This is a genomic window from Janthinobacterium sp. DSP2-3-3 (genome assembly GCF_049897325.1).
Lineage (GTDB): Bacteria > Pseudomonadota > Gammaproteobacteria > Burkholderiales > Burkholderiaceae_D > Janthinobacterium.
Genome location: NZ_JAFCWA010000009.1, coordinates 57,024 through 111,367, shown reverse-complemented (window position 1 = coordinate 111,367; position 54,344 = coordinate 57,024). Strand labels below are relative to the sequence as shown.

58 protein-coding genes and 1 tRNA gene (2 of these 59 cut by a window edge) are annotated in these 54,344 nt (G+C 62.7%); 38 read left to right on the top strand and 21 right to left on the bottom strand.

Features of this window, described 5'->3' with window-relative positions; translation table 11 throughout:
* Positions 1-208 carry the end of an MBL fold metallo-hydrolase gene (locus ACP7DE_RS18700; protein WP_426073485.1) on the top strand. Its footprint begins 848 nt before the window's first position, so only the last 208 of its 1,056 coding nucleotides appear in the window; its start codon lies off the left edge, out of view; its stop codon occupies positions 206-208.
* 7 nt (positions 209-215) lie between these two features.
* On the opposite strand, the gene ACP7DE_RS18695 is transcribed toward ACP7DE_RS18700, so the two are convergent.
* Positions 216-536: a hypothetical protein gene (locus ACP7DE_RS18695; protein WP_426073484.1), complete on the bottom strand. Its 321-nt coding sequence runs from the start codon at positions 534-536 to the stop codon at positions 216-218.
* A gap of 436 nt (positions 537-972) precedes the next feature.
* Between ACP7DE_RS18695 and ACP7DE_RS18690 the strand changes: the two genes are divergently transcribed.
* Positions 973-1,986 (top strand): substrate-binding domain-containing protein, encoded by a 1,014-nt coding sequence (locus ACP7DE_RS18690; protein WP_426073483.1) that lies wholly within the window; start codon positions 973-975, stop codon positions 1,984-1,986.
* A 49-nt stretch (positions 1,987-2,035) separates the two neighbouring features.
* Here ACP7DE_RS18690 and ACP7DE_RS18685 read toward each other — a convergent pair whose 3' ends face one another.
* Both ACP7DE_RS18685 and ACP7DE_RS18680 read right to left on the bottom strand, forming a co-directional pair.
* Positions 2,036-5,632: an indolepyruvate ferredoxin oxidoreductase family protein gene (locus ACP7DE_RS18685; protein WP_426073482.1), complete on the bottom strand. Its 3,597-nt coding sequence runs from the start codon at positions 5,630-5,632 to the stop codon at positions 2,036-2,038.
* Positions 5,633-5,826: 194 nt separating this feature from the next.
* A complete protein-coding gene (locus ACP7DE_RS18680) occupies positions 5,827-6,768 on the bottom strand; it encodes a LysR substrate-binding domain-containing protein (RefSeq protein ID WP_426073481.1) in 942 nt (313 codons plus the stop codon).
* A gap of 173 nt (positions 6,769-6,941) precedes the next feature.
* Between ACP7DE_RS18680 and ACP7DE_RS18675 the strand changes: the two genes are divergently transcribed.
* Positions 6,942-8,168 carry an HD-GYP domain-containing protein gene (locus ACP7DE_RS18675; protein WP_426073480.1) on the top strand — a complete coding sequence of 409 codons (1,227 nt, stop codon included), beginning with the start codon at positions 6,942-6,944 and terminating at the stop codon, positions 8,166-8,168.
* Between the two features lie 141 nt (positions 8,169-8,309).
* Here the strand turns inward: ACP7DE_RS18675 and ACP7DE_RS18670 are convergent, their stop codons facing one another.
* The gene (locus tag ACP7DE_RS18670; protein ID WP_426073479.1) at positions 8,310-9,356 is read right to left on the bottom strand and encodes a GGDEF domain-containing protein; all 1,047 of its coding nucleotides are present in this window, start codon (positions 9,354-9,356) and stop codon (positions 8,310-8,312) included.
* A gap of 474 nt (positions 9,357-9,830) precedes the next feature.
* Here ACP7DE_RS18670 and ACP7DE_RS18665 point away from each other — a divergent pair, with 474 nt between their 5' ends.
* The 14 genes from ACP7DE_RS18665 (at position 9,831) to ACP7DE_RS18600 (ending at position 22,836) form a co-directional block, all read left to right on the top strand.
* Complete coding sequence (locus ACP7DE_RS18665; RefSeq protein WP_426073478.1) at positions 9,831-10,013, top strand: Flp family type IVb pilin; 183 nt, start codon at positions 9,831-9,833, stop codon at positions 10,011-10,013.
* A gap of 54 nt (positions 10,014-10,067) precedes the next feature.
* Positions 10,068-10,601, top strand: coding sequence for an A24 family peptidase (locus ACP7DE_RS18660; RefSeq protein WP_426073477.1), 534 nt, complete (start codon positions 10,068-10,070; stop codon positions 10,599-10,601).
* Between the two features lie 93 nt (positions 10,602-10,694).
* The gene (locus ACP7DE_RS18655; RefSeq protein ID WP_426073476.1) at positions 10,695-12,068 is read left to right on the top strand and encodes an ATP-binding protein; all 1,374 of its coding nucleotides are present in this window, start codon (positions 10,695-10,697) and stop codon (positions 12,066-12,068) included.
* Positions 12,065-12,922 carry a Flp pilus assembly protein CpaB gene (gene cpaB / locus ACP7DE_RS18650; protein ID WP_426073475.1) on the top strand — a complete coding sequence of 286 codons (858 nt, stop codon included), beginning with the start codon at positions 12,065-12,067 and terminating at the stop codon, positions 12,920-12,922. The genes ACP7DE_RS18655 and cpaB overlap by 4 nt, the downstream gene beginning before the upstream one ends.
* A gap of 32 nt (positions 12,923-12,954) precedes the next feature.
* Entirely contained in the window at positions 12,955-14,388 is a 1,434-nt protein-coding gene (locus ACP7DE_RS18645) for a type II and III secretion system protein family protein (RefSeq protein WP_426073474.1), read from the top strand.
* A 16-nt stretch (positions 14,389-14,404) separates the two neighbouring features.
* Entirely contained in the window at positions 14,405-14,707 is a 303-nt protein-coding gene (locus ACP7DE_RS18640) for a hypothetical protein (RefSeq protein ID WP_426073473.1), read from the top strand.
* Positions 14,697-16,124, top strand: a complete 1,428-nt coding sequence (locus ACP7DE_RS18635) for a pilus assembly protein TadG-related protein (protein ID WP_426073472.1) — start codon at positions 14,697-14,699, stop codon at positions 16,122-16,124. The genes ACP7DE_RS18640 and ACP7DE_RS18635 overlap by 11 nt, the downstream gene beginning before the upstream one ends.
* On the top strand, positions 16,121-16,603 hold the full coding sequence (locus ACP7DE_RS18630; protein ID WP_426073471.1) for a TadE/TadG family type IV pilus assembly protein: 483 nt from the start codon (positions 16,121-16,123) through the stop codon (positions 16,601-16,603). The genes ACP7DE_RS18635 and ACP7DE_RS18630 overlap by 4 nt, the downstream gene beginning before the upstream one ends.
* On the top strand, positions 16,593-17,207 hold the full coding sequence (locus ACP7DE_RS18625) for a TadE/TadG family type IV pilus assembly protein (protein WP_426073470.1): 615 nt from the start codon (positions 16,593-16,595) through the stop codon (positions 17,205-17,207). Before ACP7DE_RS18630 ends, ACP7DE_RS18625 begins: the two co-directional genes overlap by 11 nt.
* Positions 17,208-17,259: 52 nt before the next feature.
* Positions 17,260-18,429, top strand: coding sequence for an AAA family ATPase (locus ACP7DE_RS18620; protein WP_426073469.1), 1,170 nt, complete (start codon positions 17,260-17,262; stop codon positions 18,427-18,429).
* A 57-nt stretch (positions 18,430-18,486) separates the two neighbouring features.
* Positions 18,487-19,833 (top strand): CpaF family protein, encoded by a 1,347-nt coding sequence (locus ACP7DE_RS18615; RefSeq protein WP_426073468.1) that lies wholly within the window; start codon positions 18,487-18,489, stop codon positions 19,831-19,833.
* An 11-nt stretch (positions 19,834-19,844) separates the two neighbouring features.
* On the top strand, positions 19,845-20,822 hold the full coding sequence (locus tag ACP7DE_RS18610) for a type II secretion system F family protein (RefSeq protein WP_426073467.1): 978 nt from the start codon (positions 19,845-19,847) through the stop codon (positions 20,820-20,822).
* A gap of 14 nt (positions 20,823-20,836) precedes the next feature.
* Complete coding sequence (locus ACP7DE_RS18605) at positions 20,837-21,775, top strand: type II secretion system F family protein (RefSeq protein ID WP_426073466.1); 939 nt, start codon at positions 20,837-20,839, stop codon at positions 21,773-21,775.
* Between the two features lie 11 nt (positions 21,776-21,786).
* Positions 21,787-22,836 carry a LytR C-terminal domain-containing protein gene (locus ACP7DE_RS18600; RefSeq protein WP_426073465.1) on the top strand — a complete coding sequence of 350 codons (1,050 nt, stop codon included), beginning with the start codon at positions 21,787-21,789 and terminating at the stop codon, positions 22,834-22,836.
* A 68-nt stretch (positions 22,837-22,904) separates the two neighbouring features.
* Here ACP7DE_RS18600 and ACP7DE_RS18595 read toward each other — a convergent pair whose 3' ends face one another.
* Entirely contained in the window at positions 22,905-23,894 is a 990-nt protein-coding gene (locus ACP7DE_RS18595) for an EDSAP-1 family PEP-CTERM protein (RefSeq protein ID WP_426073464.1), read from the bottom strand.
* 211 nt (positions 23,895-24,105) lie between these two features.
* On the bottom strand, positions 24,106-24,480 hold the full coding sequence (locus tag ACP7DE_RS18590; RefSeq protein ID WP_426073463.1) for a hypothetical protein: 375 nt from the start codon (positions 24,478-24,480) through the stop codon (positions 24,106-24,108).
* Between the two features lie 162 nt (positions 24,481-24,642).
* Between ACP7DE_RS18590 and ACP7DE_RS18585 the strand changes: the two genes are divergently transcribed.
* Positions 24,643-24,954, top strand: a complete 312-nt coding sequence (locus ACP7DE_RS18585) for a hypothetical protein (RefSeq protein WP_426073462.1) — start codon at positions 24,643-24,645, stop codon at positions 24,952-24,954.
* Between the two features lie 27 nt (positions 24,955-24,981).
* On the opposite strand, the gene ACP7DE_RS18580 is transcribed toward ACP7DE_RS18585, so the two are convergent.
* The 10 genes from ACP7DE_RS18580 to petA form a co-directional block, all read right to left on the bottom strand.
* A complete protein-coding gene (locus ACP7DE_RS18580) occupies positions 24,982-25,188 on the bottom strand; it encodes a dodecin (protein WP_070258640.1) in 207 nt (68 codons plus the stop codon).
* Between the two features lie 414 nt (positions 25,189-25,602).
* Positions 25,603-26,949 (bottom strand): type II toxin-antitoxin system HipA family toxin, encoded by a 1,347-nt coding sequence (locus tag ACP7DE_RS18575; RefSeq protein WP_426073461.1) that lies wholly within the window; start codon positions 26,947-26,949, stop codon positions 25,603-25,605.
* Positions 26,950-26,951: 2 nt separating this feature from the next.
* Complete coding sequence (locus ACP7DE_RS18570; RefSeq protein ID WP_426073460.1) at positions 26,952-27,215, bottom strand: helix-turn-helix domain-containing protein; 264 nt, start codon at positions 27,213-27,215, stop codon at positions 26,952-26,954.
* Positions 27,216-27,436: 221 nt separating this feature from the next.
* The gene (locus ACP7DE_RS18565) at positions 27,437-27,619 is read right to left on the bottom strand and encodes a hypothetical protein (protein ID WP_426073459.1); all 183 of its coding nucleotides are present in this window, start codon (positions 27,617-27,619) and stop codon (positions 27,437-27,439) included.
* A 673-nt stretch (positions 27,620-28,292) separates the two neighbouring features.
* A tRNA-Thr gene (locus ACP7DE_RS18560) sits at positions 28,293-28,368 on the bottom strand.
* 26 nt (positions 28,369-28,394) lie between these two features.
* Complete coding sequence (locus ACP7DE_RS18555; RefSeq protein WP_426073458.1) at positions 28,395-28,907, bottom strand: ClpXP protease specificity-enhancing factor; 513 nt, start codon at positions 28,905-28,907, stop codon at positions 28,395-28,397.
* A gap of 105 nt (positions 28,908-29,012) precedes the next feature.
* On the bottom strand, positions 29,013-29,624 hold the full coding sequence (locus tag ACP7DE_RS18550; RefSeq protein ID WP_010394154.1) for a glutathione S-transferase N-terminal domain-containing protein: 612 nt from the start codon (positions 29,622-29,624) through the stop codon (positions 29,013-29,015).
* A 120-nt stretch (positions 29,625-29,744) separates the two neighbouring features.
* Entirely contained in the window at positions 29,745-30,509 is a 765-nt protein-coding gene (locus tag ACP7DE_RS18545) for a cytochrome c1 (protein WP_426073457.1), read from the bottom strand.
* Between the two features lie 36 nt (positions 30,510-30,545).
* Positions 30,546-31,958 (bottom strand): cytochrome b, encoded by a 1,413-nt coding sequence (locus ACP7DE_RS18540; RefSeq protein ID WP_426073456.1) that lies wholly within the window; start codon positions 31,956-31,958, stop codon positions 30,546-30,548.
* A 2-nt stretch (positions 31,959-31,960) separates the two neighbouring features.
* The gene (gene petA / locus ACP7DE_RS18535) at positions 31,961-32,569 is read right to left on the bottom strand and encodes a ubiquinol-cytochrome c reductase iron-sulfur subunit (protein ID WP_426073455.1); all 609 of its coding nucleotides are present in this window, start codon (positions 32,567-32,569) and stop codon (positions 31,961-31,963) included.
* 413 nt (positions 32,570-32,982) lie between these two features.
* Here petA and mscL point away from each other — a divergent pair, with 413 nt between their 5' ends.
* Genes mscL through ACP7DE_RS18515 form a run of 4 tightly spaced genes read left to right on the top strand, consistent with a single transcriptional unit; the run spans position 32,983 to position 35,708 of the window.
* Positions 32,983-33,432 carry a large conductance mechanosensitive channel protein MscL gene (gene mscL / locus ACP7DE_RS18530; protein WP_426073454.1) on the top strand — a complete coding sequence of 150 codons (450 nt, stop codon included), beginning with the start codon at positions 32,983-32,985 and terminating at the stop codon, positions 33,430-33,432.
* Between the two features lie 41 nt (positions 33,433-33,473).
* A complete protein-coding gene (locus ACP7DE_RS18525; protein WP_426073453.1) occupies positions 33,474-34,634 on the top strand; it encodes a Do family serine endopeptidase in 1,161 nt (386 codons plus the stop codon).
* A 21-nt stretch (positions 34,635-34,655) separates the two neighbouring features.
* Positions 34,656-35,348 (top strand): DUF2461 domain-containing protein, encoded by a 693-nt coding sequence (locus ACP7DE_RS18520; RefSeq protein WP_426073452.1) that lies wholly within the window; start codon positions 34,656-34,658, stop codon positions 35,346-35,348.
* Between the two features lie 15 nt (positions 35,349-35,363).
* Positions 35,364-35,708: a cupin domain-containing protein gene (locus ACP7DE_RS18515; protein WP_426073451.1), complete on the top strand. Its 345-nt coding sequence runs from the start codon at positions 35,364-35,366 to the stop codon at positions 35,706-35,708.
* A 24-nt stretch (positions 35,709-35,732) separates the two neighbouring features.
* Here the strand turns inward: ACP7DE_RS18515 and ACP7DE_RS18510 are convergent, their stop codons facing one another.
* The 5 genes from ACP7DE_RS18510 to ACP7DE_RS18490 all read right to left on the bottom strand — a co-directional run bounded on the left by ACP7DE_RS18510 (position 35,733) and on the right by ACP7DE_RS18490 (position 38,887).
* Entirely contained in the window at positions 35,733-36,785 is a 1,053-nt protein-coding gene (locus tag ACP7DE_RS18510) for an NAD(P)H-dependent glycerol-3-phosphate dehydrogenase (protein WP_426073450.1), read from the bottom strand.
* A gap of 114 nt (positions 36,786-36,899) precedes the next feature.
* Positions 36,900-37,361, bottom strand: a complete 462-nt coding sequence (locus ACP7DE_RS18505; protein WP_426073449.1) for an SH3 domain-containing protein — start codon at positions 37,359-37,361, stop codon at positions 36,900-36,902.
* A 183-nt stretch (positions 37,362-37,544) separates the two neighbouring features.
* Positions 37,545-38,018, bottom strand: a complete 474-nt coding sequence (gene secB / locus ACP7DE_RS18500; protein WP_010394167.1) for a protein-export chaperone SecB — start codon at positions 38,016-38,018, stop codon at positions 37,545-37,547.
* Positions 38,019-38,178: 160 nt separating this feature from the next.
* The gene (gene grxC, locus ACP7DE_RS18495) at positions 38,179-38,445 is read right to left on the bottom strand and encodes a glutaredoxin 3 (protein ID WP_219310287.1); all 267 of its coding nucleotides are present in this window, start codon (positions 38,443-38,445) and stop codon (positions 38,179-38,181) included.
* Between the two features lie 25 nt (positions 38,446-38,470).
* The gene (locus tag ACP7DE_RS18490; protein WP_426073448.1) at positions 38,471-38,887 is read right to left on the bottom strand and encodes a rhodanese-like domain-containing protein; all 417 of its coding nucleotides are present in this window, start codon (positions 38,885-38,887) and stop codon (positions 38,471-38,473) included.
* A gap of 106 nt (positions 38,888-38,993) precedes the next feature.
* On the opposite strand from ACP7DE_RS18490, the gene gpmA reads away from it, so the two are divergent.
* The 16 genes from gpmA to ACP7DE_RS18410 form a co-directional block, all read left to right on the top strand.
* Positions 38,994-39,740, top strand: coding sequence for a 2,3-diphosphoglycerate-dependent phosphoglycerate mutase (gpmA, locus tag ACP7DE_RS18485; RefSeq protein WP_096233264.1), 747 nt, complete (start codon positions 38,994-38,996; stop codon positions 39,738-39,740).
* Between the two features lie 76 nt (positions 39,741-39,816).
* Positions 39,817-41,280, top strand: coding sequence for a murein hydrolase activator EnvC family protein (locus ACP7DE_RS18480; protein ID WP_426073623.1), 1,464 nt, complete (start codon positions 39,817-39,819; stop codon positions 41,278-41,280).
* A 48-nt stretch (positions 41,281-41,328) separates the two neighbouring features.
* Positions 41,329-42,822: a S41 family peptidase gene (locus ACP7DE_RS18475; RefSeq protein WP_426073447.1), complete on the top strand. Its 1,494-nt coding sequence runs from the start codon at positions 41,329-41,331 to the stop codon at positions 42,820-42,822.
* Between the two features lie 8 nt (positions 42,823-42,830).
* Positions 42,831-43,592 carry a HesA/MoeB/ThiF family protein gene (locus tag ACP7DE_RS18470; RefSeq protein WP_426073446.1) on the top strand — a complete coding sequence of 254 codons (762 nt, stop codon included), beginning with the start codon at positions 42,831-42,833 and terminating at the stop codon, positions 43,590-43,592.
* Between the two features lie 93 nt (positions 43,593-43,685).
* Entirely contained in the window at positions 43,686-44,138 is a 453-nt protein-coding gene (gspG, locus tag ACP7DE_RS18465; RefSeq protein ID WP_102123085.1) for a type II secretion system major pseudopilin GspG, read from the top strand.
* Between the two features lie 12 nt (positions 44,139-44,150).
* Complete coding sequence (locus tag ACP7DE_RS18460; RefSeq protein ID WP_046681998.1) at positions 44,151-44,645, top strand: GspH/FimT family pseudopilin; 495 nt, start codon at positions 44,151-44,153, stop codon at positions 44,643-44,645.
* Positions 44,642-45,037, top strand: a complete 396-nt coding sequence (gene gspI / locus ACP7DE_RS18455; protein ID WP_426073445.1) for a type II secretion system minor pseudopilin GspI — start codon at positions 44,642-44,644, stop codon at positions 45,035-45,037. The genes ACP7DE_RS18460 and gspI overlap by 4 nt, the downstream gene beginning before the upstream one ends.
* Positions 45,037-45,660: a PulJ/GspJ family protein gene (locus ACP7DE_RS18450; RefSeq protein WP_426073444.1), complete on the top strand. Its 624-nt coding sequence runs from the start codon at positions 45,037-45,039 to the stop codon at positions 45,658-45,660. The genes gspI and ACP7DE_RS18450 overlap by 1 nt, the downstream gene beginning before the upstream one ends.
* Complete coding sequence (gene gspK / locus ACP7DE_RS18445; RefSeq protein WP_426073443.1) at positions 45,657-46,634, top strand: type II secretion system minor pseudopilin GspK; 978 nt, start codon at positions 45,657-45,659, stop codon at positions 46,632-46,634. The genes ACP7DE_RS18450 and gspK overlap by 4 nt, the downstream gene beginning before the upstream one ends.
* A gap of 19 nt (positions 46,635-46,653) precedes the next feature.
* A complete protein-coding gene (gene gspL / locus ACP7DE_RS18440; RefSeq protein WP_426073442.1) occupies positions 46,654-47,883 on the top strand; it encodes a type II secretion system protein GspL in 1,230 nt (409 codons plus the stop codon).
* Positions 47,880-48,413 (top strand): type II secretion system protein GspM, encoded by a 534-nt coding sequence (gene gspM, locus ACP7DE_RS18435; RefSeq protein WP_426073441.1) that lies wholly within the window; start codon positions 47,880-47,882, stop codon positions 48,411-48,413. Before gspL ends, gspM begins: the two co-directional genes overlap by 4 nt.
* Positions 48,410-49,186 (top strand): type II secretion system protein N, encoded by a 777-nt coding sequence (locus tag ACP7DE_RS18430; RefSeq protein ID WP_426073440.1) that lies wholly within the window; start codon positions 48,410-48,412, stop codon positions 49,184-49,186. Before gspM ends, ACP7DE_RS18430 begins: the two co-directional genes overlap by 4 nt.
* Positions 49,183-51,426, top strand: a complete 2,244-nt coding sequence (gene gspD / locus ACP7DE_RS18425) for a type II secretion system secretin GspD (protein ID WP_426073439.1) — start codon at positions 49,183-49,185, stop codon at positions 51,424-51,426. Before ACP7DE_RS18430 ends, gspD begins: the two co-directional genes overlap by 4 nt.
* A 10-nt stretch (positions 51,427-51,436) precedes the next feature.
* Positions 51,437-52,858, top strand: a complete 1,422-nt coding sequence (gene gspE, locus ACP7DE_RS18420; protein WP_426073438.1) for a type II secretion system ATPase GspE — start codon at positions 51,437-51,439, stop codon at positions 52,856-52,858.
* A gap of 10 nt (positions 52,859-52,868) precedes the next feature.
* Complete coding sequence (gene gspF / locus ACP7DE_RS18415; RefSeq protein WP_426073437.1) at positions 52,869-54,089, top strand: type II secretion system inner membrane protein GspF; 1,221 nt, start codon at positions 52,869-52,871, stop codon at positions 54,087-54,089.
* A gap of 16 nt (positions 54,090-54,105) precedes the next feature.
* Positions 54,106-54,344: the 5' portion of a type II secretion system protein N gene (locus ACP7DE_RS18410; protein WP_426073436.1), read on the top strand. Its footprint extends 322 nt past the window's final position; the window shows 239 of its 561 coding nt (coding positions 1-239); the start codon lies at positions 54,106-54,108; its stop codon lies off the right edge, out of view.

Below are 54,344 nucleotides of genomic sequence, written 5' to 3'. Positions count from 1 at the left end.
CGGCAAGTGGCTGATGCCCGTACATAACGGCACCTTTGACCTGGGCTTACATGCCTGGCATGAACCGTTCGACCGCATCACGGGGCTGGCAGCGAAGCAGGGCGTGAACCTGGCCACGCCGCAGATGGGCGAGGCGGTCGACCTGACGCAGCCGCAGAAGGGTGACAAGTGGTGGCTGGCGATGCTGGAAGAGGAAATGGCGAAGTAAGCTTGCTTTACGCCGTCACGTCGATCAGACGGCCCAGGGTCTGGCCATAGCTGTTCAGCTGGGGCGTGCTTTTCGCCGTCGCGGGGGCTGCTTGCTGTGGCACGGCCACCTTGATCGCCTGGTCCAGCCGCGGCGCCTTGATGGCGGCCGGGGCTTGCTGGCTGCTGCGCTGCGTCTGGCTTAGCGATTCCTGTTCCCGCGCCAGCGACTGTCGGCTTTGCGCCAGCTGTTCACTGTCGCGTCGTACCTGGTTCTGGCCTTGTTCGACGCGCTGTTGCGCCGTGGCCAGCGAGGCTTGCAGATTGTTGACGGACGTTAGCGTGACCACATTGTTCACCTTTGAAAGTATGCCCAGGCGTGCGCAGGAGAGGAAAAGTCAGGCCGGGGGGGCGCAACATGTCTGCAGGTAATCTTTACCTGAATCAAGAGTAGGACAAATTCTCGCATAGTTCCAGCTAATTATGCTTTCTTGATAATTTTTTTCTGCGCGCCTGATGTTGCAAACCCGGCACGCCGAAGCTGGCACCCTACTTGGTAAAGTGAGTACCCGCTGTCGCTTGCAGCCATTCTTAGTCAGCCATGAACGCTGCCATGCTGTGGACGAAGCAGACATGGCCGTCTTTAAAAAGTACTTTCTAGAGTGTCAATATGTTGTTGTTTTTCTACCATTGCGGCGCACGGTAATGCGCGGCCTGCTTGGCGCTCTGGGCTATAATTGACGGTCAGAGTTGGTTTCTTTTGCCATACAGACAGGTAGTTAACAGATGAATCTCAAGAGCCTCGCAATTGCCCTCGGCATGTCGAAAACGACAGTCAGCAGGGCGTTGAACGGCTATCCGGAAGTCAATTCCCGCACCCGTGAAATCGTCCTGGCCGCCGCCAAGAAAGTCGGCTACCGGCCCAACCCACTGGCGCGCAGCCTGGCCGTCGGCCGCACCAATGTGCTGGGCATGATCTATCCCCTGCTGCCCAGTGACCTGGGCGACAGTGTCTTTCTTTCCGTGGTGAATGGCATGTCCGACGCCGTCGAAGCGTCGAAGATGAGCCTCATCATCGCCCCCGTGTCGCCGCAGAACGAACAGCCCTCGTATGAAACCATGGTGCGCGGGCGCCAGGTCGATGGCCTGGTGGTAGGCCGTACCAAGGTGGTCGATGAGCGCATCGCCTACCTGACGAAGGTGGGCTTTCCTTTTGTTGCAAATGGCCGTACGCGCATCGATGCGCCCTACGCGTATTTTGACTACGACAACGACACGGGCATCGACCTGGCCGTGTCTTTCCTGGCAGCACACGGCCACCAGCGCATCGCGCTGTTGAGCGCGCCGCTGGATTTGCATTTCGCCTTTGAGCGTAAGGAAAGCTTTATCCGCTGCATGGCGCAGGCGGGCTTGCCGCTGGATTCCCGCTATCTGCTCGACAATACCTTCGACCGCCGCAGCGGCTACCAGGCCATGCAGCAATTGCTGGCCTGCTCGCCCCGTCCCACGGCCGTCATCGTCGATAATCACCTGTCCGGCGTGGGCGTGGTGCGCGCCCTGATGGATGCGGGCATCGAGATCGGCAAGGAAGTCTCCGTCATTGTCTGGGGCAATGTGGAAGACACCTTGATTGGCATCAACGTCACCACCATAGCCCAGCCCGACCTGCGCCGCGCTGGCGCCAAGATGGTCGAAATGCTGCAATCCCTGCTGGCCGGTACGCCGCCGGAACGGCTGCAGGAAATCTGGCAGCCCGTGCTGTTGCCGGGAGCGACGGTGGGGCGCTGCGCGGACGCATAAAAAAAACGCAGAGCCGAGGCTCTGCGTTTTTCATTGCCCTACCGGTTTGCTAGGCCGCGTGCTTGCTTCCATCCGCCAGCACCGCCAGCAATCTCGCCTTGTCCTTGCGGTAGGTGGCGACAGCGGCTTCCTTGACGTGGCCGAAGCCGCGGATTTTTTCGGGCAGCGATGCCAGTTCCACGCAGGTAGCCAGGTTCTCTGCCGTCAGGTTGACCAGCAGGCCGGCCAGCAGTTCGCGGTAGTCGACGATCAGGGCGCGTTCCATCTTGCGCTCGGTCGTATAACCGAAGACGTCGAAGGTGCCGCCGCGCAGGCCCTTGGCTTTCGCCAGTAGTTTGAAGGCGCGCCACATCCAGGAACCGAACTCCGCTTTCACGAGGTGCCCCTTCGCATCTTTCTTGGCGAACAGCGGCGGCGCCAGGTTGAATTTCACGGAGAAATTGCCTTCGAACTGCTGTTGCAACTGTTCCACAAAACGGCCATCCGTGTACAGGCGCGCCACTTCGTACTCGTCCTTGTAGGCCAGCAATTTGAAATAGCTCTTGGCCACGGCGGTCGACAGCTTCTGGCCCAGTCCCAGGGTATTCTCACGGTCGCGCACCTGGTTGACCAGGGTCAAATAACCGTGCGCATACGCGGCGTTCTGGTAGGCGGTGAGGAATTCCACGCGCTTCTTGATGACGCTATCGAGGCTTTGCGGCATTTGCACGATGATCGCTTGCGACGGCGTGGCGATTTGCGTGACTTTGCGCACATCGACGGCGGCGCGGCGGCCCCACAGGAAACTCTTCTTGTTCGACGCTATGCCCACGCCATTCAATTCGATGGCGCGCAGCAGCGCCGCTTCCGTCAACGGGATGCGGCCCTTTTGCCAGGCGTAACCGAGCATGAACAGGTTGGCGGCAATCGAGTCGCCCATCAGCGCGGTCGCCAGCTTGGTCGCGTCGATGAAGTCGGCCGCGTCGGCGCCGCCCACGGATTCTTCGATCAGCTGGCGCACTTCCGCCGTTGGATATTGCCAGTCGGCATTTTGCGTGAACGTGCCCGGCGGCTGCTCGTGCAGGTTGACGACGGCCAGGCTGCGGCCCGGACGCATTTTCGACACGGCATCCTGCGCGCCGGCCGTCAGCATGTCGCACCCTAGAATCAGGTCCGCTTCGCCCGTGGCGATGCGCTGCGCGCGGATATGCGCCGGCGACTTGGCGATTTTCACGTGCGACGTGACGGAACCGTTCTTTTGCGACATGCCTGTCATGTCCAGCACAGACGCGCCCTTGCCTTCCAGGTGGGCTGCCATGCCCATCAGCGCGCCGACGGTGATGACGCCCGTGCCGCCGATGCCATTAATCAGGATGTTGTAGGGCGCGTCGCAGGCGGGCAACTGGGGTTCCGGCAACGGGCCGAAGTTGTCCGTCTCGCCCGGCTTGCCGGCGCCCGTCTTGGTTTTCTTCAGGCTGCCGCCTTCGATGGTGACGAAGCTGGGGCAAAAGCCTTTGGCGCACGAGTAATCCTTGTTGCACGAGGATTGGTCGATGGTGCGCTTGCGGCCAAATTCCGTTTCCTTCGGCAAGATCGAGACGCAGTTCGACTGCACGCCGCAATCACCGCAGCCTTCGCAGACGGCGTCGTTGATGACCATGCGCTTGGCGATGTCCGGATACTCGCCTTTCTTGCGGCGCCGGCGTTTCTCGGCCGCGCAGGTCTGGTCGTAGATCAGCACGGACACGCCTTGCACTTCGCGCAATTCGCGCTGCACGGCATCCATGTCCTTGCGGTCGTGCAAGGTCAGGTGGGCGGGCAGGTTGCTGCGGTCGCTGTAGCGCGATAAATCTTCCGTGACCAGCGCGATGCGGGCGATGCCTTCGGCCGCCACCTGCTGCGCCATCATGGGCACGGTGATCAAGCCGTCCACGGGCTGGCCGCCCGTCATGGCGACGGCGTCGTTGTAGAGAATCTTGTAGGTAATGTTCACCTTGGCGGCCTGCGCGGCGCGGATGGCCAGGTAGCCGGAGTGGAAATACGTGCCGTCGCCCAGGTTCTGGAACACGTGCGGCAGTGTGGAAAACGCGGCTTGCCCGATCCACGGCGCGCCTTCGCCGCCCATGTGCGTGGTCAGCTTGTTCATTTCCGGGTAGATCGACGTGGCCATCACATGGCAGCCGATGCCGGCCAGCGCCAGGCTGCCGTCCGGCACCTTGGTCGAGGTATTGTGCGGGCAGCCGGAGCAGTAAAACGCGGGGCGGAACGGCGTGTTGACGGCTTTCTTCAATACCGCATCCTTGGCGTCGAGAAAACTCAGTCTCGCCTTGATCAGGTCGCAGGTGACGGGATCGGAAATCAGGCGCGCGATGCGGCTGGCGATGACGCGCGCCACTTGCGAGACGGAAAAATCCGCCTTGGAAGTGAGCAGCCATTCGCCGCGCGGCGCCACCCATTCGCCTTTTTCGTCGAACTTGCCGATGACTCTAGGGCGCACGTCGTCGCGCCAGTTGTACAACTGCTCCTTGAGCTGGTATTCAACGATTTGGCGCTTCTCTTCTACCACGAGAATTTCATCGAGACCTTGCGCAAACTCACGCACGCTGTCCGGTTCCAGCGGCCACGGCATGGCCACCTTGAACAGGCGCATGCCGACGTCGGCCGCCATCTGCTCGTCGATGCCCAGTTCTTCCAGCGCTTCGAGCACGTCCAGGTAGGACTTGCCGGAAGCGATGATGCCCAGCTTGGCGTTCGGACTGTCGATGGTGGTGTGGTTGAGCTTGTTTTCGCGCGCGTAGGCCAGAGCCGCATAGATCTTGTAGTCCTGCATCAGCGCTTCCTGGTTGCGCGCCTGCTGGCCCAGCGGAATGCTCGACAGGCGCGCGTTCAGGCCGCCTTCGGGCATGATGAAGTCTTGCGGAATCTTCACTTCCACGCGGAACGGGTCGGCATCGATGGAGGCCGACGATTCGACCGTGTCGGCCAGCGCCTTGAAAGCCACCGTGCAGCCGGAAAAGCGCGACATGGCCCAGCCGTGGATACCCAGGTCCAGGTATTCCTGCACATTGCAGGGGTACAAGACGGGGATCATCGAGGCGGAGAACAGATGGTCGGACTGGTGCGGCAGGGTCGAGGAATACGCGCCATGGTCGTCGCCGGCCACCAGCAGCACGCCGCCCAATTTGGATGTGCCCGCATGGTTCATGTGCTTGAAGACATCGCCGCAGCGGTCCACGCCCGGGCCCTTGCCGTACCACATGGCGAACACGCCGTCGTACTTGGCCGGGCCGATCAAGTCCACCTGCTGCGAACCCCAGACGGCCGTGGCCGCCAAGTCTTCGTTGACGCCGGGCACGAATTGCACGTGGTGCGCTTCCAGCTGTTTCTTGGCTTTCCACAGGTTTTCATCGAGGCCGCCCAGGGGCGAGCCGCGATAGCCGGAAATGAAGCCGGCCGTGTTGAGGCCAGCGGCCTGGTCACGCAGGCGCTGCATCATGGGCAGGCGTACGAGGGCCTGGATGCCGGACAGGAAGATGGCGCCGGAAGTGGCCGTGTATTTGTCGTCGAGGCTGACGGTGGTCAAACGGGAAGTGTCGGGGGGCGTAGATGGCGCGGCACCGGCGTTTCTAGCGAACGCTGCGGAGCCGTTTTCCGTGGTCACGGACATGGCTGTCTCCAAAAGGGTGTTTCAGATAGCGGCTGTACAAGGGTCGCGCCCGGTAAGGCGCGCGCTGTGCAGACGGGATGGCCGCGTGTGGGCGGCACATAACTAGTTTAAATTTAAAATAGTTAATGTGGTCAGTGTAGAACGACCGAGGGGAAGGGGCAAATACGCTTTGGCGATGGGGGTATAAGAAATACTTATGCCATGGGCGAGAGCACGTTCGCCCCCACCCAGCGCCCGCTGCCGCACAGCTCGGCGGCCACTTGCAGCACGAGGTTTTTCACGGCGTTGCCCGCATTCGTCAGGGGAATGTTCTTTGACGCGCACAGGGCCACCGTGCGCGACAGCACGGGGCTGTGGATGGCATAGCTGCGCATGGCGCCGCTGTCCAGTTCGGCCAGCAGGGGGGCGGCCGGCAAGATGGTGGCGCCCATGCCGGCCAGGATGGCCGATTTCAGGATGGCGATCGAGTTGATCTCGATCACGTTTGCCGTCTCCAAGCCCAGTTCGCGGGCGCGGCTGTCGATGCGCGGACGCACGCCATGTTGCAAGCCCGGCAGGATCAGGGTGGCGTTCAATGCCTGCGGGAATGACAGTGCCTGGCCCGGGGGGGCGAACGGCGAATCGCTGCGGCAGATAAAACGCATCTCTTCTTCCACCAGGGGGCTACAGGCAAACGGCGTCAGCTGGCCATCGTCGAACAGCACGGCCAGGTTGATGCGGCCCGATTTGAGCTGTTCATTGAGGTTGCCCGTGATTTCTTCCGTCAGCTGCAGCGTGATTTCAGGATAGCGTTCGCGCACGGCCAGCAGCAAGGGCAGGGCCAGGGCGCCGGAGATGCTGTGCGGCAAACCCAGGGTGACATTGCCGGACGGCCGCGTGGCGCTTTGCGTGACGGCCGAGCGGGCGTCGGCCACCTGTTTCAGGATCGCTTGCGCGTGTTCGTAAAATACCTTGCCCGCGTCCGTGCTGAGCACGCCCTGGGCCGAGCGGTGCAGCAGCTGGACGCCCAGTTCTTCTTCCAGCTGGCGCAGCTGCTGCGTCAGGGCAGGCTGCGCCACATGCAGGGTCAGGGCCGCGCGCGACAGCGAGCCGTGGTCGACGATGGCAACAAAGTAGCGTAATTGGCGCAGTTCCATGGGTCCCAAAGCGGTGCATGCGCCATTGCCCGGCAAGGGTGCCGATAGCAGCGCGGTGAGCGGAAAAACAGGGTGTTGCGCCGCAGCGCCGAACGCGGCCAGCAGAATAACAATTTTGTTATACTCATTCTAGCGCCTTCGGTGCTCCAGACGCGTATTTGTGGGATGACAGCATGCTCAAGAAAGTTGATTCGTCTCAATTAAAAGTGGGCATGTACATTCATGACCTCAGCTGCGACTGGATGACGCACCCGTTCGTGCGCAACCGTTTCCTGTTGCGCAGCGACGATGAAATCCGCAAGATCGTGCAGGCCGGCATCCACGACGTGGTGATCGATAGCGGCAAGGGACTCGACGTGCAGGATGCGCCCACGGTGGCGCAGGCACGGGCTGCCACTGAACGCGAGCTGGTGCAGATCGCCACGCCGCCGCAGGTGGTCACGCGCGTGTCGCTGGGCATGGAACTGGCGCGCGCCACGCAGGTGCGGCGGCAGGCATCGAGCCTGGTGCGCACGGTGATGGCCGATGTACGCCTGGGCAAGGCCGTCGAGATCGACCGCGTGCAGCACACGGTGCAAGATATCACCGAATCGATCTTGCGCAACCCCGGTGCCCTGGTCGGCTTGTTGCGCATCAAGAACAAGGACGATTACACCTTCTTGCATTCTGTCAGCGTGTGCGCGCTGCTGGTGGCGTTTTGTCGTTCGCGGGGCATCGATGGGGCCACCACGCACCAGGCCGGCCTGGGCGGCTTGCTGCACGACACGGGCAAGGCGCTGGTGCCCGACAGCGTGCTGAACAAACCCGGTCCCCTGACGCAGGAAGAATTTGCCCTGATCAAGCGCCATCCGCGCGATGGCTACGACATCCTGTGCCAGTCGCCTGAGGTCGGCGCCATTCCCCTCGACATTGCCCTGCACCACCACGAACGGCGCGACGGCAGCGGCTACCCGGACCAGTTGGTCGGTGACGCCATCAGCGAGCTGGCACAGATGGCCGCCATCGTCGACGTGTATGACGCGCTGACGTCCGACCGCAGCTATCACAAGGGCATTCCCGCCGCCGAAGCCTTGCGCAAGATTTATGAGTGGAGCAAATTCCATTTCAATCCCGTGTTTGCGCAAGATTTCATGCGCTGCGTGGGGATCTATCCGGTCGGCACCATGGTGATGCTGGAATCGGGCCGCCTGGCTGTCGTCATCGAGGCGCACGAGAGCAATCTGCTGGCGCCGAAGGTGAATGTATTTTTCAGTACAAAGAGCAATGCCTACATCAAGCCCGAGACAGTCGACCTGTCGCGCGGCTTTGGCTTCGGCGGTGCCGACAAGATCGTCGGCCATGAGTCGGCCGCCAAGTGGCAGGTTGATCCCATGCGCTTTCTTTCCCTCGCGGACGCCTGATCAGGTTTTTTGTTTTTTACAGAGAGCGCCTGAAAAACTTTCAGGGCAAGGCGCAGGCGCGAAGACAGTACGACTAGTACGGCGAGCGCCTGCAACGACGCCATGGACGTTTTCTCAGGTGTTCAACACTCAAAAGAATGCCTAGAAAAATTCCGCGGTATCGTTCGAAGCGATGGTGGTGAGCAAGCCCTTGGCGACGAGTTCGTCATAGTGGCAAGCCAGGTTGCGGCCATGGCTTTTCGCGTAGTACAGGGCCTGGTCGGCGCGGCCGAGGATGATCACGGGCGCCTCGTAGGCGTTGATACTGACGAAGCCCACGCTGACGGTGACTCTGCCCACTTGCGGGAAATTGTGCGCCTCGACATTGGTGCGGAAGCGGTCGATGATTTTCTGCGCATTTTCCAGGGTGATCGAGCGCAGCAGTACGACGAATTCCTCGCCGCCGAAGCGGAAGATGCGGTCTTGCGAGCGGAACGACGATTGCAGCTGGTTGGCGATCAGGATCAGTACTTCATCGCCGTACAGGTGGCCGAATTTATCGTTGACCAGCTTGAAATGATCGACGTCGATCACGGCCAGCCATTGCCGTTCCGTGTCCGTATGGTGGCGCCGCTCTTCATCGACGGAACGCGGCTTCTCCGCTTCCGATTCGCCGCGGCTTTGCAGGATTTTCGCCAACTGGTCGTCGAAGGTCTTGCGATTCAACAAGCCGGTGAGCGAATCACGTTCGCTGTAGTCGAGCAGATTCTGGAAATTGCGGTACACGCTGACGATGCCGCCGATCACCTGGATGGTGGCGCCCGTGTACGGCGTGGGGTTGGTGATTTCCAGGCAGGTGGTGACTTGGTCGCCGATCCAGATGGGCAGCCACAGCAGGTGGCGGCCGTCGGCGCACAAGGTATCGGCGCTCGCTTCATGGCGCGCGATGCAGGCGGCCAGCGCCGGATAGTCCGACAGCGGTTCGCCCGGCAGGGTAGGGTCGTTATGCTCTTCCATGCGGGCCACGCTGCCCGCCACGATGATGGCCCGCGACCGCACGAACACCTGGCCACGTACGGTGGTCAGTGCCAGCACACGGGTCTGCGACGCGGAAGCGAGTTCTTGCACTGCCGAGATCACGGAGATGTCGAGCATCGTGTGGTCGCGGTGCCCGGTCATGTCCACCATGTGTTTCAGTAGGGAATCCATTGTCGATCTCTGGAAAGTAGTCACACAAGATTCTTCATACCAACATTGCGTCAAGCAATTCGCGTCCGTCTACAAGAAGCCAAGATTTATTTGGTGGCATGACGCTCTTTACCGCAGGGCGAGAGGCCTTTCCAAAGAAGAGCTAAGCAGGATAATGTCTTTTTGCCTAATAGGCAATTAACGTATGCAATATTTCATGTAAATACATGAGATTCATGCACTGCATTGCAAAAAACTTGCCTTGACGAAGGCTTTCAATCTTGATCGCAACATTTGTTTGCGTCAGCCGTCATATCAATAAGGTTTGATAATTTCCATGCGGAAACTTGTGGCGCGTCAATTTGCCAAAATGCGGACGCTTTATAGTCAATGCAATGGCGCAGAAATTTACGGAAGGAAACATATTAGCAGGTATGGGCAATGTTTCACACCCGATTGCGCCAGGGACTTGTGATTCACTTTTGGGAGCTTGTCATGCATACCTTCCTGTCGGCAGTACAGCAGTTTGTTAAGGATGAGGATGGCATTACGGCAATCGAATACGGCTTGATTGCGGCCTTGATGGCTACCGCCATCACGGCCGGTTTCTTGCTGATCAAGACCAACTTGGTGGCCGTCCTCACCGACATTTCGTCGAACCTGGTGTTGACGCCCTAAGCGGGTGCCCGCCATCGGCCGGCCGGTGGCGGGTTTTTCTTCGGGAGGTATGCCATGCCTGCAACTGCCTTGTGCGACCTGCTGTTATTGTGCTTTGTGACGGGGGCCGCCGTCAGTGATTTGATACGCCGCAAGATACCGAATGGCTTGGTGCTGTCCGGCATCCTCGCCGCGCTGGCCTTGCACCTGTGGCTGTGGCCGCAAAGCGTGCCGTCGTTGTGGCTGGGCGGCATGGCGACGGGCTTCTTCCTGTTTTTGCCTTTATATGTGCTGCGCGGCATGGCCGCCGGCGACGTCAAGCTGATCGCCATGGTGGGCGCCTTTGCCGGTCCCTGGCCCGTGTTGCAGATCTGTTTCGCCACCTTTGTGCTGGGCGGTCTGATGGCCGTGCTGATGATCACCTGGCAGGGCAAGTGGCGCGCCTGCCTGGGTAATCTGCGCCAGTTGCTGTGGCCCGTGATCGCGCGCATGGCCGGCATTCCCCTGGCACCCGCCGCATGGGGCAGCGGCGCCAGTGTGGGCAACATGCCGTACGGACTGGCCATTGCCCTGGGCTGCCTGGTTGTGCAAGCGCGGCATTATTTCTGATTGGTATTCATTGCTCTGAATCAATGGGCGCCAGTCCCCGCTGGCTAGAATGAAATCTGTTCAATGCAGTCTTAACCGGCTTGGAGACACAGCATGACCGAGGTCGTTTATTCCATGAGCACCGAGAGCGCGCCGCGTCCCGCCGACGCGAACCTGATGCCGCCCTTGCCGCCGCAGCCGAAGAGCTTGCGCGAAACGGGCCTGGAGCGGCCGCTGGTGGTCGAGCTGATCGCCAAGCTGATGTTTGTGAGCGGCAAGACGCACTTGTCCGCGCTGACGACGCGCTTGCGCCTGTCGATCAATGTCTTGCGGGAAGTGCTCGATTTCATGGTGGCCGAGCAGATGGCCGAAGTGGCTTGGCGCGGCGAATCCGATATCGACGTGCAATACCAGCTGACGGGTGCCGGCAAGCAGCGCGCCAGCGCCTTCCTCGAGCGCTGCGCGTATGTCGGCGCCGCCCCCGTCACCCTGGAAGCGTACCGCGCCATGGTGGCGCGCCAGTCGTGGCTGGTGCAGGAACAGCGCGTTGGCAGCGACGACCTGGCCGCCCTGCTGGGCAGCGCCCATGCGGGGCCGGGCATGCTCGACGTAGTGGGCGCGGCCCTGCATTCGGGGCGCTCGCTGCTGCTGTACGGTCCGCCCGGCAGCGGCAAGTCGACCCTGGCGCTGCAGCTGGGCCAATTGCTGCACGGGCTGGTCGCCGTGCCGTACGCCATCGTTGTTGGCCAGGACATCATCCAATTGTACGATCCGGCCCAGCACTTGCCGCCCGTGCCGCAGCATGTCAGCCATGCGCGCCAGGCGCTGGAGCGGCGTAGCACCGACATCCGCTGGGTGCTGTGCCAGCGTCCCGTGATCCATGTGGGTGCCGAGCTCGACGCGGGCATGCTGGAGCTGCGCCATGACGCCAGCGGCGGCTGCTACCAGGCGCCACCCCATGTGCGGGCAAATAACGGCATGCTGATCATCGACGACCTGGGCCGCCAGCGCCTGGGCGCGCAAGAGCTGCTGACGCGGCTGATGCAGCCGCTGGCGCGCGGCAGCGACCAGCTGGGCCTGTCCGGCGGCGTGCAGATCAGCGTGCCGTTCGACAACGCCCTGGTGCTGGCCACGAATGTGCCGCCGGGCGAGCTATTCGATCCTGCCTTGCTGCGCCGCATCGGCTACAAGGTGCAGGTGGGGGCGCTGGCCGAGAGCGCCTATCGCGCCCTGTTCCGCCAGCAATGCCGCCTGGCCGGCATGGCCATCGATGAACTGGTCCTGAATCATTTGTTGCAACTACATGGGGCGCAGGGACGGCCCTTGCTGGCCAGCTATCCACAGGAATTGCTGGCGCGCATAGGCGACTTTGCCGGTTTTGCCGGCTGTGAAGCGCGCCTGACAGTGGCCGCCCTGGAGCAGGCCTGGAACAGCCTGTTTGCCAGTTGCGACATGCCGGCCGCCAGCCTGTGCGAGCGTATCGCATGAAAAACCGGCGCGCCCTGCTGATGATGGCCCTGGCGGTGGTGCTGGGCCTGCTGGCCGTGTTGCTGGCCTCGCACTGGCTGCTGCGCCAGACGCCGGCCGGCAAGGGCAAGATCGTCGTCGCCGCCAGCGATGTCAACCTGGGCCAGCGCCTGACGCCCGAGATGCTGCGCCTGGCCGAATGGCCGGCGGAAAGCTTGCCGCAGGGCGCGCTGCAAGACCCGGCGACACTGGCGGGACGGGTGCTGAAAACCAGCGTGCTGCGCGGCGAACCGCTGAGCGAAGCCAAGCTGGCGCCGGTGGGCACCCTGGGCGGCCTGTCGGCCCTGATCACGGAAGGGCGGCGCGCCATCACCGTGCGCGTCAACGATGTGATCGGCGTGGCCGGCTTCGCCTTGCCGGGCAACTATGTCGACATCATCGTGAGCACCCAGCAGGATGCCGGCGACCGCGCGTTTCCGCAAAGCCGCAACATTTCCAAGATCGTGCTCGAACGCATCCTGGTGCTGGCCGTGGCGCAGGAAGTGGGACGCGACGAGACCAAGCCGCGCGTGGTCAATGCGGTGACCCTGGAAGTGACGCCGGAACAGGCCGAAAACCTGGATCTGGCGCGCAGCGTGGGCAGCTTGTCGCTGGTGCTGCGCAACCAGGTCGACCCGCAGCCGGGCGTGACTGCGGGCGCTACCAAGCTGACCCTGCTGGGCGAACCGCACGAAGCCGTGCCCGCTCTCGCCATCGCCGCGCCTGTGCTGGCCGCCGCGCCGCGCCCGGTGCGTGTGGCGAAGGCGCCGCTGGAACCGCCGCGCCAGTGCAGTGGCGTCATCGACGGGACGCGCCAGTCGCGCGAATGTTTTTAGTCTTGTTGCCTTGCTCAACCATGGACACGCTCATGAACCGCGCTCTGCTGACACTGTGCTGCCTGTTGTTGCCGCTTGCCGGCGCGGCGGCCGATCCTGGCCTGCGCTGCGGCGGAGAAGCGGCTACACCCGGCAACTTGCAGCTGCAGGTGGGCAAATCGAGCATGCTGCGCCTGCCCGAGGCGGTGCTGGCCCGCAGCGTCGGTAATCCGGCCGTGCTGCAAGCCATGCTGGTGGCGCCCGACACCCTGTACTTGGTGGGCGTCGATGTGGGCAGCACGAATATGATCATCCAGGGACGCAGCGGCGTGTGCAGCGTGGTGAACGTCAGCGTCAGCATGGACCCGGCCGGCTTGCAAGCCACCCTGGCGGCACTCATGCCGGAAGAAAAATCCATCCGCGTGACGGCCGTGGCCGATACCCTGGTGCTGTCGGGCACGGTGCAGGATGCCGGCGCCGTGCTGCGCGCCGTCGAGCTGGCGCATGCCTATGTGCGCCGCGCTACGCCGCCGCTGGCGTTGCCCAAGCCCGCCGATGGCGCTGCCTTGCCGGTGGTGACCGCGGCGCCCGGTGGCGGCGCGGGTGGCGCGAACAGCCGCGTCATCAATATGCTCGACGTCAGTGCGCCGCAGCAAGTGATGCTGGCCGTGCAGATTGCCGAAGTGTCGAAGTCGCTGCTGGAACGCCTGGAAGTGGGCGCCACCTTGCGTTTTGCGTCCGGCAGCTGGGCCACCACCTTGCTGTCGAATTTCCTCAGCGGCACGGCGAATGGCTTGCTCGACGTGCGCAAGTCGAATGGCCAGCAGCTGACCATCGAGGCGCAGAAACAGGATGGCCTGGTGCGCATCCTGGCCGAGCCGACGGTGATGGCGATCAGCGGGCAGGAAGGCAGTTTTCTGGCAGGCGGCAAGATCTTCATTCCCGTCGGCCAGGACAACAACAAGATCACGCTGGAAGAGCGCGAGTATGGCGTCGGCCTGCGCTTCACGCCCACCGTGCTGTCGGGCGGACGCATCAACCTGAAGGTGGCGCCGGAAGTGTCGGAACTGTCGCGCGAGGGGGTGGGCATATCCGCCGCCGGCGTCAGCGGACGTTCAATTTTGCCTGTCATCACCACGCGGCGCGCCTCGACCACGGTGCAGCTGTACGACGGCCAGAGCTACGCCATCGGCGGCTTGATCAAGAACAACCAGGTGAGCAACATCACGGGCGTGCCTTGGCTCAGCGAAGTGCCCATCCTCGGCGCGCTGTTTCGCAGCACGGATTTCCAGCATGACCGCACGGAATTGCTGTTCGTCATTACCGCGCACCTGGTGAAACCCTTGCCGGCGGACGCCGTGCTACCGACGGCGCAGCTGGCGCCCCCTTCGCGCACGGACTTGATGTTGGGCGGCAAGATGGAAGGGACGCTGGCGCCGCCGTCCGTGCCGACACTGCGCGCGGCCAATGGTTTCGAGTTGAAATGAGACGGGGAGACATGCCATGCCGAACTCGCTTTTGATATCGCTGCGGCGCCTGGCGGCGCTGCTGCTGGCACTGCAGCTGGCCGCCTGCGCGCATGGCAGCACGCCGCAGCTGGACCGGCGCTTCGGCGACGCCGTGCGCCTGGCTATGGCGCAGCAGGTGCGCGATCCGGCCAGCGCCGGCAACCGCACGCCGGCCGATGGCCTTGATGGCCCCAGCGCGCACGCCGTCATGCAGCGCTACCGCGCCTCGTTTGTCGAACCGAACGGCCAGGCGCCACAGCCAGTGCAATTCATGCTCGGAGGCGGCAATGGCAAATAGACGCCAGCGCCAATGCGGGGTGATGCTGATCGCCTTTTCCATCTTGCTCATCGTGGTGCTGGGCTTTATCGGCCTGGCGCTCGACGTGGGGCAGGTCATCGGCCGCAAGACGGAACTGCAGAACCTGGCCGACAACGCGGCGCTGGCGGCGGCGGCCGAACTGGTGGGCACACCCGAAGGCCTGCTTGCAGCCGTGACGAAAGCCAAGAGCAGTGCGGCCGACAGGAGCGCATGGCGGCGCCGCATGGAGGGCGCCGTGCTGTCGGACGCCAGCATCCGCTTCGCCAGCGCACCCGACGCGCCCGCCAGTGAGTGGCATGCGGCGGGCGCCGTGCCCGATCCTGCCACGGCGCTGTTCGTGCGCGTCGATACGCAGGCCAATAACCCGTCGCTGGGGCGGGTGGCGACGGCGTTCCTGGGCGCCTGGTCGCCGGCGCTGCGCACGCTGGACACGGGCGCGCGCGCGGTGGCCGGGCGGTCCAGCCTGCACCTGACCCCGCTGGCCATCTGCGCGCTGTCAGGCAGTGCCGCCAGCCCGCGTACGAATGCGGCCTTGCTACCGGCCGTCGAGCTGTTGGAATATGGCTTTCGCCGCGGCGTGGCGTATAACTTGTTGAAGCTCAATCCGCATGGCCCGGCAGCCGAACATTTCGTGCTTAATCCGCTGGGCCGGCCGGGCATGCTGGGACCGTCGTTGCAGGTCAGCGAGTCGAGCGTGCTGCCGTTTGTCTGCAGCGGCACGGTGCTGTATCGGCGCATCGGCAGCGCGTCGGTGCACGTGCACCGGCCCTTTCCCGCCGCGCTGTGGCCCGCCTTCAACGCGCGCTTCAACCAGCATGCGGGCAGTGGCTGCCATCCCGTCACGGCGCCGCCGGACACGAATATCCGCGCGTATCCGAATACGGCGGCGAACTGGTGGATGACGAATACGCCCGACGCGCCCAGCGCCCTGAGCACCGGCAACCCGCTGCTGTCCGTGGCCGATCCGGAATCGAACGTGACGCCTCCCACGGTCGCCAGTTATGGACCGCTATGGTCGTTTGCCAAGGCGGTCAGGTACAGCAGCGTGAAGCCGGCCGGCGGTTATTTACCGTTTGCCACCAGCGACTGGCCCAAGCTGTATCCAGCCCTGCCGGCCGCGCCGGCCGCCAAGTCCGGCTATCCTGCCACGCCGCCATACCAGACGCTGGCTTACCAGACCGCGCCGACCGGCAACACGGGCTTGGCGCAGCGGCGCCTGCTGCATATTCCCCTGCTGGCCTGTCCGCTGCCGGCCGGCAGCGACGTGCTGGCGCAGGTGCGGGGCATCGGCCGCTTCTTCATGACGGCGCCTGCCAGCAATGGCATGTTGAGCGCCGAATTTGATGGCCTGGTAGCCGAGGGCACGCTGGTGGGGCCAGCGGAGTTGCTGCAATGAAGCCGCCCTGCCGCGCGCCGCGCCGCCAGGATGGTATCGCCGCCATTGAGCTGGCGCTGATCCTGCTGTTTTTCATGGGCCTGTTGCCCTTCGTGCTGCTGTTCGGCCGCGCGCTGTTGGCGTACACGGCCTTGCAAAAAAGCGCGCACGATGCGGCGCGCTACCTGGCCACCATGCCGCTGCCGCAGATGGCCAGGAGCGACACGGCGAACCAGGGCGCCGTGTTTGCCCGGCAGATGGTGGTTGAGGCGATGGCCGAAAGCTGGCCGGACATGCAGCCATACCGGGTCAGCGTGGAATGCGTGTATGCCGACGATTCCTATACCTGCGGCACATACGCCACGGCACCGCTGCAGGTGCGCATCAAGTTGTCCGTGGACATGCCCGTCGATATCCTGCCCGAGCTGACGCGCAAGTGGCTGCCGCAGCTGGCGCCGATCCCGCTGCGTGCCAACGCGACATTGCGCTATGTCAACTAACCTGCCTATCCAGCAGCGGCGGCAGCGCCAGGGCGGCGTCTTCGCTGTCGAGTTCGCCATGCTGGCGCCGCTGTTCTTCCTCTTCCTGTTTGCCATGCTGGAAGTGGCGCGCGCCGTGTACGTGTGGAACATGGTGCATGAGATCACCCGGCGCGCGGCGCGCGCCGCCGCCGTTACCGACTTCAGCAATGCCGGTGCGCTGCAGGCCGTGCGCACGCAAGCCGTGCTGCGCGCCGCGCCGGGCACGCTGCCGCTGGGCGGCGGCATCAGCGACGCGTATGTGCGTATCGACTATCTGTCGCAGGCCGGTGGCGGCGCTGCGCTGGCGGCAGTGCCGGTGACGGTGATGCCAGGGTGTCCGCAACGCAACCGCATCAATTGCCTGGAGGATCCGCATGGCGCCAGCTGCATCCGCTTCGTGCGCGCGCGCCTGTGCATGCCCGGTGATGGCGCGCGCTGCGAGAGCGTGCCATACCGGCCCGTCTTGCCCCTGCTGGGGGTGATGTTTCCCTCCGGCCCAGGGGCCGTGCGTTTGCCCAGCGGGGCCACCATGGCGGTGGCCGAGTCGCTGGGCTATCCGGACAATCCCGGTTTTTGTCCATGAGCGTCGATCCGCTGGCGCAGCCGAATGTGTTGTATTAAATGAAGGAGGGGGGATGAAAGCCTTGATGATTACCCGCGACGCCAGCTTGCACGATGAAATCGCGGCGCAGGGCGCGGCCCGCATGCCGGTGCTGCGCCTGCTGGAGCGGCGCAGCGGCTTGCGCGACGCCGTCGAGCGCATGCTGCCCGAAGCGCCCGAGCTGGTGATCGTCGACGCCAGCGGCCTTGATGCCGAGGAGGCGGACTTGCTGGAACGGCTGGCGCGCCAGTATCCGCTGGCCGTGCTGATGCTGCTCACGCGCGGCCAGCAGCAGGATGTGCTGATCCGCGCCATGCGTGCCGGCATGCGCGAAGTGCTGCAGTTGCCGCTGGTGCACAAGGCTTTCCATGAAGCGATGGACCGCGTGGATATTCAGGCCGGCGTGACGCAGATGCGCGACGGAAAGGTCCTTGCCTTCATTTCCTGCAAGGGCGGCAGCGGCGCCACCTTTTTGTCGACGAATTTTTCCTACGCGCTGGCCAGCCTGGCCGGCTGCAAGGTGCTGCTGATCGACTTGCACGGCCAGTTCGGCGACGCCACCCTGTATGTCTCGGACCAGAAGCCGGCCATGACCCTGTCCGATATCTGCGCCCAGATCGCGCGCATGGATGGCGCCTTTCTCGCCTCGTGCCTGGTGCACGTGACGCCCAATTTCGGCGTGCTGGCGGCGGCCGACGACCCCGCGCACAAGGTCGACATGCAACCCGAGCACATGGACCGCATCCTGGCCGTGGCGCGCCAGCACTACGACTACATCGTGCTCGACGTGGGGCGCCAGATCGATGCGCTGTCGTTGCGCGCGCTCGACAACGCCGACGCCATCTATCCGGTGCTGCAACTGGCCTTGCCCGACATCCGCGACGGGCGCCGCCTGCTCGACATTTTCCGCTCGCTCGGCTATCCGGGCGAGCGCCTGCGCCTGATCGTCAACCGCTATGAAAAGGGCGGGCGCCTGCGCCTGGCGGACCTGGAACAGGCGCTGGGCGCGGACGTGGTGCACACGGTGCCCAACGATTACGTCGCCGCCACGGACTCCGTCAACCAGGGCATCCCGCTGCTGCAGCTGTCGCGCACCAGTGCCGTGGCGCGTAGCCTGGCCGAGCTGGTGGAACTGGTGACGGCGCGCCGCGTGACGGAAAGCCGCGGCCTGTTCGACCGTTTGTTCAGCCGTAGCGAGGCTTGACGGGGCAGCAGCTGATGGGTGTCAAGGCTCCCGCCGGGGGCCATCATGGGAGCCGAGATGACTTTACGCGAACGCCTGGCGGCGAATGAAACAGTGCGCCCCGCCAGCAATGGGCAAGGGGCGCTGGCGCTGCACGCCTACCAGGAGCTGAAAAAGACCATGCACCAGACGATACTCGACCGTATCGACCTGGAGCGCCTGAAGCGCCTGACGGCCGAGCAGTTCAAGCACGAGCTGGCACTGCTGGTGCAGCGCGTCATCGAGGAAGAGCGCATCGTGCTGAACCAGCACGAGCGGCATAGCCTGGTGCTCGACATCCAGCACGAGATGTTGGGCTTTGGCCCGCTGGAACCCTTGCTGGCCGATGCCAGCGTGTCCGATATCCTGGTCAATACCTGCGACAAGGTGTATGTCGAGCGGGGCGGGCGGCTGCAGCTGACGGACGTGACGTTCCACGACAATGCGCACCTGATGAAGATCATCGAAAAGATCGTCTCGCGCGTGGGACGGCGCGTCGACGAATCGAGCCCGATGGTCGATGCGCGCCTGCCGGACGGCTCCAGGGTCAACGCCATCATTCCGCCGCTGGCCGTCGACGGCCCGATCCTGTCGATACGGCGTTTTGCCGTGCAGCCGCTGACGATCGCCAACCTGCTCGACTACAAAAGCCTGACGCCGCCCATGGTGCAAGTGCTGCAGGCGCTGGGCCAGGCCAAGGTCAACATCCTGATTTCGGGCGGCACGGGCAGTGGCAAGACGACCCTGCTCAACGTGCTGTCCGGCTTCATTCCCGGCAGCGAGCGCATCGTCACCATCGAGGATGCGGCCGAACTGGCGCTGCGCCAGCCGCACGTGGTGCGCCTGGAAACGCGCCCGCCGAATATCGAGGGCAAGGGCGAAGTGAGCCAGCGCGCGCTGGTGCGCAATGCGCTGCGCATGCGGCCCGACCGCATCATCCTGGGCGAGGTGCGCGGCGCCGAGGCGCTCGACATGCTGCAGGCGATGAACACGGGCCATGAGGGGTCGCTGGCGACCATCCACTCGAACACGGCGCGCGATGCGCTGGCGCGGCTGGAAAACATGGTCGGCATGGCCAGCGTGAACCTGACGCCGCGCGCCACGCGCCAGCAGATTTGCTCGGCCGTGACAGTGGTGATGCAAGTGTCGCGCCTGACGGATGGCGCGCGCAAGCTGGTCAGCCTGCAGGAAGTGACGGGCATGGAAGGCGACATCATCGCCATGCATGAAATTTTCCGTTTCGAGCAGACGGGTGTCGATGCCGGGGGCAAGGTGTTGGGCCACTTTTGCGCCACGGGCGTGCGGCCTCGCTTCACGGAGCGCCTGCGCATGTTTGGCGCGCCGGTGCCGGACACGGTGTTTGACCCCGACCGCATCTACGAATAAGGACGGGCATCATGGACCTGGTCTTCTACGGTTTTGCCGTACTGCTGTTCGCCGCCTGCATCCTGATGGTGGAAGGCGCCTGGCTGTGGTGGGCGGGCACGCATGGCAGCGCGGCGCGGCGCATCAACCGGCGCTTGCGGCTGATGGCGGCGCGCGGCGAGGCGGGCGGGGAGCGGGTTTCCATCCTCAAGCAGCGCCGCTATGCGCGAGCGCCTGGCCTGGAGCGTTTGCTGCGGCGCGCGCCACAGGCGGCGCAGCTCGACCACCTGCTGTTGCAATCGGGCTTGTCCTGGTCGGTGGCGCAATTCATCGGCATCACTGCTGCCCTGTTGCTGGCGGCCTTGCTGCTGTTGGCGGCCTGGTCCATGCCCTTGCCTGGCGCCTTGCTGCTGCTGTCGGGCGCCGTGAGCGGACCGTGTTTGTTGGTGCTGCGCGCGCGCGCGGCGCGGCTGAAAAAGATCGAGGCGCAATTGCCGGAAGCGGCCGATTTCCTGGCCCGCGCGCTACGCGCCGGCCACTCGTTTTCGAATGTGCTGCAGATGGTCGGCGATGAATTGAGCGAGCCGATCAGCGGCGAATTCAAGATGGCGCATGAAGAAATCAATTACGGCGTGCCGATGAACGAGGCGCTGCAAAACCTGGCCGCGCGCATTCCGCTGACGGACTTGCGCTACCTCGTCATCGCCGTGCTGGTGCAGCGCGAATCGGGGGGGAACCTGGCCGAAGTGCTGGTCAGCATTGCGCGCATCATCCGCGCCCGTTTGAAACTGCTGGGGCAGGTGCGCGTGCTGTCGGCCGAGGGGCGCATGTCGGCCTGGGTGCTGGGACTGATGCCGGTGGTGATGATCGGCGTCATGGCGCTGGTCAACCCGCAATACATCCGCCTGCTGTGGACCGATCCCAGCGGCATCAAACTGCTGTGGTACGCGGCCGGCATGGTGGCGCTGGGCGTGGTCTGGATGCGCAATGTGATACGGATCAGGATATAACAACAGGGGGTGGCATGAACGGTTCGCAACTGCTGTTTCTCATGATTGTCTTCGCCGTGGTCGTGGCGCTGGCCCTGCTGGCGTGGCTGATTTTCTTTCCCGGCGCCTTGCGCCAGCGCCTGTTTGGCGCCATGGTGCCGTCCGCCAGCGACGCGGTGGCCGACCATGGCTGGGTGGAGCGGGTGGCACGCGTGGCGCAGCCGTTCAGCAAGCTGTCGCTGCCGGAAGAGGGCTGGGAGCGTTCGCCGCTGCGCACGCGCTTCATGAACGCGGGCTGGCGGCAAGCGAGCGCGCCAGCCCTGTACTTTGCGGCGAAAACCGTGCTGGCCCTGCTGTTTCCCACCGTGCTGGGGCTGTATGCGGCCAGTGCCATGGCGGCGCAGTTGCGCAGCGTGCTGCTGTTGCTGCTGTGCGTCAGTGCCACCATCGGCTATTACCTGCCGAACCTGGTGCTGGCCAGCACGGCCAAGCGGCGCCGGCGCGATATCTTCGAAAACATCCCCGATGCGCTCGACTTGCTGACCGTGTGCGTGGAAGCGGGCCTGAGCCTGGAGCGCGCGCTGGTGAAGGTGTCGGGCGAAATCCACATCAAAAGCATGGTACTGGCGCAGGAATTGCAACTGGTGCTGATGGAAATGCGCGCCGGCTTTTCCAAGGAAAAGGCGCTGCGCAACCTGGCCCTGCGCAGCGGCGTGGAAGATGTCGACACCCTCGTCGCGATGCTGATTCAATCGGAACGCTTCGGCACCAGCATGGGCGATTCGCTGCGCGTGCATTCGGAAAACCTGCGCAGCAAGCGCAGTCTGCTGGCCGAGGAGGCGGCGGCGAAGATCGCCCTGAAACTGCTGTTCCCGCTGATTTTTTGCGTCTTTCCCACCCTGATGCTGGTGCTCATGGGGCCGGCCGTGATCGAAGTCTATCGCGTGCTCGTGCCGGCCATGGCCAGCCGCTGAAAGGAGTCACCATGCGCTTGAGGCTCTCCCGCCTGGCCGCCGCCTGTGCCTGCCTGGGCTTGGCCGCCTGTACCACGCAATTGGCCCATGCACCGGTGCCGGCGTGGCCCGACGCCGATGCCGCCTATGTGGCGGGGCGCCAGCATTTCGAGCGCGGCAATCTGCCCGCCGCGCACGCGGCCTATGAGCTAGCCCTGCGCCATGCGCCGCTCCACGTGAACGCGCGCAACGGCCTGGCCGTGCTGCAGGTACAGCGGGGCGAACATGACGCGGCCATCGCCCAGTGGCAGGCGCTGACGCAGGAAACGGGCATGGCGCGGCCGCAGCAGGCCTATCTGTTCAGCAATCTCGGCCATGCCTATTATATGAGCGGGCGCGATGCGCAAGCCTTGCCCGCGCTGGAACAGGCGTGTTTGCTCGATCCGCTCAATGCGCTGGCCTGGCGGCATCTGGCGCAGGTGCTGGAGCGCCTGGGACAGCACGAGCGCGCCGCCCTCATGCGGCGCCAGGCGGCCAGCTTGCGGGAACACGACTTGCGGCGCGACATGGCCTTGTTGCGTGGCGCGGCGGCGCCGCAGCTTGTGCCGGCGCCAGCGCCTGCGCCGGTGCAGGATGCGCCCGCCATGGCGCGCGTGGAGATCACGCAGAGCGATGGCATGGCCCAGCTGCGGCGCGTGCCCGGCGTCGCGTCGCTGCGGTCCGTGGCGGCGGCTGGTGCGCCGCATCCGCGCCTGGAAATCGTGAATGGCAACGGCGTGCCGGGCATGGCCGCCGCGCTGGCGCGCAGCCTGACCGGCGCTCCCGTGCAAGTGGTGCGCCTGGTCAATGAAACCCGCTTCCAGGTAGCGCGCACGCGCGTCGAATACCGGCCCGCGCAAGAGCAGGCGGCGCGCCAGCTTGCCCGTCAACTGGGGAAGCAGGTGCAGACCCAGGCCGCCGACTGCCCTGCCAGCGAGCTGCGCCTGGTACTGGGGCGCGACCTGAATGACCCGGCCATGTTGCACCGCTATTATCTGCAGCAATTGCAGCTGGCGCGCCAGGCGCTGGCACGGCTCGGTTAACATGCCTCTGCTGGCGTAAAAAACACGCGGGGCCTTGGCGGGCGCGCGTGTTTTGAACATGCCGGTTGCTATGTCGGCTGGCGCCGGCGCGTGAAGGCCAGGGCGGTCAGTCCCAGACCCAGCAGGAACAGGCTTCCCGGCTCCGGCACGGCCAGGGGATCGATGACGACGATGTCGGTGCGCGTGGACTTGGAAAAGTTCAAGGTATAGCTGCCGGCGGGCAGGGCGAAATTCGAGGTCAGGGAAAACAGCGCAAAGCCATTCGTGAAGGCGCGTCCGGTAGCGGGGTCATTCGTGCCCGCCGTCAAGTTCAGGCTGAAGGGATCGAGGCTGCCGGCGCCATGGTTGCCGTTGATATCGCTGCCGTTGTTCGGGTTGCCGTCGGGGGCGAACTGGAAGATCACGCCATCGGCATTCGCGTTCGACAGGCAGCCGACGGGGCTGGCGCTGTTGCAGGAGATATTGAAGATATCCATGATCGACACGCTCGACTTGTCGCCCAAGGTCGTCACGTTGGTGCGCAGGTCGCGCCGTCCCATGAAACTGAAGGTGATGAAGCCGGCGCTCGACAGGGTCAGGTTGACGGAACCGGTGAGCGTGTCGCCAGCCATGGCCGTGGCGGCGCCGACGGTGTTGCGCTGTGCTTCCGCCACGGCTTGCACGCTGGCGCCGCCATTGAGCATGTTGCCGAAGGCGTGCGCATCGCCGCGTGCGAATTCCAGCGTGGTACTGGGACTGGGTGCGTAGCGGTTTTGCGGCAAGCCGCTGCAGCCGCCGCCCGAACACACTTGCAGCACGTCGGCGTTGGCGGCCGGCCCGGTATTGACGGCGCGCGGATTGACGGCCACGCCGCCTTCGAAAAACGCGCTGTCGCTGGCATTGCGGTTGGCGCCAGCCAGCGACAAGCTACCGGCACTGGTGGCGATGCGGAAATTGTTCAACTCATTGACGGCCAGGCCGTAGGCGCCGGCCTGCGCCTGGCCGCTGGCCAGCAGGCTTGCCGCCGCCAGTGCGCCCAGCCAGCCCAGGGTCTTGCTTCGTGTGTGATCGACGTTCATCGCAGCCTCTTATCGTGGTCAGTCTCGGAAAATCCGGGGCACAAAGAATCCAGAATGACTTGCCTGGATTCATCTCGTAGACAAAGATAAGCAGCTTGCGTGCCACACAAAAAAAGTAAATTGAATCAACTACTTGCGCAAAGCGGACTGAGCTGAAAAGGGCGAAGTGTAAGAAAGGCCGACGCCGCTTGGCGGGCGGCGTCGGTCCGCCTCAGGTACCGCGGTGATAGCCCAGGTGGCCACCCGAATTGCTTGCGCAGCCGCAACCGATGCGCGCCACTTCCTCACCTTCCGTCAATTTCCAGTTGGTGATGGTCGTGTGCTGCCAGTCGATGTCGCTTTTCTTGACAGGTTTCACCGTCAGCGTGCGTTGCACCACATCCGTGTATTCCATCAGCTCCTCATCGTCGGCAATATCGAAATGGCGGTGAATCAGGGAAATGCCGAAGCGGTTGAGCGCGCCATAGCGCTGCAGTACGTCGCGCAGTTCGCGGAAGCAAGCCAGGTCCTCGGACAGCAGCGGGTCGACGGCGGAAATATCGGCAACGGTTTGCCATTGCATGGCGTGGATGTTCAGGCTGTGCATGATGGGCTCCTGTGCCCCGTGATGAGTGGCCCAGGCTGCCGGAGGGGCGCCGGCACCCCTGGCGAAATACCCATCGTGGCCGCAAAGCTGGTGCGGCGCTTGCGCCAGATCAAAGGTGCGGCACATCGCGTCTCGCCCGATAATTGCCCGGTAAAATAGGCCATGGCAAACAAAACTCCCACCTTTCCCGGCGCACGCACGGGCCGCGGCCAGGTCCTGGCCGTGCTGCTGTCGAACCGCGACCAGTCCGGCGCCGAACCCCTGCAAGGCCGCGTCTCCCTGGCCGCCATCGTCAAAGCGCTCAAACGCAAATACCACTGGCCCATCGAGACGCACAGCTTTCCCGCCAACACGCAGGATGGCCGCGCCAGCTGGGCGACCGTGTACAGCTTGCCGGAAAAGGTCATTCAAGCCGCGCTGGAGGCCGGCGGCCGGGAGTGGCTGGAGAGCCGGGGAGAGGGCGGGCGGCGGTGAACGCGCCGCCTGTCTTACTCGATCCCTTTACTCGAGCCGGAAGCCGACCTTCAGCGTGACCTGGAAGTGCGCCACCTTGCCGTCCACGATATGGCCGCGTGATTCAGTCACTTCATACCAGTCCATGTGCTTGACCGTGAGCGCCGCTTTGGCAACGGCATCGCGTATCGCCTGATCGCTGCTCTCCGTCGACGTGCCGACCAGTTCGATCAGCTTGTAAGTGTGTGCGGACATGATGTTTCCCCAGGTAGGCAAGCCAGACATTGGAAAGTTCTTCTTCGCCAGCAAGTGCCCATAGTGCGCCTAAATGCGCTGGACGTCATTGCGCGGTGCAGCAATGCGTTGCGCAAGCTTATCTGGAGGGTGACGCGTGTTAATGGGCCTGGGAGTGTCCCGCAGGCAGGGGAAAGAAAAAAGGGCTACCGAGCCTGTCAGAAATTTTGTGTGAAAGAAGTCATACAATAAAATTTATCCCTGGAAAGGATACGTATGACCATCGACAAAGCGACACTCGACAAACTGCTTGGGGCGGAGACCCGCACAACCCGCAGTCCATGTTCACCGATGCCGGACTGTTCGGCCTGCAAAGTACTGGCCGCTTCTCGCATTTTTGCCCGGTGCGCGGCCGCGCCGTCTGCGAGGTGCTGGTCAGGCTGGCGGCATCCGTTGAAGGGCGGCTGCGGCATCAAGCAGGCCGCCCAGAATTTTGTCGGCCACCTTTTCCGAAAAACCCACAGGCAGTTCGCTGCGGACCTTTTCTACAATGGCGGGTGTGCAGGCAATGAAATCGAGCAGGAGCGGTTCGGCGTGCGCGCCATAGCCGACCGCTTTTGCCGTGCTGTTGAAGTGTCGCCGCTGTATGCCATGCGCGAGATAGTACCGGTTGTTTCCGAGTAGCGCCATCGCCATCTTGAGCTTGCGTTCGGCCCACTGGTTGGGTCCAGGACCGATCACAGGATAGCCGGACATCACATCATAGATGGGCGTCAGCTTGAACCGGCCGGCGCCCGCGAGTAGCTGGATACTGAAGTTTTTAGCATGGCCATCGGGGGCGCGCAGCATCCAGAACAGAAGTTGGGAGGCCATTAGCGTATGCATGTCTGCGGCGCTCTGCTGCGATTGCTGCAGCAGAGTAAACATCTGTTTTAACCCCGGCCCACCGTCATTTTCGTATTTCAGCAGTGGCGATGTTCCCGTTGCCTGGCAAAAATCCTCCTGAACCAGCCGAAACAGCTGCTTGCCATCGCTTGATCGCACGCGGTCAAAACGCTCGACGACGAGCACCCGTTGTGCGCCGAACGTCGCAATCTCGGCATTTGCCGTGGGCAGCCCGTACTCCTTGAACAGCCTCAGGCATAGCCACTCGTTATCGACTGACGTGGTGAAGTCGGCTTTTTTTCCGCCTACCATCCCGATCGGGAGCTTGACGATGTGCGTTGTGGGCGTCGCGCCACGCGGCTTCATCCATTGCCCATTCCACCACAAGAAGGCGTCCTTCTCTTGGGCGCCAGCCAGCGAAATGCGGAAATCATCGTTGGCATCATCTGTGGCGCCGTGTCGCTCTGAGCTAACCACTTCGAGCAGGTGCCGCTCGATGTCTTCCTCGTCAAGGGCGATGCCATCGACCTGGGCCAGTCCTTCCGGTTTGCCGCCTTCGGGCAGCAGTTGCAAGGCGCCGACACAGTCCCGGCCGATAGCCGCGAGCAGGTCGAACGGTTCGAGAGAGCCTGTCTTGAACCGGGTCGCAACGCGTTTGCGAATGATGTCACTGTCCGGCAGCAAGCCCTCAAAGTAGTTTGCAACACTGGCACCCTTGAGCGGTTCATTGCGTAGATTGAACGGCAGCGACAGCGAGATTGGGCGCCCCAGCCTTGAACTTTGCCAGGACGCATCGTACTGGAGTTCGGAGTCGCCGTTGGCTTTTACCGTCCAGCGTCCTACATAGTCGCCATTTGCCCAAAGATGGAGCGTCTGGCTGTGTGAGCGGCGGCCCATGGCTACCACTCGGCCGAATTGCTTGCGGCGGACGTATCGCGCTCGCCCAACTGTAGCTCCAGCTCGAGTGTGGAGCACCAGCTGAGTAACTGCTTGACGCTGATTTCGTCAGGATGGCTCTCCAGGTAGGAGATGCGGTTCTGGCTCAAGCCGACACGCGTGCCTACAGTCGCCTGGGTGATCTTATGCCGTTTGCGGGTCGATGTGAGCAACTGGCCGAGCTGCGACGCCGTTAGGAGACGGTGGGTGGTGGGTGAGAAGGACATGTGTAGTATCCGTTATTCAGATATATCAATATTATCTGAAATGCAGATAAAGTCAATATATCTGGATAACGGATGTATCAGAAATAGCTGAGGAACAGATAAAGCGGAGAAGAGATAAGGAACAGTTGACCAAAAGATGCTGCAGATTCTCCCCGTGTTTCACCGAGGTACCGGAGGTACCAAGGCCGACTATCAGGTGACGGTCGGCCTTGGATGTTCAATCAGTCGTAAAAAATGTATTCCGTCTCATCCGGTTGGAGTTTCAGCAGAAGCCTGGTGTACTTTGCCTGAAGAATCGCGGCGCTGATCGATACCACAAAGAATAGTGCAGTAATCGCGAGAATGTCCGCCCCAGAATCGTTGAAGAATATCGCGATCAGCATGACCGAGAGGAAACGCGCCATCTCTATTTCGTTTCTTGACTGACCGACCGACCAACGGCTTTCTACATCGGGCCAGTAGAACAATGAGCGACGCGTGGCAGATGCCAGCGACGTGTCACAAGCGGAGTATCGTCTCCAGCACCCGGCAAGCTTGTTTTCCTCATCCTGACGCTTCCCCTCATCAGCTCTAACTGGTCGTGTGTCGACGATTAGGGTTGGTCTGTTGTTCGGCGCTCAAATTTCGAGGCGATGGATGGATCAGCAACAACCGCAAGCAGTACAGCACCAGATGGCAGGTTCTCAATCTTGCCTGAGCTTCATGCCGCTTGACCTGGAACGGCGGATACATGTCGATACCGCATGTGCTGCTTACCACTTGGGGAGAAAACCGCAGACCTTGCGGGTATGGGCGTCCGCCGAAAATGGACCTCTGCGACCGGTTCGGGTGAACGGCCGGCTGGCCTGGCCGGTAGAGGGTATCCGGCGCGTTCTTGGTGCTTGAGAGAAGGGCGTCGCACCTGTGCATGCGATGTATTCGATAAGAGCCCTTTTGGGCTCTTTGATCGCCTGTGCATGGTGGACAGGCCGCTGGCCCATCCGGCTGGATTGATCAAGCCGGGTTACACAGGGGTTACATGGCATCCAGAAAGCAAAAAGCCCAATCCTGAGGATTGGGCTAAGTGCTTGAATTTATTGGTGCCGACTGCCGGTTTCGAACTGGCCACCTGATGATTACAAATCAACTGCTCTACCAAATGAGCTAAGTCGGCAAAAACTGCGCGTTGCGAATTATACGCTATTTAATGCGTGTCAGGGTCGGGCGACCGCCTTTTTTTGGTGGCTCGTCGTCGCCGGGCGTGGCGTTGTCGCGTTGTTCAGGGGAACTGGTCGGCACGGACGACAAGGCCGGGGCGCTGGAGACCGGGGCGAGCGCTGGCGGCGGCAGGTCGCTTGATGCGGGGCTGTCCGTCGGTTGCGCGTCGGGGTCATCGTTGCCCAGCACGGGCTCGAAGGCCATGCCCTGGCCGTTTTCGTTGGCGTAGATGGCCATCACATTGTCGACCGGCACGTAGATTTCGCGCGAAATGCCGCCAAAGCGGGCGTGGAAGCGGATGGCGTCGTTGTCCATCTTCAGGCCGCTGGTGGCGCCGAAGCTGATGTTGAGCACGATTTCACCCTTCTTCACGTATTCCATCGGTACCGTGGTGCGCGAATCGACTTTGACCGCGAGATAAGGCGTGTAACCGCTGTCGGTGCACCATTCGTAGATGGCGCGCAGCATATAAGGTTTGGTTGAGATTTCAGACATGATAGGCACTGTGAGGCGGGAGCGCCCCCGTCAAGTATGAGGCGGGCGCACCGGTAATTCAAAAGACGCAGATATCCCGGCAGGCGCGGCCTGCCGGGATTATCTTTAGCGGCGCATGACCTTTTCGGAAGGGGTCAATGCCTCGATATAGGCCGGACGCGAGAAGATGCGTTCGGCGTATTTCATCAGCGGTGCAGCCGTCTTCGACAGTTCGATGCCGTAGTGGTCCAGGCGCCACAGCAGCGGCGCGACAGCCACGTCGAGCATCGAGAATTCGTCGCCCAGCATGTACTTGTTTTTCAGGAACAGCGGCGCCAGGGTCGTCAGGCGGTCGCGGATTTCCGCGCGTGCCTTGTCGTGGGCCTTGTCGTTGCTCTTGGCGCGTTCGCTTTCCAGCACGTGTACGTGCACGAACAGTTCTTTTTCGAAATTGAACAGCATCAGGCGCGCGCGGGCACGCATCAGCGGATCGGCCGGCATCAGTTGCGGATGCGGGAAGCGCTCATCGATGTACTCGTTGATGATGTTCGATTCATACAGGATCAGTTCGCGCTCGACCAGGATAGGCACTTGGCCGTACGGGTTCATGGTCGAAATATCTTCCGGTTTGTTGAACAGGTCGACGTCGCGCACTTCGAAGTCCATGCCTTTTTCAAACAGGACCAGGCGGCAGCGTTGCGAAAATGGGCAGGTTGTACCCGAATAGAGAACCATCATTTTTTATAGTTCCTTAGAAACAAAGGGGGTGAAGCCGCGAACGGCTCACCCCAGGTCGCTTGTCCACTCATGCGGACAACGCAGAAACAGGCATAAACCGGCCTATGGCCGGCGCCTCACTTATTTGACTTCCTTCCAGAACGACGCGTTAAGGCGCCATGCCAGCAGAGCAAATACCGACAGGAACAGCAGCACCCACACGCCCAGGCGCTTGCGTGTTTGCTGTGCCGGTTCGGCCATCCACTCCATGTAGCCGACCAAGTCGGCTACCGCATTGTCATACTCGATCTTGTTCAACGTGCCGGGCTTGACTTGCTCGAAGCCGGCAAATTTGTGGATCTTCTTGCTTGGCTCGTGGGGATCCGTCTCTTCCACGAACTTGGCAGTCTGGATACCTTGCAATTCCCATAATACATGCGGCATGGCAACATTCGGCACGACCATGTTGTTCCAGCCGGTCGGACGAGTGTCGTCTTTATAGAACGTACGCAGGTAAGTATACAGGTAGTCGCCGCCTGTGCCAGCGGAAGATGATTTCGCGCGCGAAATTACCGACAAATCCGGCGGTACGACGCCAAAGAAGGCCTTGGCGTCCTGCGGTGCCAGTGCCGTGGTCATCAGGTCGCCTACTTTATCGCCTGAGAACAACAGATTCTCCTTGATCTGGGTTTCCGTCAAGCCCAGGTCGCGCAGGCGGTTGTAACGCATCGACACGGCGGCGTGGCAATTCAGGCAATAATTGACGAACAATTTGGCGCCATGTTGCAGCGCTGCCATGTTGGTCTGGCGGTCAGGCGCCTTGTCCAGCGGAAAGCCGCCTTCGCTGGCGAGAGCCATGGCGGGCACGAAGGCCAGGATGGCGAGCAGTTTTTTTGCAATCTTCATATGATGTATGTCCTTTGAGCGTGGCGTGAGAGCGGCTTAGTGCGGGTGAAACGTCACACGCGACGGCACGGTCTTGAACTGGCCCATTGCACTCCACCATGGCATCAGCAGGAAGAAGCTGAAGTAAATCAGGGTGCACACTTGCGACACGATGGTTTTCGTATCCGTTGGCGCCTGGGTACCGAGGTAGCCCAGGATCAGGAACGACAGACCGAAGATGGCGTACACATATTTGTGCCAGGTCGGACGGTAGCGGATCGATTTCACCGGCGAATGGTCGAGCCATGGCAGGAACGCCAGGATCACGACGGAACCGCCAAAGAACACCACGCCCCAGAATTTCGCGTCCAGCACCTGCGGCAGCATGCCGATGATGGCGACGATGGCGATGCCGGCGATGGCCGACTTGACGGTCGTCGACAGGCGCGACTTGAGCCAGATGAACACCACGTAAGCCGCCACGACACCCATCAGCACGTACATGAAGTCGGCCGTGGTGGCACGCAGCACCGAGTAGAACGGCGTGAAGTACCAGGTTGGCGCGATGTGCAGCGGGGTTTTCAGCGAATCGCCGGGCAGGAAGTTGTTGTATTCCAGGAAATAGCCGCCCATTTCCGGCGCGAAGAACACGACGGCGCTGAAAATGACGAGGAAGATCGATACGCCGAACAGATCGTGCACGGTGTAGTACGGATGCGATGGAATCGAATCGACCGGGTGGCCATCGGCGCCCAGGTTTTCCTTCACCTCGATGCCGTCCGGGTTGCTGGAGCCGACTTCATGCAGGGCGATCAAGTGCGCTGCAACCAAGCCCAGCAGTACCAGCGGGATGGCGATCACGTGGAAGGCGAAGAAGCGGTTCAGGGTCGCGTCGGAGACAACATAGTCGCCGCGGATCCACAGGGACAGGTCAGGGCCGATGAACGGGATGGCGCCAAACAGGTTGACGATCACTTGTGCGCCCCAGTACGACATCTGGCCCCATGGCAGCAGGTAGCCGAAGAACGCTTCGGCCATCAGGCACAGGAAGATGGCGAAACCGAACAGCCAGATCAGCTCACGTGGCTTGCGGTACGAGCCGTACAGCAGGGCGCGCGTCATGTGCAGGTAGACGATGATGAAGAAGGCCGAGGCGCCCGTCGAGTGCATGTAGCGCACCAGCCAGCCCCACGGTACTTCGCGCATGATGTACTCGACGGAATTGAAGGCCAGGGCCGCATCCGGTTTGTAATGCATGGTTAGGAAGATGCCGGTGACGATCTGCAAGACCAGCACCAGCATGGCCAGCGAGCCGAAGATGTACCAGAAATTGAAGTTTTTCGGGGCGTAGTACTTGCCCCATTGATCATTCCACAGCTTGGTCAGGGGAAAGCGGTCATCGACCCAGCCCAGGGCTTTTTCGGCGACGGGAGCGTCTGCCGGGAATTTCGTTTCTTTAAAAGCAGCCATGATCAAGCCTCGCCTTTCTCGTCTTTACCTATCAGCAATTTGGTGTCGCTCAGGTACATATGGCGCGGCACTTGCAGATTGTCCGGTGCCGGCTTGTTCTTGAACACGCGGCCTGCCATGTCGAAGGTGGAGCCGTGGCAAGGGCACAGGAAGCCGCCTTCCCAGTCATCGGGCAGCGACGGTTGCGGGCCGGGGGTAAATTTCGAGGAAGGGGAGCAGCCCAGGTGGGTGCAGATGCCGACGGCGACGAGAATTTCAGGCTTGATCGAACGCGCTTCGTTCATGCAGTACGGTGGCGTAAATTCGTCGGGGTTGCGTTGGGAATTGGCATCGGCGACTTTGCCATCGGTTTGTTTGAGCGACGCGATCATTTCCGGCGTGCGCTTCAGGATCCAGACCGGCTTGCCGCGCCATTCGACGGTGCGCATTTCGCCGGGTTGCAAGGTGGTGATGTCTACTTCGACCGGCGCGCCTGCCGCTTTCGCGCGCTCCGACGGCTGGAAGGTGCTTACCAAGGCTCCCGCGGTTGCCAATCCAACTACACTGCCCGCCGCGCACGTGGCGACGAGCAAGCCGCGACGGCCTGAATCGACCTGCTTTTCGTTACTCATGCAAACCCCAATCAGTCAAAATGCGAATCTTTATTATGAGTGGCAGCCGCGAAAAACCCGTCGCCGAAGCTCTTTCCCACTGATTGCCGCAACCCGCATCTTTGTACGGTAAAGTGGCAACATCCCTGCGGAACTTCGGTCAATGGCGCAGCCCGTGCCAGTTTCTTGTTGATTATCCAGTAGCGGATAAACCCGTTACTGGCAACCGCAAATTATAAGTGAAGCAAACAACGAATAAAACAAAAACGTTGCTTGTACCATAATTTATATACTTTTGCAGGAGGTGGCTAGTTCTTTCGAACTAGATGCGCCCGGCTGTGCCCGAATTGGTCCTGACTACAACCACAAGTTGGTAGCACTGGGAATCAATAGTATGATCGGCATGTTTTTATATCTATCCGAAGGAGAAATTCATGGCAATGATGAAGGAATTTAAAGAGTTTGCAATGAAAGGCAACGTTGTCGATCTGGCGGTCGGTGTCATTATCGGTGGCGCCTTCGGCAAGATTGTCGATTCCTTGGTGCAAGACGTGATCATGCCACCCATCGGCCGCATTTTCGGCGGCCTCGATTTCGCCAATTACTACCTGCCCCTGAATGGACAAGCTACAACGATGACCCTGGTGGAAGCGAAAAAGGCAGGCGCCGTGTTGGCCTACGGTAACTTTCTGACCATTTTGCTCAACTTTGTCATTCTTGCTTTCATTATCTTTCAGATGGTGCGCCTGATGAACAAGGCCCGCCGCAGCGAACCGGTCGTGCCAGCAGTGGCAGCGGCCACGCCGGAAGACATCGTGCTGCTGCGTGAAATCCGCGACTCCCTGCAGAAGAACGGACAGAACAGCAACGATCTGGCAAAATAAGTCGTTCCGGCAATAGCCGGCTGACCTGGGCAGAGAACTGTATGCGACGATTCTGGTTATTGTTTGCGCAAACCGTGACCATCGCGTTGGCGCTGTACTTTGTGTATGGCGCGTTGCGCCCGGCCAGCCGGGTACAGCAGCTGGGTTCTCCTGCAAAACCGGTCCCCGTGGTGGAAACGGCGTCGAGCAGCCTGGCGCCTGGTTCCTACCGCGACGCGGCGGCGCGCGCCATGCCCGCCGTCGTCAATATCCTCACCCTGCAAGTGCCCAAGCGCGGCGCCCATCCGTTGGCGCGCGATCCCTTTTTTAAACGTTTCTTCGGCGAGCGCGACCCGGACGGCGAGGATGACGAGGGCTTGAAAAACAGCCTCGGTTCGGGCGTCATCGTCAGCCATGAAGGCTATGTGCTGACCAACAATCACGTGGTCGAAGGCGCTGACGAAATCGAAGTGGTGCTCACGGACGGGCGCAAGGCGCCGGCCAAGGTAGTGGGCCTGGATCCGGAAACGGACCTGGCCGTGATCAAGATCAACCTCGACAAACTGCCCGTCATCGTGCTGGGCCAGTCGGAACTGGCGCGCGTGGGCGACGTGGTGCTGGCCATCGGCAACCCGTTCGGCGTGGGACAGACGGTGACCATGGGCATCATCTCCGCCTTGGGCCGCAACAATCTGCACATCAACAGCTTTGAAAATTTCATCCAGACGGATGCGGCCATCAATTTCGGCAACTCGGGCGGCGCCCTGGTCGATACGCGCGGCAATCTGATCGGCATCAATACGGCGATTTACTCGCAAAGCGGCGGCTCGGTCGGCATCGGCTTCGCCATTCCCGTCTCGACGGCCAAGACGGTGATGGAAGCCATTATCAAGGATGGCCATGTGGTGCGCGGCTGGATCGGCGTGGAAACGCAGGACATCACGCCCGAGCTGGCGCAAAGCTTTGGCTTGCAGCGCACCAGCGGCGCCATCATCGCCGGCGTGGTGCGTAATGGCCCGGCCGACAAGGCGGGCATCGTGCCCGGCGACATCCTGCTGACGGTGGAAGGCCAGCCCGTCGGCGACACGACGGAAATGCTCAATCTGATCGCCCAACTGCCGCCCGGCGGAAAAGCTAAAATGACGGTGCTGCGCAAGAATCGCGAAGTGGCGCTCGACGTGATGGTGGGCAAGCGCCCCCTCCCGAAAGAGCTTTCCAAATAGTTGCTGATCGGAATTTGACACATGCATGTGCGTGATTTGACCCAATTTTTACGTGAACTGAGCGACAACAACAATCGTCCCTGGTTTGTCATGAACAAGCCCCGCTACGACATCCTGCGCGAAGAATTCCTCGCGCTGGTCACCAGCCTGATCGGTGAGTTGGGCAAGTTCGATCCAGCCGTAAAGTACTGCAATCCGAAGAAGGCCTTGTTCCGCATCAACCGCGACGTGCGTTTCGCGCACGACAAGAGTCCGTATAAAACGCGTTTTTCGGCCGCCATCGCGCCGAACGACATGCGCCGTCCCAGCAAGGCTGGCGGCCCCACGTATTATCTGCAGATCGATGGCCAGGGTAACCTGCTGTTCGGCGCCGGCGAATACATGCCGCCACCGGGCCGCCTGAAGGCGCTGCGCGAACATATGCTCAACGACGCGCCAGGTTTTTCCAAAGTGCTGAAAAATAAGCGTTTAAAAGCCCGTTTCGGCAGCATCCAGAACGAGGGCAAGTTGCAGCGCCCGCCCAAGGGCTTCGAGGCGGATGCCGAACATATCGAATTCATCAAGCTGAAAAGCTTTTTTGTCTGGACTGAAGTGCCGCTGCCCGTGAACGAACCCGAGAAACTGCTGCCGACCCTGGCGGAAGGCTTGAAGGATGCGTGGCCGTTGGTGGAGTGGATGCGCGGCGCGAAAGAGCCGGAGGAAGTCACCGAGTAATTGCTGAAGGAGCACATGATGGCACTGGAGCACGCAAGTTCAGGACAGGTGATCGAGGTGCTGCGCAGGGACGGCGACGACCTGTCGCAGTTTTCCGCCATCGCGCTGGCCAGGACGGATGAACTGGAATTGATCCGCATGTGCATGCCCAAGGGCAAGAGCATGCCCGAGCATCATGTCCTCGGTGAAATCACCTTGCTGTGCCTGCAAGGGCAGGTGGCAGTGGATGCGCATGGCAAGGAGCAAGTGCTGGGGCCGGGCCAGATGTTGTACCTGCACGGCGGCCAGGCGCATGCACTGGCCGCGCGCGAAGACAGTCTATTGCTGCTGACTATACTCATGCACAAGGCGGGACGCTAGATTCCCCTGGCGATGCAGGGCGTCTCAGGCCGCCTCATCGCGCGGATCGCGCGACAGTAGCTGTTGCACCATCACGTGCGGTAAATCGCCGTCGAACAGCACGCCGGCCACCGCATTCGTGATCGGCATGTCGACGCCCATGCGGCGCGCCAGTTCGCGCACGGCCTTGGCGCAGGGCACGCCTTCTGCCACGTGACCGAGTTCGGCCACGATGGTGTCCAGCGCCTTGCCTTGCGCCAGGCCCAGGCCGACCCTGCGGTTGCGCGACAGGTCGCCCGTGCATGTCAGAATCAAATCGCCCATGCCCGTCAAGCCCATGAAGGTTTCCGTCTGGCCACCCAGGACCGCGCCAAGGCGCGTGATTTCTGCCAGGCCGCGCGTGATCAGTGCGGCGCGCGCATTCAAGCCCAGGCCCAGGCCGTCGGCCACGCCGGTGGCAATCGCCAGCACGTTCTTGACGGCGCCGCCCACTTCCACGCCCACCAGGTCTTCGCTGGCATACACGCGGATGGTGCCGCCATGCAAGGCCGAGACGACGACGGCGCGCAAGGCGGCATTGTGTGAGGCGATGGTCAGCGCGCACGGCAAGCCGCGTGCCACTTCCTGGGCGAACGAGGGGCCGGACAGGGCGCCGCCGGCCACCGTGTCGCCCAGCACTTGCTGCACGATCTGGTGCGGCAGCAGGCCCGTGCCGCCCTCAAATCCCTTGCACAGCCACACCAGCTTGGTGATGGCCTTGTCTTTCAGTTGCAACAGCAGGGGCCGCAGGCCTGCTACGGGGCAGGCGGCGATCAGCAGGCCATGTTCGCCAGCGGCATGCGCGACGGCGGCGTCGAAATCGGCGACTATGCGCAGTTGCGGTGGTAAGGGGAAGCCCGGTAAATAGCTGTTTTCGCGGCTGGCGGCCATGGTGGCCATGGCGTCGCCATTGCGGCCCCACAGCAGCACGTCGTGGCGGCCGGCCAGGGCCATCGCCACGGCCGTGCCCCAGGCGCCGGCGCCCAGCACGGTAATGCGACGCGGCGCGGCCTTGGTGGATGCGGTGGTATCGGGAGTGTTTTCAGGGGGAATGTGCATGCAACCTCAGTCTGGCAGGGGGAGGGGCACGGCGCAGCTGGCCGTTGCCCGGATGAATCTGGCGGTGCTTAGAGCCTATCCCAGTAGGGATTATTCATCTACTGGGATAGGCTCTTACAGGCCCCACACTTCGCTGGTCTTGACGTAGCCGCTCTGGCCATCCTTGTGCCGCACCTTGACCCAGCCGGCGCTGGGCTGCTCGCTCATTTCCAGCAGCACGCCCTTGTCGACGAGGATGAGGGACGAGGCGGTGTCGTCGGGGCTGACGCGTACCTTCAGGTTCGCGGCGCGCGCCACGAGGTTGCGCTTGGCCGACAGGCCTTTGGCTTCCGTCCAGGCCATTTCGCCGCTGGCGTCGCGCACCTTGACCCATTCGCCGTAGCTGAGCACGACTTCCAGCGGCATGCCGCGTGGCGCCACGTACAGCTTGCCGCCCTTGGCGGACGGCGCGTCGTACAGGATCACGGGAGCCGCGCCCACCGTTTTGAAATCGACGGCGTGGCTGGCGACGGTGGCCAACAGCAGCACGGCGCCGGCTATCCAGCGGAACTTGCTCAAGAGCGCACTTTTCAACATGATATTTTTTTGAACCTTAACGAAACACGGCGGCCAGGCCGCCGTTTCTTACCTGCAGTATAGAGCACTCACAAAACCGTCGCGAGCGGCAGTGCATTGTGGCCGAGAAGCGCGGCTGTGCTAGAGCACAGCGAGCATCGCAGGCCGCAAGGCGCGCCGCGCAGCAGGTTTGGTGAGATGTTCTTAGTGCGTTTCGCTGGCTGCTGGCGCTGCGGCAGCGGCGTCAGCAATAGCTTGCAGACGTTGTTGGTAGAACACTTCGAAGTTGATCTCGGCCAGGTGCACTGGCGGGAAGCCGGCACGGGTGATCACGTCGGCGATGTTGGCGCGCAGGTAAGGGTAGATGATGTTCGGGCAGCCGATTCCCAGCAGCGGATCGAGTTGATCGGCAGGAATGTTGCGTGCTTCGAAGATACCAGCTTGCTTGCCTTCAACCAGGAAAGCGACTTTATCGCCGACTTTGGCGGTCACGGTGATGGTCACGGTGGCTTCAAAGATGCCGTCGGCCAGAGGCGCAGCGCCCACGTCCAGAGCCACTTCAATCGCTGGTGCTTCTTGTTCCAGGAAAATAGCTGGGGAATTTGGTTGTTCCAGCGACATGTCTTTCAGGTAGACGCGTTGGATTTGGAAGACTGGTTGCAGATTTTCGTCAGACATGGAACGCTTTCGTTGTAAAGGACAAGAACGGCACACCGTTCAAATATGGTGCTTGCGGTATGTAAACCGCGCCGGATAGGCGCGGCCAGATCAGGTGCAAGGGCAATTGTATCAAAACACTACGACAAAAAACCAAGCAATTTCTCGCACCCGCTTTATATCAGGCTGCCGTGCCATTTAACAAGGGGTCCAGCTTGCCGGCTTGATCGAGCGCATACAAATCGTCGAATCCGCCCACGTGGGTGTCGCCCACATAGATCTGCGGTACCGTGCGGCGGCCCGTGCGTTCCATCATCTTGATGCGCTCTTCCGGGTCGAGGTCAACGCGGATCTTTTGCACGGTCACGCCCTTCGATTCCAACAGGCGCTCGGCGCGCACGCAATACGGGCACACGGCGGTGCTATACACAATTACAGGTACGGTCATGATGATTCCTTCAATAAATGCTGGTTTACTTCGCCAGCGACAAGGTTTTCAATGGCAAACCTTGCTTTTTCCACTCGTCGAGGCCGCCCTCCAGGCTGGTGGCTTCCGCGAAACCGGCTTTGGTCAGCAGGCCGACGGCCGTTGCCGAACGCGAACCTTTCTGGCAAACCACTACAATGGGGCGCGTTTTGAATTTTTCCAGCTCGCCCAGGCGTTTTGCCAGTTCCGGCAGCGGCATGTTTTTCGCGTCAGGCAAGTGGCCCGTGGCGAATTCTTCCGCGTTGCGCACATCGACGATGACGCTCTTGCCACGGTTGATCAGTTGCGTGACTTCCAGCACGGTCGCGCGCTTGCCGCGCATCGACAGCAGTGGCCAGAGGAGGGCGCCGCCGGAAATAATGACGATGGCAAACAGAAAAATGTGGTCGATAATGAATTTCACGTAGGGTCCAATGGTTTAAGTCAATCCGCGCATTATAAAATAGAAGCTGGACGAGGTCTTTTTACGTTTTGCTTTTTTGATTTGAACCCCTTGAGAAGATAGAACTATGTACAAAATCGTTTTCATGCGTCACGGCGAGTCCACCTGGAACCTCGATAACCGCTTCACCGGCTGGACCGACGTCGATCTGACGGAAAAGGGCGTCAACGAAGCCAAGGCCGCCGGCCAGATCCTCAAGCAGGAAGGTTTTACGTTCGACGTGGCCTACACTTCCGTCCTGAAGCGCGCCATTCGTACCCTGTGGCTGGCGCTTGACGAGATGGACATGATGTATTTGCCGATCAAGAACGACTGGCGCTTGAACGAGCGCCACTATGGCGCCCTGCAAGGCCTGGACAAGGGCGAGACGGCCGCCAAGTATGGCGACGAGCAAGTATTGGTGTGGCGCCGCAGCTACGACACGCCACCGCCGCCGCTGGAAGCGAACGATGACCGCGCCTCGTTCAACGATCCACGCTATGCCGGCTTGCCGAAAGCGTCGATTCCGCTGACCGAATGCCTGAAAGACACCGTGGCGCGCGTGATGCCGTCCTGGGACGAAGAAATCGCCCCGGCCATCCGCGCCGGCAAGAAAATCATCATTTCGGCCCACGGCAACAGCCTGCGCGCGCTGATCAAGATGCTCGACGGCATCAGCGACAGCGATATCGTTGGCCTGAACATTCCGAACGGCCAGCCGCTCGTGTATGAACTGGACGCCGACTTGAAACCGATCCGTCATTACTACCTGGGCGACCCGGCAGCGATTGCGGCAGCACAAGCTGCCGTGGCGAACCAAGGGAAGGCCAAGTAACTTGTTGTCTTTCTTCCGCGGCACAGCGATCGCCCCCTCTGCTGAACGACCCCTGCCGGCGTGGCGCGCCGGTGCCATGCTGTGCGCAGCGCTGCTGTTGTCGAGCGGCGCCGTACAGGGTGCCAAGCCCACCGAACGCAGCAAGCAGAAAGCGGCCGCGGAAGCACAACGTGCTGGATTGCAACAAAAGCTGACGGCGCTCAAGCGCGACATCAGCCGCACGGAAAGCGCCAAGGATGACGCGGCCGATACCCTGGCCGAGTCGGAAGAGGCCATTTCCAACGCCAACCGCGCCTTGCGCGACCTGGCGCAGGAGCAAAGCGCGACGGGCGTGAAACTCAATGCGCTGGGGCAAGAGCACCAGCAGCTGACGGCCACCGTCGAGAAACAAAAAGCGCAGCTATCCAAATTGCTGCGTGAACAATATGTCGCCGGTAACGAAGACCGCATCAAGCTGCTCTTGTCGGGCGACAATCCGAACCGCATCAACCGCGACTTGCAACTGATGGCCTATGTGTCGCAGGCGCAGGCACGCCTGCTGGAAGCCTTGCGCGCCAACTTGCTGGCGGTGGAGAAAAACCAGGCCGACGTGCAGAACGCCAAGGATGAGCTGGAAGAAATCGCGCAGGAAGAGCGCGATCAGAAGGCCCTGCTGGTGCAGGAAAAGGCGCGCCGCGCCGCCTTGCTGACGAGCTTGTCGCAACGCCTGGTGGCGCAGCGCAAGGAAGTGGGCAATGTCGAGCGCGACGAGCAGCGCATGGGCAACCTGGTCGACAAGCTGGCGAAACTGATCGAAGAGCAGGCCGCCGCCGCTGCTGCCGAAAAGAAACGCCAGCAATTGCTGGCCGAGCAGCGCGCCGCCGCAAAAGCGGCCGCGGACGCCAAGATCGCTGCGGAAAAACGCGAACGCCTGTTGGCCGCGCGCGCCAAAGCCGCCCAGGCGCAGGCCGAACGCGAACGCATTGCGAAAGAGCAACAAAACAAATCGGGCAAGATCAAGCCGCAGACGCCGCCACCGCCGCCTGTGAAACTCGAACCGATCGATGACGACGAGCCGCCGCAAGTGGCCAAGGTGACGCCGAAGCCTGAACCGAAGCCGGAACCGGAGCCGGAACGCCCGAGCCTGGGGCCGGCCGCGCCGGCCGGCGCCTTTGCCAGCATGAAAGGGCAGTTGCGCGCGCCCGTGGCAGGCAAGATCGCCGCCCGCTTCGGCAGCAAGCGCGGTGACGGCCCCAGCTGGAAGGGTGTGTTCATCCGCACGGGCGAAGGCAGCGAGATCCACGCCATCGCCGGCGGCCGCGTGGTGTTTTCCGACTGGCTGCGCGGTTTTGGCAATTTGATCATCGTCGACCATGGCGGCCAGTACATGAGTATTTATGGCAATAACCAATCCTTGCTGAAACGGGTGGGCGATGCCGTCAAGGGTGGCGACGCCATTGCCAGCGCGGGCAACAGCGGCGGCAACGAGGAATCAGGGCTATACTTTGAATTGCGCCATCAGGGCCGCGCCTTCGACCCCGCCACCTGGGTGAAGTTTTAAGTTCCCCACCATTGCTGCGGCATCGAATTTGTAGATTGTGAAGAAGACATGGGCATCAAAGTCAAAAGTATCGGCCTGATCGGTCTGGGCGTACTGGCCGGCATCGGCATGTCGCTGCAGTTCCCGGCCGTGGCGCAAAAAATCACGAATGCCCCGCTGCCGCTCGATGAGTTGCGCCAACTGTCCGATGTCTTCGGCTTGATCAAGTCTGATTATGTCGAGAAGGTGGAAGACAAGAAACTCTTGACGGAAGCCATTTCCGGCATGGTCTCGTCGCTGGACCCGCATTCTGTCTACCTCGACAAGAATGCTTTCAAGGAAATGCGCGAAAGCGTGCAAGGCAAGTTTGTCGGCATCGGCATCGAAGTGAGCATGGAAGACGGCTACGTGAAAGTCGTCTCGCCCATCGAGGACAGCCCTGCCGCCAAGGCCGGCATCCAGGCGGGCGACTTGATCACCCGTCTCGACAATATCCCGCTGAAGGGCTTGCAGCTGGAAGAAGTCATCAAGAAGATGCGCGGCCAGCCTGGCAGCAAGCTGGTGCTGACGATGTCGCGCAAGGGCGAGAGCAAACCGCTGGTGTTCCCCATCGTGCGCGAGGAAATCCGCGTGCAAAGCGTGAAGGCGAAGATGGTCGCACCCGGCTATGCCTGGCTGCGCATCGCCCAGTTCCAGGAACCGACCGTCGATGACATGGTCAAAAAGATCAACGCGCTGTATGCGCAAGACCCCAAGCTGAAGGGCCTGGTGCTGGACTTGCGCAACGATCCCGGTGGCGTCGTGCCGGGCGCCATCGGTGTGGCGACAGCATTTCTTCCGGGTAACTCCGTGATCGTTTCCACCAAGGGCCAGTTGCCGGAATCGAAACAGGTGTTTTATGGCCGCCGCGAATTTTATGCGCCGCCGGGCGCCAAGGCCGACCCGCTGGCCAAGCTGCCGGCCGCGCTGAAAACCGTGCCGCTGGTGGTGCTGGTCAATGCCGGTTCCGCGTCCGCGTCGGAAATCGTCGCCGGTGCCTTGCAGGATTACCAGCGCGCCACCGTCATCGGTACGCAAACGTTCGGCAAGGGTTCCGTGCAAACCTTGCGCCAGATCACGGCCGACACGGCCGTCAAGCTGACCACGGCCCGCTACTACACGCCGAAAGGCCGGGCCATCCAGGCGCGCGGCATCGTGCCCGACTTGCTGGTCGATGAAACGGCCGAAGGCGATGGCTGGAACAGCCTGCGCGTGCGCGAGGCGGACCTGGAAAAACACTTGAGCAGCAACGATGGCAAGCCGGAAGCGGCCAAGCCGACCATGGAAGGCATGCAGGAACAACTGGAAGAAGAGCAGCGCCTGATCACCACGGCGAAAAAGCGCAAGCCGCTCGAATACGGCGCCAAGGATGACTTTCAATTGCAGCAAGCCTTGAACCACTTCCAGGGCTTGCCGGTGCAGCTGGCCAAAGCCGACGCCAAGGGCGAAAAGATCAGCGCCAAGCCGGAAATCGCTTCCGACATCAAGGCCGATGACAAGAAAATCCCTGTGCGAAAACCGTAGTCTCCGCCATGAATGACCATCAGCTGCTGCGCTATTCGCGCCATATCCTGCTAGACGAGATCGGCATCGAAGGCCAGCAAGCCTTGCTCGATGCGCATGTGCTGGTGATCGGCGCGGGCGGGCTTGGCTCGCCGGCCGCCATGTACCTGGCTGCCAGCGGTGTCGGCAAGCTGACCCTGGTCGATGACGATACGGTCGACCTGACCAATCTGCAGCGCCAGATCGCCCACACGACGCAGCGCGTGGGCCAGCCGAAAGTGCTGTCGGCGCGCGAAACTTTGATTGGCATCAATCCCGAGATTGACATCGTTGCCTTGCAAGAGCGTCTTGACGGCGCGCGCCTGGCCGAACTGGTCTGCTCCGCCACGGTGGTACTCGATTGCACCGACAACTTCGCCACGCGCCATGCCGTTAACCGCGCCTGCGTGGCTGCCAGGGTGCCGCTGGTGTCGGGCGCCGTGATCCGTTTCGATGGGCAAGTGAGCGTGTTCGACCCGCGCACGGGCACCCAGCCGTGTTATTCCTGCCTGTTTCCGCAGGAGCAGCAGTTCACGGATGAGGCATGCTCGAGCATGGGCGTGTTCGCGCCGCTGGTGGGCGTGGTGGGCGCCATGCAGGCGGCCGAGGCGCTGAAACTGATCATGGGCGTGGGGCAATCGCTGGCCGGACGGCTGCTGCTGCTCGACGGCGTGCACATGGAATGGAGCAGCATGCAGGTCGCGCGCGACCCCGGCTGCGCCGTTTGCGGTGTAGTGGTCTTGCCGCTCTGAGTAGCCGCGCACAAATTTTTCCCCATATGACAGGCTTTGTCATATTTCCGCTTTATACTCTGCACTCATTACTCACCTTCTTCTCTCTTTCTTATGCAAAACGCAGCAAACCATCCGACCCGCCAGCGCCGCGCGCGCGGCTTCACCTTGATCGAAATCATGGTCGTGGTGGTGATCATGGGCATCCTCGCGTCGCTGGTGGTACCCAAGCTGATCGCCCGCACGGGAGAGTCGAAAGTGGCGGCGGCGAAAGTCGACATCGCTACCGTGATGCAAGCCTTGAAACTGTATCGCCTGGATAACCAGCGCTACCCGACCACCGAGCAGGGCTTGCAGGCGCTGATCGAAAAACCGACCACGGGACCGGCCGCGAATGGCTGGAAGGCGGGCGGTTACCTGGAAAAGATGCCGAAGGACCCATGGGGCAACCCGTATCAGTTCCTGTCGCCGGGCGTGAAAGGCGAAGTCGACCTGATCTCGCTGGGCGCCGACGGCCAGCCTGGCGGTAGCGGCGACGATGCCGATATCGGCTCCTGGGAACTGTAAGTTTTCCATTGCATGCCTGCCATGACCACCGGTCGCGCACTGCCCCGGCCACGCGCCAGCGGCTTCACGCTGATCGAATTGCTGGTGGTGATGGTCATCATCGGCGTCACCCTGGGCCTGGTGTCGCTGAACGCCATGCCGAATGGCCAGCAAGCGCTGCAGAAGGAAGCCGAGCGCATCGCCCTGCTGCTGCAACTGGCGCGCGATGAAGCCATCGTGCGCAGCCGGCAGGTGGCGTTCGAGGCTGACGAAAATCAATACCGTTTCCTGGTCCTCAATGAAAAGCTGTGGCAACCCGTGACGCAGGATGATTTGCTGCGCGAGCGCGCGTTTGCCAATACGCCCATGCTGCTCAGCGTGCAGCCGTCGAACAGCGTGGCCCAGCCGCTACGCATCATCTTCGGCCGCGAACCGGTCGATAAGCCTTTCGTGCTAACCCTGGCCAGCGGCGAACGCAGCGTGGCCATCCGTGCCGACGGCATCGGCCATTTCACGGTCGAGCAATGATGGCTTGCTTCCGACAACGCCGCCAGTCCGGCTCGCAGTCCGGCTTCACTTTGCTGGAAGTATTGGTGGCCCTGGTCATCGTCGGCACGGCCCTGGGCGCTTCGCTGCGCGCCGTGGGCAGCCTGACGCAAAACAGCGACGGCTTGCGCAGCGCCATGATGGCCACCTGGTCGGCGGAAAACCATTTGGTGCGGCTGCGCCTGGCGAAGACTTTTCCGCAGACGGGCAAGCGCACGGTCGATTGCCCGCAAGGCGATTTAAAACTCATTTGCGAAGAAGAGGTGGTAGCCACGCCGAATCCCCGCATCCGGCAAGTGCGCGTCAACGTGTACGACGTGCAATACCCGGCCCGGCGCATCGTGCGCCTGGTGTTACTGGCGTTCAACGACTGATGGCGCGCCGCCATCACGCCGCCGCAGGTTTCACCTTGATCGAGCTACTCGTGGCGATCGGCATCCTGGCCATGGTCGCCGTGCTGGGTTGGCGCGGCCTGGACAGCATCATGCGTTCGCGCGAAGTGCTGACCAGCCAGCTGGAGCAGGCGCGCGGCATGCAGCTGGCGTTTGCCCAGATGCAGAGCGATTGCGACCACCTGGCCGGTGCCGGTCAGAGCAATACCCTGCTGAATGGGCGCACCAACCTGAGCGCCGAGACCGACCGCCTGACCCTGGTGCGTCTGGCCGCGTCGGAACAGGAACCGCAGCAGTTGCAAGTGGTCACTTACCGTTTGCGCGGCGGCGTGCTGACGCGGCGCGAGTCGAATGGCACGCGCGACTTGGCCGTGCTCGACACCCTGTGGCAGGCGGCGCGCGACGATACCGATACCTCCAACGCCGACGTGGCCCTGATGCGCGGCGTCGACAGCATGGTCATGCGCGGCTGGAGCAATGGCGCCTGGAACGTGCTGACGGCCGGCGCCACCATTTCCAAGCAAGTGCCGGGACTGGAAGTGACCCTGCAGATGCCGGGCCAGGACGCGGGCCTGTCCAAAGTCTTTTTATTGGGGCCGGGATGAAGCGCTTTTCGCTCCCCGCGCGCCAGCGCGGCGTGGCCGTCATCACGGCCTTGCTGCTGACGGCGCTGGCCATCACCGTCGTCGCCAGCCTGTTCTGGCAGCAGCAGGTGCAGGTGCGTTCGATGGAAAACCAGCGCTTGCGCCTGCAGACGCAGTGGGCCATGCGCGGCATGGTCGATTTTGCCCGTTTCTGGCTGCGCCAGGACAATCCCATGCTGACTGCGCTGGACGGCGTGTGGGCCACGCCCATCGAGGAAGCGCGGCTCGACGATTACGTCGACCGCGAAAAGGTCGACACGGAAAAATTCGATGCCACTGTTTCGGGGCGCGCGCTCGATGCCCAGGCGCGTTTTAATATCACTAACCTGGTTGACGCCACGGGCACCATCAATCTGAAACAGGTGCTGGCCTATCAGCGCTTGTTGTCAAACATGAAGCTCGATAGTAGCTTGGCGCAAGCCGCAGCCGATGCCGTGCTGCGCGCGCGGCCGAAGCCACGCACTGCCGACAGCAGCGCGGACGGCAAGACGCCTGCTGCCCCCGCCGCCTCGGGCGGCAGCAGCGAACCGGTGGCCTTCACGCAGGTCGAGGACTTGCTGGCCGTGCCCGGTTATACGCCGCAGATGATTGAGACGCTGCGCGATTTCATTATCGTGCTGCCGGAATTGACGCCAGTGAACGTGAATACCGCGCCGGCCGAAGTGTTGGCGGCCGTGACGATGATGTCCTTGTCCGAGGCCAGTGCCCTGACTTTGAGCAATCCGCGTAAAAAATTTGTTGATTTAGCAAACTTCAAGAATAATATTGATAGTAAGCAAGTGATTGAAGGTGTGGAACTCGACGTGAAGAGCCGCTACTTCCTCACCGTCATCCGCGTGCGGCTGGACCGCGCCGCCCTCGATGCCGTGGCGCTCGTCAATCGAAAAACGGATCCGCAGCGCACTACCAGCCTGGTCTGGTTGCGGGAAAATTAACAGCTGAAAGCGAGTCACTTTGACAATATTGTATATCCGTCACCCGGCCAAGGCGTCCACCGACAGCGCGCCTGCCTGCTCCTTCGTGCTGGCCGGCGACGGCGGTGCCCTGCAGCAGCAGGGCAGCGCGCCGCTGGGCAGCCTGGGGCAGCTGATTGCCGGCGCGAAGCAGGTGGTCTTGCTGCTGGCGGCGGCCGACGTGACGCTGCTGCGCCTGAAAACCCCGCCGCTGGCCGGTGCCCGCCTGCGCGCGGCCTTGCCTGGCCTGGTGGAAGAACACATCCTCGGTGACACCCAGGATTGCCTGCTGGCCGCCGGTGCGCCCGACGCTGCCGGCATGCGCACGGTCGCCGTGGCGCAGCGCGCCTGGGCCGAGGTACTGGTCAAGGCTTTGCTGGCGCAGGGCGCGCGCAAGGTGGCGCTGCTGCCGTCGCAACTGTGCCTGCCCTTGCAGCCGGGTAGCGTGACGGCATCCTTGCACGCGGCCGGCGACGGTCTGGAACTGGCCTTGCGCCAGGCGCCGCAAGAGGGTTTGGGCCTGGTCTTGCCAGCTCAGCCACAGCAGGCGCTGCTGACGACGCGCGCATTTGCCGGAGACGTGCCCCTGACGGTCTACGTGGCGCAGGCCGAGCTGGCGCAATATCAACAGTTCGCTGCCGGCATGGATGGCGTGACGCTGGAACCCGACCATTGGGCGCACTGGATCGCCGGCGCCAGGGGCGCGGGGCTGGACCTGGCGCCCGCACTGGGCACGGCCACGGGATCGGCCACCGAATGGCGCCGCTGGCGCTGGCCGCTGCGCCTGGCGCTGCTGGCCGTGATCGTCAACCTGGCCGGCATGAATATCGAATGGATGCGCTTGAAGCGCGAGGCAGCCACCGTGCGCACCTCGATGCAGCAAACCTTCAAGGCCGCGTATCCGAATGAAGCGCCCGTATATGGCCTGGAAGCGGAGCAGATGCGGCGCAATATCGCTGCTGCCCGCCTGCAAAGCGGGCAGGCGAGCATGGATGACTTCACCAGCATGAGCGCGGCGCTGGGCGAGGCGCTGGGCGGGCTGGCCGGGCGCGGCGTGGTAGCCTCGCTGGAATACCGCGAACGCAGCCTGATCGTCAAGCTGAAACCGGACATGGTCGACGCCAGCGCCCAGGCGCAGGTGCGCGATGGCCTGGCCGCGCGCAAGCTGTCCTTGAATGAAACGGCGCCGGGCGTGTGGAAGATCACGCCGGCCACGGGAGCAAAAGCATGAGTGCAGCAGTCAACAAGGCGCGCGCCGCGCTGGTGGGCCAACAGCAAAATGTGCAGGCATTCTGGGCCGAACGCACGCAGCAGGAGCGCAAGCTCTTGACTATCGGCGCGGTGGTGGCGGGGCTGGCCCTCGTCTATGCGGTGTTCTTCGAGCCGGCCTGGTCTGGCCGCATCGCCTTGCAAAAGAGCTTGCCCGAGTTGCGCCAGAACGCGGCCCAGTTGCAAGCGCTGGCGCGCGAAGCGGGCGAACTGGCGCGCCAGGCGCCCGTGCAGGTCGCGCCCATGGGCCGTGAAAGCCTCGATGCTTCCTTGAAAGCGCGCGGCCTGGCGCCGCAATCGCTGTCGCTGACGGGCGAATATGCGCGCGTGCAGCTGAATGGCGTGCCGTTTGCCAGCGTCATGTTGTGGCTGGACGGCTTGCGCCGCGAAGGCCGCGTGGCGGTGCAGGAAGCGAAGATCACGGCGCAGGGCAAGGCGGGGCTGGTCGATGCCAGCCTGACCCTGCACCAGAGCCCGGGCGCGGCACGATGAGGCGCTTGCTTGGTTGGTTGCTGGCCATCATCGTCAGCGTCTGCATCACCCTGCTGGTGTTTTTCCCGGCCGGCTGGGTCGCCGGCATCGTGGAAAAGCAGACGGGCGGACGTTTGACCTTGGGCGACGCGCAAGGTACCCTGTGGCGCGGCTCGGCCTTTATCGGCGGGGCGGCCAGCGCGAACGGCGCCGTGACACCGCTGCTGCCGGGGCGCTTCAGCTGGCGCATTTCGCCCTCGGTGCTGTGGGGATCGGCGGATGTGGAATTGCAAAACCCGCAGGCGCTGTCGCAGCCGGTGAACTTGCGCGGTTCGTGGTCGCACTGGCAGGTCAGCCCGGCGGCCCTGCTGCTGCCGGCCGATGGCCTCGGTGGCCTGGGTGCACCGTTAAATACCGTGGCGCCGACGGGCAGCATGCGCTTGTCGTGGAGCACCTTGGAGCTGGCCCTTGAGCAGCGGCAGTTTTCCGCCGTCGGCCGCACCACCTTGCAGCTGACGGACATGGCGTCGCGCCTGTCGTCGCTGCGTCCGCTGGGCAGCTACGAGCTCGATTTCGATTGGCAGGGGCAGCAGGCGACGTTGACCTTGCGCTCCATCAAGGGACCGCTGCTGCTCGACGGCAGCGGCAGCCTGCAACAGGGGCGCATGCAGTTTTCCGGCCAGGCCCAGGCCGCAGCAGGATATGAAGAGACCTTGGCGAGTTTGTTGAATTTGCTGGGACAGCGCCGTAGCAATAGCGAAAAAAACATCATCGCCTTAGAGTTCAGACAATGAAAAAACCATCCGTGAGCCCCCATACTTTCTCCTTTTCGCTGCGCCGCCTGTCGGCCGCTGCCTTGCTGTGCTGTTCCGTAGCCGGCATGCCGGCACCCGCCTGGGCCGCGCCCGGCGATGAAGCGGCGCTCAATTTTGTCGGCGCCGACATCGAATCGGTGATCAAGGCGGTGGGCCATTACACCAACATCAATTTCGTCATCGACCCGCGCGTCAAGGGCACGATCACCCTGGTGTCGGAAAAATCCATCAGCAAGACGCAGGCCTTCGGGCTGCTGGCCTCGGCCTTGCGCCTGCAGGGCTATGCGGTGGTCTCTGGCGACGGTTACGCGAAAGTGGTGCCGGAAGCGGACGCCAAGCTGCAATCCGTGCCAACCCAGGTGGGCAATGGCGCCAGCCAGGTGAAGGGCGACCAGATCGCCACCCAGGTGTTTTACCTGAACTACGAATCGTCGGCCAACTTGCTGGCCGTGCTGCGCCCCTTGATCTCGCCGAACAACACGATCAACGCCAACCCGGGCAACAATTCGCTGGTGATCACCGATTACGCGGATAACCTCAAGCGCCTGGCGAAGATCATCGCCGCGCTCGACGTGCCCGCCTCGACGGACCTGGACGTGATCCCCGTGCGCTACGCCATCGCTTCCGACCTGGCTTCGATGGTCAACAAGCTGATGGAAGGTGGCAATGCGGGCGCCGGCGCGGCCGCCGACACGGGCAAGGTGTCCGTGCTGGCCGACCCGCGCACCAATTCGCTGGTGCTGCGCGCGCCATCGGCGGCGCGCGCCAACCTGGCCAAGTCGCTGATCTCGAAGCTGGACCAGCCCACCACGCAGCTGGGCAATGTGCATGTGGTGTACCTGAAAAACGCGGACGCCACCAAGCTGGCGCAAACCCTGCGCTCGGTGGTGACGTCGGATGGCACGGCCGCCACGGCGCAGCAGGGCACCAGCAACCAGGGCACGAATAACCAGATCAGCCAGAACAACAGTGGCATGAACAGCACTGGCCTGGGCGGCAATACGCAAAGCGGCACCTCGGGTGGCGCCTCGCTGAACAACGGGCCGCAGCAGTTGTCGTCCGGCGGCGCGGCCGGTTTCATCCAGGCCGACGCATCGACGAATACCCTGATTTTGACGTGCAACGAAGCCGTCTACCGCAACCTGCGCGCCGTGATCGACCAGCTCGACGTGCGCCGTGCCCAGGTCTACATCGAGGCGCTGATCGTCGAAGTGACGTCGGCCAAGGCATCCGAGTTCGGCGTGCAGTGGCTGGGCCTGTCGGGCGACAGCACCAGCAACTACCGCGTGGGCGCGCTGCAGTCATTCGCCTCGGGCACCAGCAACAACATCGCCGCCATCGCCACGGGCGGCGGCAAGGTCTTGCCGACGGGCGGCCTGACGGTGGGCATCTTCAAGCAGATCAACGGCGCGCTGGGCCTGGGCGCCGTGGCGCATGCGCTGGAATCGGACGGCAACGCCAACATCCTGTCGACGCCGAACCTGATCACCCTGGACAATGAACTGGCGACCATCAAGGTGGGCCAGAACGTGCCTATCCTGACGGGCCAGTACACCAGCACGGCCGGCACCAACACCAACCCCTTCCAGACCATCGACCGCAAGGAAGTGGGCCTGACCCTGAAGGTGCGTCCGCAGATTTCCGAAGGCGGCACGATCAAGCTGGGCATCTATCACGAGACGTCGAGCGTGGACAAATCCACGTCGACGGCCGTCAGCGGTATCACCATCAACAACCGCGTGATCGAAAACAATGTGCTGGCAGACGATGGCCAGATCATCGTGCTCGGTGGTCTGATCGAGGATAGCACGGGCGACAATGCGGAAAAAGTGCGCGGCCTGGGCGATATCCCCCTGATCGGCAACCTGTTCAAGTACCAGACGCGCGAGCGCAAGAAAACCAATCTGATGATCTTCCTGCGCCCTGTCATCGTGCGCAACAAGGAGCAGAGCGGCAGCCTGGCGGCCGACCGCTACGACTATATGCGCTCGGCCGAGACGGCCGCCGTGCCGGCGACGGGCAATCTGATGTTGAAAGACCTGGGCACGCCCGTCTTGCCGGCTTTGCAGGATGGCCAGCCGGTGGGCGGCAACATGGTGACGCGCCCTGTGCCGCCGGCACCGACGCCGCCGCCAGGCGCGCCGGCAAACGCGGCCACGCCACCGCAGCCGCTGCTGCAGCAATACCAGCAGCAGTCACAGCCGCAGCAGCAGAAGTGATGGGACAGCCATGAGTAATCTGCTTCCCTACGCCTACGCGCGCGATTTCGGCGTGCTGGCCCGGCCCGGCGCGCTCGATGGCGCCCCGGTCGAGGTGCTGGTGGCCGCATCGACGGCGCCGGCGGCGATTGCCGAAGTGTCGCGCCGTTTCGGCCGGATTCAATTGACGGTGCTGCCGCGCGGCGAACTCGATGCGGCGATTGCCGGCGCCTACGCGGGCGGCGGCGGCGATGCGTCGCAGATGGCCGATGAATTCGACGCCGACCTGGATCTCACCAAGCTGCTGCAAGACGTGCCGGCCATCGAGGATTTGCTCGAATCGTCCGACGACGCGCCCGTCATCCGCATGATCAACGCGCTGCTGACGCAGGCGCTGCGCGAAGGCGCCTCCGACATTCACATCGAGCCGTTCGAGCAGACCTCCGTCGTGCGCTTTCGCATCGATGGCAGCCTGCGCGACGTGGTGCGTCCAAGGAAAGCCATCCACGGCTCGCTGATTTCGCGCATCAAGATCATGGCGCAGCTCGACATCGCCGAAAAACGCTTGCCGCAGGATGGCCGCATCACCCTGCGCGTGGGCGGCAAGCCCGTCGACGTGCGCGTCTCGACCCTGCCCACCGGGCATGGCGAACGGGCCGTATTGCGCTTGCTGGACAAGGAAGCGGGCCGCCTCGACTTGCAGCACCTGGGCATGAGCGCGCCCATGCTGAAGCAATTCGATGGCCTGATCACGCAGCCGCACGGCATCGTGCTCGTTACCGGTCCTACCGGCTCGGGCAAGACCACCACCCTGTACGCGGCGCTGTCGATGCTCAATGCCACCACCACGAACATCCTGACGGTGGAAGACCCGATCGAGTATGACCTGGCCGGCGTGGGCCAGACGCAGGTCAATCCGCGCATCGACATGACCTTTGCCAAGGCGTTGCGGGCGATTTTGCGGCAAGACCCCGATGTGATCATGATCGGCGAGATCCGCGATCTGGAAACGGCGCAGATCGCCGTGCAAGCCTCGCTGACGGGCCATCTGGTGCTGGCGACCTTGCATACCAACGACGCGTCGGCGGCCGTCACGCGTTTGCTGGACATGGGCATCGAACCGTTTTTGCTGTCGTCGTCGCTGCTGGGCGTGCTGGCGCAGCGCCTGGTGCGCAAATTGTGCGGCTCCTGCAAGAGCTTCGATGGCCAGTACTGGCAGGCGGTCGGCTGCGAGCAGTGCGGCCAGACGGGCTACCAGGGCCGCGTGGGCGTGTACGAGCTGCTGCGCACGACGGAGCAGATCCGCGCGCAGATCCACAACCGCGCGTCGGAAGCGGACGTGCGCACGGTCGCCCTGCAGGATGGCATGACGAGCATGCGCGACGACGGCGAACGCTGGCTGCGCGACGGCACCACCACGCAGGCTGAATTGCTGCGCGTCACCAAAGACTAGGCCCGCCACCATGCCCGCATTCCGTTATGAAGCCGTCGATGCCCAGGGCGCTACCCGCAAGGGCGTGCTCAATGCCGACAGTCCCCGTGCCGCGCGTGCCGAGCTGCGCGTGCAAGGCCTGGTGCCGCTGGCGGTCGAACCGATCGCCGCGCAGGTCGACGCCGCCGGCGTCACCAGGCGGCGCGGCTTCGGCGAGCGCCTGTCGAGCACCGAGCTGGCCCTGTTTACGCGCCAGCTGGCCAGCTTGCTGGAAGCGGGCCTGCCGCTGGAACAGGCGTTTTCCGCGCTGTTGGAACAGGCCGAGCGGCCATACCTACGCGACCTGATCGCCTCGATCCGCTCGGAAGTGATCGGTGGCGCCGCATTTTCCGACGTGCTGGCGCGCCATCCGCGCGATTTCGCGGAAATTTATCGGGCGCTGGTGGCGTCGGGCGAGCAGATCGGCCATTTGTCGCGCGTGCTGTCGCGCCTGGCCGATTACATCGAGCGGCGCAATGCGCTGGTGCAGAAGGTCAAGCTGGCGTTTACCTATCCGGCCATCGTCACGGTGGTGGCGTTTTCCATCGTGATCTTCCTGCTCACCTACGTGGTGCCGCAGATCGTCTCGGTCTTCGCCAATACCAAGCAGAAGCTGCCGCTGCTCACCGTCATCATGCTGGCGTTGTCGGACTTTGTGCGCAACTACGGCATCGTCGTGGCGATTGCCCTTGTCGGCGCGTGGTTCGCCTGGCGCCGCGCGCTGCAGCAACCCGCCTTGAAACGGCGCTGGCATACCTGGCTGCTGACGGCGCCCCTGTACGGCAAGTTCGAGCGCAGCTTGAATACGGCGCGTTTTGCCAGCACCCTGGCCATCACCACGGGGTCCGGCGTGCCGATCTTGCGCGCGCTCGACACCAGCCGCGATACGCTGACGAATGTGGCGATGCAGGAACTAGTGGAAGAAGCCAGCGGCGCCGTGCGCGAGGGCGTCAGCCTGGCGCGCGCGCTGTCGGCGCAAAAGCATTTTCCGCCGATGCTGATCCACATGATACGCGCCGGCGAAATCACGGGCGAGCTGCCGGCCATGCTGGAACGCGCCGCCAGCGCGCAGGAGCAGGATCTGGAACGCCGCACCCTGACCATTGCCGGCCTGCTGGAGCCGGCCCTGATCCTGGCCATGGGCGTGGTGGTGCTGCTGATCGTGCTGGCCGTGCTGATGCCGATTATCGAAATCAATCAGCTGGTCAAATAAGAGACTCAAGGAAGCCATGAAGCGTTTGCCTCAATTTACAAGTTTGCTCGCCGTCGTGGCGCTGTCCGTGTCGCTGGCCTACTGGGCCATGCAGCTGTTCAAGGCACCGCAACGCCCCATCAATCCACCCGTCGTGCCGGTGGTGCAGGATGCCAGCGTGGAGGCGGGCGCCTCGTTGTTCGGTGGCCAGGTCAGCGTGGCCACGGCCAGCAATTACCAACTCAAGGGTGTGGTGGCCACCAGCAATGGCCGCCG

Bases quoted from the DNA above. Each gene is read 5' to 3' on its own strand.
- ACP7DE_RS18430 (WP_426073440.1), top strand. From the start codon at position 48,410: ATGAGGCGCTTGCTTGGTTGGTTGCTGGCCATCATCGTCAGCGTCTGC.
- ACP7DE_RS18510 (WP_426073450.1), bottom strand. From the start codon at position 36,785: ATGCACATTCCCCCTGAAAACACTCCCGATACCACCGCATCCACCAAG.
- ACP7DE_RS18620 (WP_426073469.1), top strand. From the start codon at position 17,260: ATGAAAGCCTTGATGATTACCCGCGACGCCAGCTTGCACGATGAAATC.
- ACP7DE_RS18685 (WP_426073482.1), bottom strand. From the start codon at position 5,632: ATGTCCGTGACCACGGAAAACGGCTCCGCAGCGTTCGCTAGAAACGCC.
- gspK (WP_426073443.1), top strand. From the start codon at position 45,657: ATGAAGCGCTTTTCGCTCCCCGCGCGCCAGCGCGGCGTGGCCGTCATC.
- ACP7DE_RS18580 (WP_070258640.1), bottom strand. From the start codon at position 25,188: ATGTCCGCACACACTTACAAGCTGATCGAACTGGTCGGCACGTCGACG.
- secB (WP_010394167.1), bottom strand. From the start codon at position 38,018: ATGTCTGACGAAAATCTGCAACCAGTCTTCCAAATCCAACGCGTCTAC.
- cpaB (WP_426073475.1), top strand. From the start codon at position 12,065: ATGAAAAACCGGCGCGCCCTGCTGATGATGGCCCTGGCGGTGGTGCTG.
- gpmA (WP_096233264.1), top strand. From the start codon at position 38,994: ATGTACAAAATCGTTTTCATGCGTCACGGCGAGTCCACCTGGAACCTC.
- ACP7DE_RS18470 (WP_426073446.1), top strand. From the start codon at position 42,831: ATGAATGACCATCAGCTGCTGCGCTATTCGCGCCATATCCTGCTAGAC.
- ACP7DE_RS18665 (WP_426073478.1), top strand. From the start codon at position 9,831: ATGCATACCTTCCTGTCGGCAGTACAGCAGTTTGTTAAGGATGAGGAT.
- ACP7DE_RS18480 (WP_426073623.1), top strand. From the start codon at position 39,817: ATGCTGTGCGCAGCGCTGCTGTTGTCGAGCGGCGCCGTACAGGGTGCC.
- ACP7DE_RS18600 (WP_426073465.1), top strand. From the start codon at position 21,787: ATGCGCTTGAGGCTCTCCCGCCTGGCCGCCGCCTGTGCCTGCCTGGGC.
- ACP7DE_RS18605 (WP_426073466.1), top strand. From the start codon at position 20,837: ATGAACGGTTCGCAACTGCTGTTTCTCATGATTGTCTTCGCCGTGGTC.
- ACP7DE_RS18585 (WP_426073462.1), top strand. From the start codon at position 24,643: ATGGCAAACAAAACTCCCACCTTTCCCGGCGCACGCACGGGCCGCGGC.
- ACP7DE_RS18555 (WP_426073458.1), bottom strand. From the start codon at position 28,907: ATGTCTGAAATCTCAACCAAACCTTATATGCTGCGCGCCATCTACGAA.
- ACP7DE_RS18540 (WP_426073456.1), bottom strand. From the start codon at position 31,958: ATGGCTGCTTTTAAAGAAACGAAATTCCCGGCAGACGCTCCCGTCGCC.
- ACP7DE_RS18460 (WP_046681998.1), top strand. From the start codon at position 44,151: ATGCCTGCCATGACCACCGGTCGCGCACTGCCCCGGCCACGCGCCAGC.
- ACP7DE_RS18595 (WP_426073464.1), bottom strand. From the start codon at position 23,894: ATGAACGTCGATCACACACGAAGCAAGACCCTGGGCTGGCTGGGCGCA.
- gspE (WP_426073438.1), top strand. From the start codon at position 51,437: ATGAGTAATCTGCTTCCCTACGCCTACGCGCGCGATTTCGGCGTGCTG.
- ACP7DE_RS18625 (WP_426073470.1), top strand. From the start codon at position 16,593: ATGTCAACTAACCTGCCTATCCAGCAGCGGCGGCAGCGCCAGGGCGGC.
- ACP7DE_RS18475 (WP_426073447.1), top strand. From the start codon at position 41,329: ATGGGCATCAAAGTCAAAAGTATCGGCCTGATCGGTCTGGGCGTACTG.
- ACP7DE_RS18450 (WP_426073444.1), top strand. From the start codon at position 45,037: ATGGCGCGCCGCCATCACGCCGCCGCAGGTTTCACCTTGATCGAGCTA.
- ACP7DE_RS18610 (WP_426073467.1), top strand. From the start codon at position 19,845: ATGGACCTGGTCTTCTACGGTTTTGCCGTACTGCTGTTCGCCGCCTGC.
- ACP7DE_RS18520 (WP_426073452.1), top strand. From the start codon at position 34,656: ATGCATGTGCGTGATTTGACCCAATTTTTACGTGAACTGAGCGACAAC.
- ACP7DE_RS18675 (WP_426073480.1), top strand. From the start codon at position 6,942: ATGCTCAAGAAAGTTGATTCGTCTCAATTAAAAGTGGGCATGTACATT.
- grxC (WP_219310287.1), bottom strand. From the start codon at position 38,445: ATGACCGTACCTGTAATTGTGTATAGCACCGCCGTGTGCCCGTATTGC.
- ACP7DE_RS18645 (WP_426073474.1), top strand. From the start codon at position 12,955: ATGAACCGCGCTCTGCTGACACTGTGCTGCCTGTTGTTGCCGCTTGCC.
- ACP7DE_RS18630 (WP_426073471.1), top strand. From the start codon at position 16,121: ATGAAGCCGCCCTGCCGCGCGCCGCGCCGCCAGGATGGTATCGCCGCC.
- mscL (WP_426073454.1), top strand. From the start codon at position 32,983: ATGGCAATGATGAAGGAATTTAAAGAGTTTGCAATGAAAGGCAACGTT.
- ACP7DE_RS18550 (WP_010394154.1), bottom strand. From the start codon at position 29,624: ATGATGGTTCTCTATTCGGGTACAACCTGCCCATTTTCGCAACGCTGC.
- ACP7DE_RS18565 (WP_426073459.1), bottom strand. From the start codon at position 27,619: ATGGCGCGTTTCCTCTCGGTCATGCTGATCGCGATATTCTTCAACGAT.
- ACP7DE_RS18575 (WP_426073461.1), bottom strand. From the start codon at position 26,949: ATGGGCCGCCGCTCACACAGCCAGACGCTCCATCTTTGGGCAAATGGC.
- gspD (WP_426073439.1), top strand. From the start codon at position 49,183: ATGAAAAAACCATCCGTGAGCCCCCATACTTTCTCCTTTTCGCTGCGC.
- ACP7DE_RS18570 (WP_426073460.1), bottom strand. From the start codon at position 27,215: ATGTCCTTCTCACCCACCACCCACCGTCTCCTAACGGCGTCGCAGCTC.
- ACP7DE_RS18515 (WP_426073451.1), top strand. From the start codon at position 35,364: ATGATGGCACTGGAGCACGCAAGTTCAGGACAGGTGATCGAGGTGCTG.
- gspI (WP_426073445.1), top strand. From the start codon at position 44,642: ATGATGGCTTGCTTCCGACAACGCCGCCAGTCCGGCTCGCAGTCCGGC.
- ACP7DE_RS18590 (WP_426073463.1), bottom strand. From the start codon at position 24,480: ATGCACAGCCTGAACATCCACGCCATGCAATGGCAAACCGTTGCCGAT.
- ACP7DE_RS18635 (WP_426073472.1), top strand. From the start codon at position 14,697: ATGGCAAATAGACGCCAGCGCCAATGCGGGGTGATGCTGATCGCCTTT.
- gspM (WP_426073441.1), top strand. From the start codon at position 47,880: ATGAGTGCAGCAGTCAACAAGGCGCGCGCCGCGCTGGTGGGCCAACAG.
- ACP7DE_RS18615 (WP_426073468.1), top strand. From the start codon at position 18,487: ATGACTTTACGCGAACGCCTGGCGGCGAATGAAACAGTGCGCCCCGCC.
- petA (WP_426073455.1), bottom strand. From the start codon at position 32,569: ATGAGTAACGAAAAGCAGGTCGATTCAGGCCGTCGCGGCTTGCTCGTC.
- ACP7DE_RS18680 (WP_426073481.1), bottom strand. From the start codon at position 6,768: ATGGAACTGCGCCAATTACGCTACTTTGTTGCCATCGTCGACCACGGC.
- ACP7DE_RS18505 (WP_426073449.1), bottom strand. From the start codon at position 37,361: ATGTTGAAAAGTGCGCTCTTGAGCAAGTTCCGCTGGATAGCCGGCGCC.
- ACP7DE_RS18545 (WP_426073457.1), bottom strand. From the start codon at position 30,509: ATGAAGATTGCAAAAAAACTGCTCGCCATCCTGGCCTTCGTGCCCGCC.
- ACP7DE_RS18525 (WP_426073453.1), top strand. From the start codon at position 33,474: ATGCGACGATTCTGGTTATTGTTTGCGCAAACCGTGACCATCGCGTTG.
- ACP7DE_RS18655 (WP_426073476.1), top strand. From the start codon at position 10,695: ATGACCGAGGTCGTTTATTCCATGAGCACCGAGAGCGCGCCGCGTCCC.
- gspG (WP_102123085.1), top strand. From the start codon at position 43,686: ATGCAAAACGCAGCAAACCATCCGACCCGCCAGCGCCGCGCGCGCGGC.
- ACP7DE_RS18640 (WP_426073473.1), top strand. From the start codon at position 14,405: ATGCCGAACTCGCTTTTGATATCGCTGCGGCGCCTGGCGGCGCTGCTG.
- ACP7DE_RS18660 (WP_426073477.1), top strand. From the start codon at position 10,068: ATGCCTGCAACTGCCTTGTGCGACCTGCTGTTATTGTGCTTTGTGACG.
- ACP7DE_RS18690 (WP_426073483.1), top strand. From the start codon at position 973: ATGAATCTCAAGAGCCTCGCAATTGCCCTCGGCATGTCGAAAACGACA.
- ACP7DE_RS18670 (WP_426073479.1), bottom strand. From the start codon at position 9,356: ATGGATTCCCTACTGAAACACATGGTGGACATGACCGGGCACCGCGAC.
- gspF (WP_426073437.1), top strand. From the start codon at position 52,869: ATGCCCGCATTCCGTTATGAAGCCGTCGATGCCCAGGGCGCTACCCGC.